General features: G+C 51.0%; 48 protein-coding genes, 1 pseudogene and 1 other annotated feature. Of the genes and pseudogenes, 15 read left to right on the forward strand and 34 right to left on the reverse strand.

Translation table 11 applies throughout. From position 1 onward, the window contains the following. The first annotated feature begins 381 nt into the window (after positions 1-381). Complete coding sequence (locus ACFQ03_RS05555) at positions 382-945, forward strand: hypothetical protein (RefSeq protein ID WP_144934463.1); 564 nt, start codon at positions 382-384, stop codon at positions 943-945. Between the two features lie 12 nt (positions 946-957). On the opposite strand, the gene ACFQ03_RS05560 is transcribed toward ACFQ03_RS05555, so the two are convergent. The 7 genes from ACFQ03_RS05560 to ACFQ03_RS05590 form a co-directional block, all read right to left on the reverse strand. Beyond that, positions 958-2,052 (reverse strand): GerAB/ArcD/ProY family transporter, encoded by a 1,095-nt coding sequence (locus ACFQ03_RS05560; RefSeq protein ID WP_379286653.1) that lies wholly within the window; start codon positions 2,050-2,052, stop codon positions 958-960. A gap of 72 nt (positions 2,053-2,124) precedes the next feature. Further along, positions 2,125-2,352 (reverse strand): hypothetical protein, encoded by a 228-nt coding sequence (locus ACFQ03_RS05565; protein ID WP_144934459.1) that lies wholly within the window; start codon positions 2,350-2,352, stop codon positions 2,125-2,127. After that, complete coding sequence (locus ACFQ03_RS05570) at positions 2,349-2,825, reverse strand: Ger(x)C family spore germination C-terminal domain-containing protein (protein ID WP_379286655.1); 477 nt, start codon at positions 2,823-2,825, stop codon at positions 2,349-2,351. Before ACFQ03_RS05570 ends, ACFQ03_RS05565 begins: the two co-directional genes overlap by 4 nt. Beyond that, positions 2,825-2,974: a hypothetical protein gene (locus ACFQ03_RS05575; protein WP_379286657.1), complete on the reverse strand. Its 150-nt coding sequence runs from the start codon at positions 2,972-2,974 to the stop codon at positions 2,825-2,827. The genes ACFQ03_RS05570 and ACFQ03_RS05575 overlap by 1 nt, the downstream gene beginning before the upstream one ends. A 32-nt stretch (positions 2,975-3,006) precedes the next feature. Further along, positions 3,007-3,552 (reverse strand): Ger(x)C family spore germination protein, encoded by a 546-nt coding sequence (locus tag ACFQ03_RS05580; protein ID WP_144934455.1) that lies wholly within the window; start codon positions 3,550-3,552, stop codon positions 3,007-3,009. Then, positions 3,553-5,118 carry a spore germination protein gene (locus ACFQ03_RS05585; protein WP_379286659.1) on the reverse strand — a complete coding sequence of 522 codons (1,566 nt, stop codon included), beginning with the start codon at positions 5,116-5,118 and terminating at the stop codon, positions 3,553-3,555. 1,052 nt (positions 5,119-6,170) lie between these two features. After that, the gene (locus ACFQ03_RS05590; RefSeq protein ID WP_379286661.1) at positions 6,171-7,457 is read right to left on the reverse strand and encodes a sigma 54-interacting transcriptional regulator; all 1,287 of its coding nucleotides are present in this window, start codon (positions 7,455-7,457) and stop codon (positions 6,171-6,173) included. 225 nt (positions 7,458-7,682) lie between these two features. Between ACFQ03_RS05590 and ACFQ03_RS05595 the strand changes: the two genes are divergently transcribed. Next, positions 7,683-8,603, forward strand: coding sequence for a proline dehydrogenase family protein (locus ACFQ03_RS05595; RefSeq protein ID WP_379286663.1), 921 nt, complete (start codon positions 7,683-7,685; stop codon positions 8,601-8,603). 43 nt (positions 8,604-8,646) lie between these two features. Further along, positions 8,647-10,194 carry an L-glutamate gamma-semialdehyde dehydrogenase gene (pruA, locus tag ACFQ03_RS05600; RefSeq protein ID WP_144934449.1) on the forward strand — a complete coding sequence of 516 codons (1,548 nt, stop codon included), beginning with the start codon at positions 8,647-8,649 and terminating at the stop codon, positions 10,192-10,194. Between the two features lie 136 nt (positions 10,195-10,330). Here the strand turns inward: pruA and glpK are convergent, their stop codons facing one another. The 3 genes from glpK to ACFQ03_RS05615 form a co-directional block, all read right to left on the reverse strand. Further along, positions 10,331-11,809, reverse strand: coding sequence for a glycerol kinase GlpK (glpK, locus tag ACFQ03_RS05605; RefSeq protein ID WP_379286666.1), 1,479 nt, complete (start codon positions 11,807-11,809; stop codon positions 10,331-10,333). A 121-nt stretch (positions 11,810-11,930) separates the two neighbouring features. Then, complete coding sequence (locus ACFQ03_RS05610) at positions 11,931-13,607, reverse strand: glycerol-3-phosphate dehydrogenase/oxidase (RefSeq protein WP_379286668.1); 1,677 nt, start codon at positions 13,605-13,607, stop codon at positions 11,931-11,933. 177 nt (positions 13,608-13,784) lie between these two features. Beyond that, entirely contained in the window at positions 13,785-14,351 is a 567-nt protein-coding gene (locus tag ACFQ03_RS05615; RefSeq protein ID WP_186328271.1) for a glycerol-3-phosphate responsive antiterminator, read from the reverse strand. A 315-nt stretch (positions 14,352-14,666) separates the two neighbouring features. Between ACFQ03_RS05615 and ACFQ03_RS05620 the strand changes: the two genes are divergently transcribed. Then, positions 14,667-15,038, forward strand: a complete 372-nt coding sequence (locus ACFQ03_RS05620; protein ID WP_144934441.1) for a c-type cytochrome — start codon at positions 14,667-14,669, stop codon at positions 15,036-15,038. Between the two features lie 149 nt (positions 15,039-15,187). Here ACFQ03_RS05620 and acpS read toward each other — a convergent pair whose 3' ends face one another. Together acpS and nadE are read right to left on the reverse strand one after the other, a co-directional pair. Further along, positions 15,188-15,574: a holo-ACP synthase gene (gene acpS, locus ACFQ03_RS05625; RefSeq protein ID WP_144934439.1), complete on the reverse strand. Its 387-nt coding sequence runs from the start codon at positions 15,572-15,574 to the stop codon at positions 15,188-15,190. Positions 15,575-16,424: 850 nt separating this feature from the next. After that, on the reverse strand, positions 16,425-17,234 hold the full coding sequence (gene nadE, locus ACFQ03_RS05630) for an ammonia-dependent NAD(+) synthetase (RefSeq protein ID WP_379286671.1): 810 nt from the start codon (positions 17,232-17,234) through the stop codon (positions 16,425-16,427). Between the two features lie 217 nt (positions 17,235-17,451). On the opposite strand from nadE, the gene ACFQ03_RS05635 reads away from it, so the two are divergent. After that, entirely contained in the window at positions 17,452-18,192 is a 741-nt protein-coding gene (locus ACFQ03_RS05635; RefSeq protein ID WP_379286673.1) for a tyrosine-protein phosphatase, read from the forward strand. A gap of 53 nt (positions 18,193-18,245) precedes the next feature. Here ACFQ03_RS05635 and ACFQ03_RS05640 read toward each other — a convergent pair whose 3' ends face one another. The 3 genes from ACFQ03_RS05640 to ACFQ03_RS05650 all read right to left on the reverse strand — a co-directional run bounded on the left by ACFQ03_RS05640 (position 18,246) and on the right by ACFQ03_RS05650 (position 19,366). Then, entirely contained in the window at positions 18,246-18,680 is a 435-nt protein-coding gene (locus tag ACFQ03_RS05640) for a BrxA/BrxB family bacilliredoxin (protein ID WP_144934433.1), read from the reverse strand. A gap of 113 nt (positions 18,681-18,793) precedes the next feature. Next, positions 18,794-19,219, reverse strand: a complete 426-nt coding sequence (locus ACFQ03_RS05645; RefSeq protein ID WP_379286676.1) for a DUF3905 domain-containing protein — start codon at positions 19,217-19,219, stop codon at positions 18,794-18,796. A gap of 15 nt (positions 19,220-19,234) precedes the next feature. Next, complete coding sequence (locus ACFQ03_RS05650) at positions 19,235-19,366, reverse strand: hypothetical protein (protein WP_379286678.1); 132 nt, start codon at positions 19,364-19,366, stop codon at positions 19,235-19,237. 145 nt (positions 19,367-19,511) lie between these two features. On the opposite strand from ACFQ03_RS05650, the gene ACFQ03_RS05655 reads away from it, so the two are divergent. Further along, positions 19,512-20,774 carry a BaiN/RdsA family NAD(P)/FAD-dependent oxidoreductase gene (locus ACFQ03_RS05655; RefSeq protein WP_144934429.1) on the forward strand — a complete coding sequence of 421 codons (1,263 nt, stop codon included), beginning with the start codon at positions 19,512-19,514 and terminating at the stop codon, positions 20,772-20,774. Between the two features lie 346 nt (positions 20,775-21,120). Here ACFQ03_RS05655 and ACFQ03_RS05660 read toward each other — a convergent pair. The 3 genes and pseudogenes from ACFQ03_RS05660 to ACFQ03_RS05670 form a co-directional block, all read right to left on the reverse strand. After that, positions 21,121-22,328, reverse strand: a pseudogene (locus tag ACFQ03_RS05660) (chromate transporter). Positions 22,329-22,552: 224 nt separating this feature from the next. After that, positions 22,553-24,160 carry a copper resistance CopC/CopD family protein gene (locus ACFQ03_RS05665; protein WP_379286680.1) on the reverse strand — a complete coding sequence of 536 codons (1,608 nt, stop codon included), beginning with the start codon at positions 24,158-24,160 and terminating at the stop codon, positions 22,553-22,555. Positions 24,161-24,438: 278 nt separating this feature from the next. Continuing rightward, positions 24,439-24,786, reverse strand: coding sequence for a hypothetical protein (locus ACFQ03_RS05670; protein ID WP_144934423.1), 348 nt, complete (start codon positions 24,784-24,786; stop codon positions 24,439-24,441). A gap of 358 nt (positions 24,787-25,144) precedes the next feature. On the opposite strand from ACFQ03_RS05670, the gene ACFQ03_RS05675 reads away from it, so the two are divergent. The 3 genes from ACFQ03_RS05675 (at position 25,145) to ACFQ03_RS05685 (ending at position 27,729) form a co-directional block, all read left to right on the forward strand. After that, positions 25,145-25,645 (forward strand): sigma-70 family RNA polymerase sigma factor, encoded by a 501-nt coding sequence (locus tag ACFQ03_RS05675; protein ID WP_379286682.1) that lies wholly within the window; start codon positions 25,145-25,147, stop codon positions 25,643-25,645. Then, positions 25,642-26,835 carry an anti-sigma factor gene (locus ACFQ03_RS05680; RefSeq protein ID WP_379286684.1) on the forward strand — a complete coding sequence of 398 codons (1,194 nt, stop codon included), beginning with the start codon at positions 25,642-25,644 and terminating at the stop codon, positions 26,833-26,835. The genes ACFQ03_RS05675 and ACFQ03_RS05680 overlap by 4 nt, the downstream gene beginning before the upstream one ends. 75 nt (positions 26,836-26,910) lie before the next feature. Continuing rightward, positions 26,911-27,729, forward strand: a complete 819-nt coding sequence (locus ACFQ03_RS05685; RefSeq protein WP_144934417.1) for an SDR family oxidoreductase — start codon at positions 26,911-26,913, stop codon at positions 27,727-27,729. 124 nt (positions 27,730-27,853) lie between these two features. Here ACFQ03_RS05685 and ACFQ03_RS05690 read toward each other — a convergent pair whose 3' ends face one another. The 7 genes from ACFQ03_RS05690 to ACFQ03_RS05720 all read right to left on the reverse strand — a co-directional run bounded on the left by ACFQ03_RS05690 (position 27,854) and on the right by ACFQ03_RS05720 (position 37,367). Continuing rightward, positions 27,854-28,774 (reverse strand): type II toxin-antitoxin system PemK/MazF family toxin, encoded by a 921-nt coding sequence (locus tag ACFQ03_RS05690; RefSeq protein ID WP_379286686.1) that lies wholly within the window; start codon positions 28,772-28,774, stop codon positions 27,854-27,856. Positions 28,775-28,850: 76 nt separating this feature from the next. Beyond that, positions 28,851-31,937 (reverse strand): isoleucine--tRNA ligase, encoded by a 3,087-nt coding sequence (gene ileS, locus ACFQ03_RS05695; RefSeq protein ID WP_379286688.1) that lies wholly within the window; start codon positions 31,935-31,937, stop codon positions 28,851-28,853. Between the two features lie 40 nt (positions 31,938-31,977). Next, the gene (gene ilvA / locus ACFQ03_RS05700) at positions 31,978-33,243 is read right to left on the reverse strand and encodes a threonine ammonia-lyase IlvA (RefSeq protein WP_379286690.1); all 1,266 of its coding nucleotides are present in this window, start codon (positions 33,241-33,243) and stop codon (positions 31,978-31,980) included. 146 nt (positions 33,244-33,389) lie between these two features. Beyond that, positions 33,390-33,656 (reverse strand) — a binding site (T-box leader). Positions 33,657-33,715: 59 nt separating this feature from the next. Then, complete coding sequence (locus ACFQ03_RS05705; protein WP_379286692.1) at positions 33,716-34,105, reverse strand: hypothetical protein; 390 nt, start codon at positions 34,103-34,105, stop codon at positions 33,716-33,718. 117 nt (positions 34,106-34,222) lie between these two features. Continuing rightward, complete coding sequence (locus ACFQ03_RS05710; RefSeq protein ID WP_379286694.1) at positions 34,223-35,446, reverse strand: ABC transporter permease; 1,224 nt, start codon at positions 35,444-35,446, stop codon at positions 34,223-34,225. 85 nt (positions 35,447-35,531) lie between these two features. After that, on the reverse strand, positions 35,532-36,284 hold the full coding sequence (locus tag ACFQ03_RS05715) for an ABC transporter ATP-binding protein (protein ID WP_379286696.1): 753 nt from the start codon (positions 36,282-36,284) through the stop codon (positions 35,532-35,534). 156 nt (positions 36,285-36,440) lie between these two features. Continuing rightward, positions 36,441-37,367 carry a LysR family transcriptional regulator gene (locus tag ACFQ03_RS05720; RefSeq protein WP_379286698.1) on the reverse strand — a complete coding sequence of 309 codons (927 nt, stop codon included), beginning with the start codon at positions 37,365-37,367 and terminating at the stop codon, positions 36,441-36,443. 141 nt (positions 37,368-37,508) lie between these two features. Here ACFQ03_RS05720 and ACFQ03_RS05725 point away from each other — a divergent pair, with 141 nt between their 5' ends. Both ACFQ03_RS05725 and ACFQ03_RS05730 read left to right on the forward strand, forming a co-directional pair. Further along, a complete protein-coding gene (locus tag ACFQ03_RS05725) occupies positions 37,509-38,528 on the forward strand; it encodes an alpha/beta fold hydrolase (RefSeq protein WP_379286700.1) in 1,020 nt (339 codons plus the stop codon). Between the two features lie 13 nt (positions 38,529-38,541). Then, entirely contained in the window at positions 38,542-38,661 is a 120-nt protein-coding gene (locus ACFQ03_RS05730; RefSeq protein ID WP_379286702.1) for a PEP-utilizing enzyme, read from the forward strand. A gap of 156 nt (positions 38,662-38,817) precedes the next feature. On the opposite strand, the gene ACFQ03_RS05735 is transcribed toward ACFQ03_RS05730, so the two are convergent. Further along, positions 38,818-39,810 (reverse strand): inorganic phosphate transporter, encoded by a 993-nt coding sequence (locus ACFQ03_RS05735; RefSeq protein ID WP_144934400.1) that lies wholly within the window; start codon positions 39,808-39,810, stop codon positions 38,818-38,820. Positions 39,811-40,870: 1,060 nt separating this feature from the next. Between ACFQ03_RS05735 and ACFQ03_RS05740 the strand changes: the two genes are divergently transcribed. Continuing rightward, a complete protein-coding gene (locus ACFQ03_RS05740; RefSeq protein WP_379286704.1) occupies positions 40,871-43,033 on the forward strand; it encodes a HelD family protein in 2,163 nt (720 codons plus the stop codon). Between the two features lie 129 nt (positions 43,034-43,162). Here the strand turns inward: ACFQ03_RS05740 and ACFQ03_RS05745 are convergent, their stop codons facing one another. The 4 genes from ACFQ03_RS05745 to ACFQ03_RS05760 all read right to left on the reverse strand — a co-directional run bounded on the left by ACFQ03_RS05745 (position 43,163) and on the right by ACFQ03_RS05760 (position 47,099). Continuing rightward, positions 43,163-43,336, reverse strand: a complete 174-nt coding sequence (locus ACFQ03_RS05745; protein ID WP_379286706.1) for a hypothetical protein — start codon at positions 43,334-43,336, stop codon at positions 43,163-43,165. A 162-nt stretch (positions 43,337-43,498) separates the two neighbouring features. After that, positions 43,499-45,148, reverse strand: coding sequence for an extracellular solute-binding protein (locus ACFQ03_RS05750; protein ID WP_379286708.1), 1,650 nt, complete (start codon positions 45,146-45,148; stop codon positions 43,499-43,501). Positions 45,149-45,241: 93 nt separating this feature from the next. After that, positions 45,242-46,126, reverse strand: coding sequence for a carbohydrate ABC transporter permease (locus ACFQ03_RS05755; protein WP_379286710.1), 885 nt, complete (start codon positions 46,124-46,126; stop codon positions 45,242-45,244). A gap of 16 nt (positions 46,127-46,142) precedes the next feature. Continuing rightward, a complete protein-coding gene (locus tag ACFQ03_RS05760) occupies positions 46,143-47,099 on the reverse strand; it encodes an ABC transporter permease (protein WP_379286712.1) in 957 nt (318 codons plus the stop codon). A 987-nt stretch (positions 47,100-48,086) separates the two neighbouring features. Between ACFQ03_RS05760 and ACFQ03_RS05765 the strand changes: the two genes are divergently transcribed. The 3 genes from ACFQ03_RS05765 to ACFQ03_RS05775 all read left to right on the forward strand — a co-directional run bounded on the left by ACFQ03_RS05765 (position 48,087) and on the right by ACFQ03_RS05775 (position 51,635). Next, complete coding sequence (locus ACFQ03_RS05765; protein WP_144934390.1) at positions 48,087-49,586, forward strand: sodium:solute symporter family protein; 1,500 nt, start codon at positions 48,087-48,089, stop codon at positions 49,584-49,586. 106 nt (positions 49,587-49,692) lie between these two features. Further along, entirely contained in the window at positions 49,693-50,802 is a 1,110-nt protein-coding gene (locus tag ACFQ03_RS05770; protein WP_144934388.1) for an ROK family transcriptional regulator, read from the forward strand. Between the two features lie 257 nt (positions 50,803-51,059). Continuing rightward, positions 51,060-51,635 carry a DUF559 domain-containing protein gene (locus tag ACFQ03_RS05775; RefSeq protein ID WP_379286714.1) on the forward strand — a complete coding sequence of 192 codons (576 nt, stop codon included), beginning with the start codon at positions 51,060-51,062 and terminating at the stop codon, positions 51,633-51,635. Positions 51,636-52,251: 616 nt separating this feature from the next. Here ACFQ03_RS05775 and ACFQ03_RS05780 read toward each other — a convergent pair. The 4 genes from ACFQ03_RS05780 to ACFQ03_RS05795 form a co-directional block, all read right to left on the reverse strand. After that, a complete protein-coding gene (locus ACFQ03_RS05780) occupies positions 52,252-53,604 on the reverse strand; it encodes a sodium-dependent transporter (protein ID WP_379286716.1) in 1,353 nt (450 codons plus the stop codon). A 195-nt stretch (positions 53,605-53,799) separates the two neighbouring features. Continuing rightward, positions 53,800-54,789, reverse strand: coding sequence for a Gfo/Idh/MocA family protein (locus ACFQ03_RS05785; protein ID WP_379286718.1), 990 nt, complete (start codon positions 54,787-54,789; stop codon positions 53,800-53,802). Next, positions 54,786-55,799, reverse strand: coding sequence for a Gfo/Idh/MocA family protein (locus ACFQ03_RS05790; protein WP_144934381.1), 1,014 nt, complete (start codon positions 55,797-55,799; stop codon positions 54,786-54,788). The genes ACFQ03_RS05785 and ACFQ03_RS05790 overlap by 4 nt, the downstream gene beginning before the upstream one ends. A 245-nt stretch (positions 55,800-56,044) precedes the next feature. Further along, positions 56,045-56,893: a helix-turn-helix transcriptional regulator gene (locus ACFQ03_RS05795; protein ID WP_379286719.1), complete on the reverse strand. Its 849-nt coding sequence runs from the start codon at positions 56,891-56,893 to the stop codon at positions 56,045-56,047. Positions 56,894-56,984: the final 91 nt, after the last annotated feature.

Genomic DNA, 56,984 nt, shown 5'->3' on the forward strand with positions numbered 1-56,984 from the left:
GAGAATACCCTACTTTTTTGTCGCCTGTGAAGGCTCCAAATCTTGGTACACAGAATACTTTACGCCATCCGTTAAAGTTACCAAAAGGCCATTCTGGGCTATTTAAGGTCCCCAGGATCCGTTATTGTCAAACCGCGCTTGGACACGTTATTCGACAACCATTTGAAGTCCGTTAAAATTACTGGAAGGCCCTTCCAGACCACCCTGAGGTCCGTTATAATCATACCGCGCCCGCAGGTTTTTCACATGATCCTCCAAGGGAAGCGGGCGATTACTAGGGAAAGTCCCCCCTGGAGGAATTGACTTGTAAACGGCTGCTGTAGTAAGCTAACGCTTGGACTTAGTCTGCAGGAGTCTACCAGAAAAGTGAGGGAATGGCTTATGTTACAGCACGATAACGATTGGAACCGGATACTGCGTACCTGTATTAAAGTTTCCGTTCCTTTAATTCCATTATTCTATATATGGGGAGCGCAGTGGTTGTTCAGCGCACTCCTCTGGCTGCGGGACTCCTGGAATCTGCCGTTCTGGGTTCAGCCGGCTTCCGCCGCCGTAGCCGCGATCATCAGCGTCATTCTGCTGTTCTCTTACAAGACCGATGGCGATCGCACCCGCGATACGAAGCTCGCCTTCAAAATGGCGCTTCCCGTATTTGTCCTGTTCGCTTCCCTATTGCTTCTGCTTTACTTGGAAGCAGTCAACGGGGTATTCGTTCATTTGGTCCGGGCTCTTTTTCTATCCTTCTTCTATGTGCTGCTCGGCGTATTATTCAGCCGGTCGCTTGTTTATTTAGGACTGTGGCTCTTCGCACTGACGGCAGTCATCGGAAAATTCTACCTGGGCTTCTCCCCGTTCGTACTGGAATCGATGGGAGGACTTAGCCTGATCGTTTGCGGTTGGATTCTGCACAGCGTCGGAAGGAAGTACGCGAAGTCTGCTCATTAGGGGCCTGTTCCCCTAATGGCGCTTTCCGGCCAGCCATCTGCTCTTCAGCGAGTCGATGGCATAGTAGAACAGCGGCACGCCCATGGCGGCCAGCCCGAACGTCATCGCCGCATTTTGCAAATAGTCGTTCAGTTCAATAGCGTCATGAGCCATCTGCTGCGATAAGCCGATCATCAGGGCACTCGCGGCAAACGCCAGAGGCCTCACGCTGTCGAGCCGGAGCAGCCGGGAGAGTACAAACACGGAAACATACAAGCACAGACAGACCTTGATATAAATACAAGTCGTCCAAATCGCTACCAGCATCGGGTCAATATTTTCGAGAAAATCTCCGAAGCGGATGTAGCGCACCGCCTCCAACAAAGGGTACGTGAGATTGGTCGTCAGCTCGCTGCCAAACAGAAGCAGCGTTGGAACCTGCAGCATGAGAACGAAGAGGGTTCCCAGCAGCGCCGCCCCTGTTAAGCTGCGGAAGGTCCGCCCCGACTCCTTGAGCTTCGGGAAAAACAGGACCACCATCACCCATTCCGCATATAATGCGCAAACCATATAGGCCCCTTCCCAAATCTCCCTGACGTCAAAGCGGGTGAAGAAACCGATGGCCCGGTGCCCGTCCACCTGGTACCCCAGCATGGCGGTGGTAACGGCAATAGAGATTACAACAAGAATGAAGATCCCCTGCGCAAACCGGAAAATCACCTCAATGCCGGAACGGACGGCAAACGCCGCACTAATCCCCAGCATGCCGGAAACGACCCAATCGGGAGTGCCGGGTAAATAATTTTGCACCATAAAATCCTGGTATTCCCTCAGAACGAAAGCTGACAGTTGAAGCGCGAAAAAAACAATGACCAGCATTAACGGCACATGCAGCCAACGGCCCACAATTTCCCGGCCATAATCGGCCAAATAGCCATCCGGCCTTCTCTTCGCGAATGCAACGGACAAATAAATCCATCCCAGCCCGAGCGCGCCCCCGGCCAGCATGACCCATAGGGAACCGTATCCCGAAGCTTTGGCCAGCGGCCGGATCATAAATCCCGCAATGGAAGAATAGAAAAAAATAACGAACAGCATCACGATTTGGCTTTGAGTGATCCTCTCCATCCTCTACCTCCTGCCTGTAAAATGCCAATGCTGATCCAGTTCCTGCCCTGCTTATACCCGACCGGCTCATCCTCATTTCATTAATATCCAATCCTGAATCGGCTTCAGCCATGGAATCATATAAGAGCTAAGGCTTGGTAAGGTTTTATCGAAACTGACGGCAGCACTGTATATTAGAGCAAATCCTAGAATGCCGAAAACGATCCAATAGGTTCTCCGGCCTTCCTCCTTCTGCCGTAATTCCTTCCATTCCAGCCAGGCCGCCCCTCCGAACCCCAATAATAACACGGTGATAATCATGAGCCTCCTCCTTCCTGCTCTCCGTATTCCGCTCTTAAAGGATCCTGCTCTCCCCCCGCCCTCTTGATATAGGGGTCAATTTCCAATTCCAGCCGGGCATGCTCGGCGTAATAGTGCTGCCATTTTTCTTTGATAGACGCGAAGCGCTTGGGATACCGGAGCTCGACTCTCTCCCCCAGCTTATAAAAATTGGCTTTATGACGGAGGGATTCATCGAAAGCCTTGCGGATTATCCTTTCCACCTCTTCCTTGAGCGCGGTTCGCAGCTTGGCGATATTGGCGGGATCGGTGATTCTTAGATTGGAATCGGAAGCCAGAACTTGAGCCTGCAGGGTTATTTTCATTTTAAAAACGAGATCGTCCTTATCCCAGACCGGCCTTATCCGGGAACGGCTTTTGATTATGTCGAAGGTCACGGGTCTTTCGTCGGAAGGGGAGGACGCCTTGACAATCGTGGACTTCATCCGGTTCATTATCCATAGGGCCCCTTCGGTTTGCTCCGCCCCCATCTGCCCGACCATTTATAGTTCTTGATCAAAGCCGCCCCTTCCGTTCCGACCCATTCGCCTATTTTATTTTTTTCGCTGGCCAGGTTTTCCTTACGAGACAACAGCAAGCCCATAGTTAAACTGCCGCCATAAGGCTGGACACCCATCAGATCTCGAAGAGTGCGTTTAAAGTCATCCTTCTTCTTGCAAACTCCCTCAGCACCTCGCTCGGAAAACGTTCGAAAACGGCCGACATCCGCGGGATCTTCTCCGCTTCTTCCTTGGCAACGAATAAGTATGTTTTTAATTGGATGTGAGGAAGACGGCCAAGGTACTCCATCAGCGGCTGCATTCCTTGCTTTGCATATTGGCTGCTGACTACAATAATGCGGTTGCTCCCCCAATTGATCTCGCGGGAAAGATCGTTCTGAATCTTCCGGATGGCCTCGGCGATCGTCTTCCCTTCTTTGGTCATATGGGTATAGGGGTTGCCGTCATTGGACACACCGCCGGACTGGCCCTGCACCAGCCGGTTGGGAAGCGGAAAGCCCAACGACACCCGGACCTGCCCATTCCCGGCATCATCAACATACATGGATGTCACGAAAGCTCTGTCGTTGATCTCAATACGCGACCAGCAGCCGGTGGTCAACAGCATGCAAACCGACAGGACCGAGGACAGGCGAATCGTTCTGCTCAAGAGGCGGTTCATCTATTCCTCCTTCCTTTCCATTCGATTGACATATTGCAGTCGTTCTTTATTGGGAGACCCGGCGTAATATTCAGGCCTTCTCCTCATCCGCCACCAAGGAGCCCTGACGAATACGTCAGCGGCATCCTGACCCTTCATCGGAGCTATCGGGGATAAATAAGGAGTACCGAAAGAACGCAAAGTGATCAGATGAAGATAAATCAGGATCAAACCGATGACGATTCCGAACAAGCCGAGGACGCTGGCCAGAATCATGATCGGAAACCGCAGGAAGCGAAGCGTCAGCCCCAGATCGAAATGGGGAATGACGAAGGAGGCTACTCCCGTGAGCGACACAATGATAACCATCGGCGCGGCCACAATGCCTGCCTGAACCGCTGCCTGTCCGATGACCAGCCCTCCGAGAATGGAAACCGCCTGCCCAATTGGCTTCGGAATCCGCAGCCCGGCCTCCCTCAAGCCTTCGAAGGTCAGCTCCATCAGGAAGGCCTCCACCACCGCCGGAAAAGGAACCACATCCCTGGCAGCCGCCACACTGATTAATAAATTCGCAGGCAGTGTCTCCGGATGGAAGGTGGTAATAGCGATATAAAGGGAGGGAAGGAGAAGTGACGCGATCATCAAGCCGTAACGAATCCACCGGATCCAACTGGCGGCATAGAACCGCTGATAATAATCTTCGGCGGACTGCAGCATGGCGAACATCGTCACGGGAGCAATCAGCGGATTCGGCGTTCCGTCTACGAAAATGACAACCCGTCCTTCCAGCAGAGCGGCGGCGGCCGTATCCGGCCTTTCGGTATACTGAAGCTGGGGGAATGGCGATGAAGGGCTATCCTCCAGATATTCCTCCACATAGCTCGTATCGAGGACTCCGTCAATGACGATCCGGGACAGCCTCAGCTTCACTTCGTCCACCAGCTTCTCCGTACAGACTCCTTCCAGATACGTGACGACAACATCCGTTTGCGTATAACTGCCGATCTGGTATCGCTCCATTTTTAAGTAAGGACTCTTGATGCGCCGCCGCAGCAGAGTCAAATTCGTCTCCAGATGCTCCACAAAGCCTTCCCGCGGCCCCCGGATGACGGTCTCGTTCTTGGCTTCCTCGATCGCTCTTTTTTCTATCAGAACATATGGAAAAGAAACCATTCTCTCTTCTCCATCTATCAGCAGAAGGATGTTGCCGTCCAGAACTGCGTTCAAACCTTCCTTCAACCGATGGATGGCGGAATAAGAGGCTGCGGGCAGAATGGTATGCTCGAAGATTCGCACATGCAGCGGATGCTCCCCGGGAGGCGACGTGAGCGGCTGCAGCACGAATTGCTGGAATAAATCGAAATCCACCATCCCGCGCAAATAGATACAGACGCAGGAACGTTCGTCAGGCATCGCGGTGAAGGGATGAAATACCGCATCAAAGCAGCGCTCCAGCATCCCTTGGAACCAGGCCAGTCGGGGCTCCAAAGCAGGACCGAGCCCTTCGGGTTCCTCTACTCCCTGCATGCCTATCCAATCCCGTTCTGGAATGATCGGCTGTTTATGGACCAAGTCTCTTTTTCCCATTGCACATCCTCTCAGAATAACGTTTTTCTTCGTTTATCTACTATGGAGCGTACACCGATGTTTTATTCACGGCCTTTCATAGGAACTTCCAGTATTTTATGCGGTGCCGGCGGCTTACCGGCAGGCAATAAACAAGCCGGCGCCTGCCTTCAAGAGCAGACCCCGGCCCATTTTTTATATGGAATCGAAGGAAATTATTACAAGCCTTTCTTAATTAATACTAGATTGATTCTTCAGAGGGAAACCCTAGTGGATTTCTTCACCTCTCTGTAATTTTTGCTCTGTTTAATGAATCATCTTCTTCGTCCTTACATTTTTTAGTAATTACAGCTCATTTTGGCCAGCTTGCTAATCTCGTTCAGCTAAGTCGCTATCTCGGGCGGAAATGACCCTTATCTTGAAATTAGCCATCTGTTTTCTTAATCTGATGCCGCAGTGTCATGGGTTTCATGGGTTCATTCAGTGTCATGGGTTTCATGGGTTCATGTAGTGTCATGGGTGTTGCGGTGTCATGCGGTTGAACTACTTCTATCAGTCTACTCGCAGAAAATGACAACTAAGTGGATTTTATACAGTTAGTTTGTACCTTTTTGGAGGAAAAACGAAATCTAACTGGAAAAACTCCAGTTATTTCCCGCAATTAGGGCGAGGATCCCCAAAATCATCGATTTTAAATGGAGTTTTTCCATTTACTTTCATCGCTTTTCTCGATCCGCTTCAATTTACCTGCATAAAATCCAGTTAGACGCGCCGTTCCGTTTGCACGGCACCAGCTGAAAATGAAAATAGACGGATTTTTCAAGGCAGATCTCAGGTAAAAAGACCACGAAGAGTAAGCACAACAAGCAAGGCTCCCGATCCGATCCGGGTTTTTGCCGCGGAATTACCCTGCTTGAGGCCGCCCCGAGAGATTCATGGCACAGTATTCTCAGCAACCAGGCTTATCCATAAGTCGGGCTCTCTTAAATAAGCCTTTCCCGGCACGCTTCGTGAAGATGCATGGCGATTGGTCGGCTTCTATGAAAACTCCCGTGGGCGGCACCCATCTGCACCTATTCCAACCCGTATTGCTTCAACTTATAGTAGAGGGCTCCCCGGGAGATTTGCAGCATGCGCGCGGCTTTGGCCTTGTTTCCGTTCGCCCGCTCGAGCGTCTCGGCAATGCGGGCTCGTTCCCACTCGCCGGAATGGACGCTGAGGGGGAGATCCGGCTCCGTCAGCTCATTCAAAGTCCTCAAGCGGGCATTTTCCGGCAGTTGAGCGGACGTCACAGTGCCGGATCCGCTTGCCGCCGCTACGGCGTACTCCATCGCATTCCGCAACTGCGACAGGTTGCCCGGCCAATCGTACGCCAACACCGCCGCCAGTGCGTCCGGCGCAAGCTCCGGCCCGGTCATGCCTGCCTTGGAGGCCGCCTGATCCAGGAAAAGCCGGCACAGCTCCGGCAGGTCCTGCTTCCGCTCGCGCAGCGGCGGAACCGTGTAGAGCTGGAAGGCGTACCGCAAAGAAGGCAGCAAGCGGCCCGCCTCTTCCCCGGCGGCTTGAGGACCGACGGACCCGCATATTCTGCACTGCAGCGGAACGGATGCCGTGCCGCCCAGACGCTCGAAGCGGGACGTGCGCAGCATTGCCGCCAGCTTCTCCTGCATCGCCGGAGGCAGTGCGTCCATGTCTTTCAGGTAGAGGGTGCCCTCCGCCGCCAGATCCAGCTTCCCGGGCCGCTCTTCTTTTCCCTGATAGCCGAACAATTCCGCCTCCAGCATTCCTTCCGGAACGGTGCCGCAGCTCACCATCACGAAGCGGCCGGAGCGGCCGGCGCTTCGGTGCAGCCATTCGGCCATTGATGTGCGGCCCACTCCCCCCTCTCCGCTAAGGAGCAGCGGCTGCCCCAGGGAAAATACCGTCTTCACCCGCTGAAGCAGCCTGGCGGGAAAGACCGCGGGCAGCAGCGGTTGGCCTTCCGGATGATGATACATTTCCGCGCTTAATTTCACATAAGAGGATACGTCGCGTTCGATGGACAAGGCTCCGATCGTCTTCCCCGCCGCATCCGCGATCGGGGCCGCGTTGATCATGACATGCATGCCCGGCCGCGGCTCGTGATAGACCTGATACACGGCACGGCCGCTCTCCATAACCTGAAAGAGCATGATCGATTCCCTCTGGAAGAAATCCCCTATCTTGCGTCCGATAATATCTTTACCATTGATTCCATACGTCTCTTCGGCAACCCGATTCCAATATAATACCGTCCCCTCATTGTCTATGACGGTTACGGCGTCATTCATTGCGCCAAGCAAGCCGCTCAGCACGGCTTCCATCACTTCTGACCGGCTCATCGTCCATCTCCAAGCATTCGATTTTTCTTAGATTATGGCAAAACGGCCACCAGATTGCAATGAGAAAACAATCACTAGCCGGGCAACCTTGGGACTTCGCCCTTTTTCCGTTGCAGACTCAGGAAAGTGTTTACATTTCCAATATTTTGTGTTTATATTTAATCATAAATATAAAATATGTTTAAATTTTATACACTTTTACCCGTAAGAAGGGAAGATGCGCGGATGGAAAGCTTATTGAGGAATGGTTTGTTATTTCTGTCTAAAAATCGCCTCGCCAACCGTGCCGCGAAGAAGTACGGCTTGCGATTCGGCGCCCGCCGCTTCGTCGCCGGCGAGCAGATTGAGGATGCCATCGCAGTGGTTCGGGAACTCAATGAAGCGGGGATTGAGGCCACATTGGATCATTTGGGCGAATTCATTCTAACAGAGGAAGAAGCGCTGGAATCGACCCAATTCTGCATACGAACGCTGCAGGAAATTGAGAGGAGCGGTGTTCGTTCGAACCTCTCCCTCAAGATGACCCAGCTCGGGCTGGATCTGTCCAGGGAGCTGTGCATGCGCAATATGCGGGCCATCCTGGACACCGCCGCCGCCTGCGGCAACTTCGTGCGCATCGATATGGAGGATTACGCCCATAATGAGGCCTCCATCGATATTTTCTGCGAGCTGCGCGAGGAATACGGCGACACGGTCGGTCTTGTCATTCAGGCTTACCTGTACAAGAGCGCGGACGACATCGACAGGCTGCACCGGTTCCGGCCGAATCTGCGGCTCGTGAAGGGCGCCTACAAGGAATCGCCGGACGTCGCCTACCCGAATAAGGCAGACGTTGACCGCAATTTCATCCGGATCATCGAGCAGCATCTCGGCAATGGTGACTATGCCGCTATTGCCACCCATGATGATGCCATCATTCAGCATGTCAAGCACTTCGTCGAAGAGCGTCAAATCCCGCGAAGCCAATTTGAATTTCAGATGCTCTACGGCATTCGCACCCAGGCGCAGCACAATCTCGCAAATGAAGGATATAAGATGCGGGTATACGTTCCATTCGGGAACGATTGGTACGGCTATTTCATGCGCCGCTTGGCGGAAAGGCCGGCGAACGTAGGTTTTGTGCTGAAGTCTCTCTTCAAATCGTAGGTATTATTCATATTTCATAATAATCATATTGGAGGGATTGGGTATGACGATGGTGGAATACCGCAACGAACCGTTTACCGATTTCAAGCAGGAACATAATCGGCAGGCGATGCTTGCCGCGCTGGAGAGCGTCCGTGCCCGGTTGGGGCGCACCTATCCGCTTCGTATCAACGGCCGGAAGATCATGACCGACAGAAGCATCGTATCCGTCAACCCCGGGCGAGTCAAACAGATCGTCGGCTATGTCGCCCAGGCCGACGCTCATCTGGCGAACCAGGCGATTGCCGCTGCGGATGCCGCGTTCCGGGATTGGCAGCATGTCGCCCCGGAGGTTCGGGCGGGCTATTTGTTCAAGGCGGCCGCTCTCATCCGCCGGCGCAAGTTCGAGTTCTCCGCCTGGCTTGTGTATGAAGTCGGGAAGAATTGGGCCGAAGCGGATGCCGACGTCGCCGAGGCGATCGACTTCCTGGAGTTCTACGGCCGGGAGATGATCCGCCTCGCCCAGCCGCAGCCGTTGACCCCGCTTCCTGGCGAGGACAACCGGCTGACCTACATCCCGCTCGGCGTCGGCGTCGTCATACCGCCATGGAATTTCCCGCTCGCCATCATGGCCGGTATGACCTGCGCCGCTCTCGTCGCCGGCAATACGGTCGTGCTCAAGCCGGCTTCGGCATCGCCGGTCATTGCAGCCCAATTCGTCGAGCTGATGGAAGAAGCCGGGCTGCCGGCCGGCGTGCTGAATTTCGTCCCCGGCTCCGGAGGAGAGATCGGCGACCTGCTCGTAGATCATCCGCGCACCCGCTTCGTCTCGTTCACGGGCTCCCGCGATGTCGGATTGCGGATTAACGAGCGGATTGCGCGCCCGGCGGCAGGCCAGATCTGGATCAAGCGGCTGATCGCCGAGATGGGCGGCAAGGACGGCATTGTCGTGGACAGCAGCGCCGATCCTGCGGAGGCTGCGGACGCGATCGTCGCATCCGCCTTCGGCTTCCAGGGGCAGAAGTGCTCCGCCGGCTCCCGCGCCATCATCCATCAGGATCTGTATGAAGAGGTGCTCCGGCATATCGTCGAGAAGACGAAGCAATTAACCGTCGGCCTGCCGGAAGAAAACCATCCGATCGGACCGGTTATCGATGAGAGCGCCTATAACAAAATTCGGGAATACATGGATATCGGTGCGGGGGAAGGGCACCTGGTCGCCGGAGGAGACATCGCGGAAGGCGACGGCTACTATTTGCAGCCGACCGTAATCGCGGACGTACTGCCGAATGCCCGCATCATGCAGGAGGAAATTTTCGGCCCGGTGCTTGCCGTCTGCAAGGCGGATGATTTCAAGCAGTCGGTCGATATATTCAACAATACCGAGTATGGCCTGACCGGATCGGTGTTCAGCCGGAATCGCGAGCATCTGGAATACGCCCGGCGCCATATGCACTGCGGCAACCTATACTTCAACCGCAAATGCACCGGCGCGCTCGTCGGCGTCCATCCGTTCGGCGGATTCAATATGTCCGGTACCGACTCCAAAGCGGGCGGGCGCGATTACCTGCTCTTGTTCACCCAAGCGAAGCTTGTTTCGGAGAAATGGTAATACCGCCGGAAGTGTTGACAAAGAAAAATCCCGGGACAAAGGCCCCTTGCCGCCTCTGTCCCGGGCTCCTGTCGCCGTCCCCTAATCGCGCTCTTACAAGGGGACGGCGTCCATATAATTTATGATTGCCGTGCCGTCAGCCGACTTGATAGGCAACCGCCTTCTTCCAGCCGGCAAATTTGGCCTGACGTTCTTCTTCCCCCATCTCGGGAACGAAATGTCCGTCCTGGGCGCAAATTGATTTCAATTCCTCTTTATCCTTCCATAAGCCTACGGCCAGGCCGGCCAGGAATGCGGCGCCCAACGCGGTGGTTTCCTGCACCTTGGGCCGCAAGACCTCTGTTCCGATAATGTCCGCCTGGAATTGCATCAGGAAGTTATTTTGCACCGCACCGCCATCCACCTTAAGCTGCTGCAGGCTGATGCCGGACTCCTCTTCCATGACGCTCAGCACTTCCGCCGACTGATAAGCAATGGCTTCCAGCGCCGCACGAATCAAATGCGCCCTCTCCGTTCCCCGGCTTAATCCCGTAATCATGCCCCTGGCGTGAGGATTCCAGTAAGGGGTTCCCAGGCCGGTGAAGGCCGGTACGAAGTAAACGCCGTTCGTATCCGGAACGGACATTGCCGCTTGCTCGCTGTCGGAGGCCCGTTCCACGATCCCCAAACCGTCGCGCAGCCATTGAATGACCGCCCCGGCCGTGAAGACGCTTCCTTCCAGCGCATATTCAATTTGCCCGTCGATTTCCCAAGCCACGGTAGTGAGCAGACCTTTGCGGGAAGCGATAGGCTTCGGACCGGTATTCATGAGCATAAAGCAACCGGTTCCGTAAGTATTCTTAGCCATTCCTGCGGAATAACACGCCTGACCGAACAGCGCCGCTTGCTGATCGCCAGCCGCTCCCGCAATAGGAATGTCGATCCCGTCTCCCAGCAAAGAAGTATAGCCATATACCTCACTGGACGATTTCACTTCAGGCAGCATGCTGCGCGGAATAGACAGGCGCTGCAGGATTTCATCATCCCAATCCCGTTCATGAATGTTAAACAGCATGGTCCGGGATGCATTCGATATGTCCGTAACGTGAATCTTCCCCCCGGTCAAATTCCAGATGAGCCAGCTATCGATCGTTCCGAACAACGCTTGGCCGGAATCAGCCTTCTCCCGGATGTGCGGATGATTCATCAGCAGCCATTGCAGCTTGGTGCCCGAGAAATACGGATCGGTCACAAGCCCCGTCTTCTGGCGGATTTTCTCCTCCCAGCCATCCGCTTTCAACTGATCGCACAGATCGGCCGTCCTCCGGCACTGCCAGACGATGGCCCGATGTAAAGGCTTCCCGGTTTCCCGATCCCAAACAACAGTGGTTTCCCGTTGGTTCGTAATCCCGATACCGGCAATATCTTCCGCCTTCACCTGAGCAGCGGCCTCCCGTATAACCTCCAGCTGCACCCGCCATATTTCTTCCGCATCATGCTCTACCCAACCCGTCTGCGGAAAATGCTGGGTAAACTCCTTCTGAGCCATGGCCACCCCTTGCCCCGAACGGTCGAAGAGAATAGCCCTGCAGCTTGTCGTCCCCTGATCCAGCGCTAGAATATATTGTTTCGGCATTGTACCCCTCCCGCTTTCGAAAAAAAAGATCATGAATTCCTATATATCCATTCTAACATACTTCAAGCCGGTCAAGGGCTGGCAAACCTTGCAGCCAGCCCCGTCCGGGCCTCTGTCCTTCTTACTGTCCAGGATAGGATTTGGCAGGAACCGCCCGTACCGTTTCGAACGCTTTGTTCAACCGCTCTCTCTGCCGTTCGGTCTCCGCTTCGTCCCAAGCCAGGCGATCGGCCATAATATGAAGCACCGATTCGCTGATTTCCCGGGCGCGTTTCACGTTAAAGAACATCAATCCGGTGCGCCGGACGATAAAATCAACAGCCGATGCGGCCATCTCATGCTCGATGCAGTAATGCACCTCGGCAATGAGCGCCTTCTGCTCCACATCTAGCGCAGCTTCCTTCTCCCACTCGCGGATTTTGTTATAAATGACAGGAGTGTTGGAGCCATAACGGGAATACAGATAAGCGGCCGTTTCCCGCGCCAATCCGAGCCCCTCTCCTTCCCGGATAATCCGCTCCTTGTATTCCTCGTAGCTTACGCCGCCGGTTTCCCCGCCGCTGATGACCTCCTGATCCGTACTGCATGGAGGGTAGCTGGTCCCTTCCTCTGCGCCAAGCTGCTTGGCGACCAGATCGACCACCTTCTCCGCCATCTTGCGGAAGCCGGTCAGTTTACCGCCGGCAATCGTAATAAGACCCGATTCGGCTACAAAAATTTCGTCCTTCCGGGATACCTCGGACGGCTTCTTCCCATCTTCGTGGATAAGCGGGCGGAGACCGGACCACATCGACTCGACGTCCGAAGCCTTCAGCTTCACGTTTCGGAACGCGGCATTCACTGCATCGATCAAGTAATCGCGGTCGGCATCCGTTGTCCGCGGCTCTTCAATGGCATCCTTGTAGAACGTGTCCGTCGTTCCAATATATGTCTTACCGTCCCGGGGAATGACGAAGATCATCCGGCCGTCGGGAACATCGAAATAGGCCGCCTGCCGAATGGGAAGCTTCGAATAATCGACGACCAGGTGCACTCCTTTGGTCAGCAGCATTCTCTTGCCGACGATGGCATGGTCCTTTTCTCTGACCTTATCCACCCAAGGCCCGGCTGCGTTCACGATTTTCTTCGCATACAGATCGTAGCTCTCTCCGGTTAATTGATCGGTTACCCTGACGCCCACCACTTTGCCGTTGTCATACAGGAATTGTTCCGCTTTCGCATAATTGACCAGCTTCGCCCCGTTCCGGTTGGCGCATTTGGCAATTTCCATCGTCAGCCGGGCGTCGTCCGTCCGGTATTCGTAATAGTATCCCGAGCCTTTCAGCCCTTCTGTCTTGAACAGAGGCTCGATCTCCATCGTTTTCTCCCGGTTGAACATTTTGCGGCGTTCTTTTCTCTTCACTCCCGCCAGCAAATCATAGACGTACAACCCGACGGAGGAGGCCAGGTAACCATAAGTGCCTCCTTTATAAACGGGGAGCAGCATCGGAGCGGGAATAACGATATGCGGCGCATTGCGGTGCAGAAGCGCCCGTTCCCTGCCGACCTCCATGACCAGCTTAACCTCACCCTGCTTCAAATACCGCAGCCCGCCGTGAACCAGCTTCGTGGAACGGCTGCTCGTTCCCCATGCGAAATCGTTCATTTCGACCAGCGCTGTTTTCAAGCCCCGCCGGCTGGCGTCCCAAGCTGTGCCCACACCGGTAATCCCTCCGCCGATAATCAGCACGTCCTGCTTCTCCGCCTGCATCGCTTCCAGAATTTCCGAACGTTTCAATGCCGAAAATGTTTGACTCATCGCTGTATTTCCCCCTTTGTTCTCTATTATTTGCGGAGCGGAGAAAATACAAAAAACCCTTTGGCTCAAACTGTACACCTAAATAAAGGTGCAAGTTCAGCAAAGGGTTCTCTTATCGTCTCCGCCCATAGCTTTATGCATCGTTAATTTCATTATAGCTTAGCGCTTTTCCGTTGTCTATAACTTCATTTGCCACAGATCCGGTTCGCCTACCGAAACGGCCAGCGCCCCTGCCTTCAGAGCTTCGTGGACCTCTTCCTCTTCCCTAATCAGTCCGCCGGCAATAATCGGCAATTCCGTCATCTCGGTCAGCTCGCGAATCACCTTGGGCATCAGGCCGGGCATGATCTCCACCGCATCCGCGCCCGATGAGCGAATCGCTTTCATCCCATTGCGAATCGCCGTGCTGTCAATCAGAAAAAGCCGTTGAATGGCTTTCATCCCGTTTTCCTTGGCCATCCCGATCAAATGATTGCGTGTGGAGAGAATCCCGTCCGGATGAATATGGTTTGCTATATACTGAACCCCGCTCCGGTCCGAGGCAATCCCTTCAATGAAATCGAGGTGAACAAACACACGCCGGCCGCTGTCTCTTACTTTGGTGACCAGCTCCTGCAGATTGCCTATCGAGCCCATCAGCAGAAAAATAACATTTACCCGGCTGCCGAGAGCCTCCGCCAATTCTTCCTCCGACCGAACCGCAGCGATCACTTGATGCTCGACCATATCGACTATCCGCTCCACAGTCACGCCTCCCGCAAGGGCACGGCCGCATTGCAGCTATCCCCCGTTAGTCTCGTTGCTTTGCTGTATAGTATTTTAGCATAGAAAGCAAGTTTCATCTAAACTTATAGATATCATTCCGGTAGTATTTACTTTAATTTCCGTAACTAAGCAACCTTATCGGGATTGGATCGAAATTCCTTATGTCATACGGGTGAATGAGCCTGGTCCATGTTATTAACCCCGTCCTCTTTCATGAATGAAGCACAAGGAGAATGGAAACCTTAAGCTTATCGCGAATGGATGATTAACATAGATAAGGGGATGAACAAGATAATGAAAAAAGTGATGGTCTTTATCTTCTGTCTGCTGCTTATAGCCGCTTTGGCTGCTTGCGCCGGCAAGAAGGACGATGCCGGAACCGCAAGCCCTGCCCCGGGAGCACCTAACGGGGAAACCGGAAAGCAGCCGGCGACCACCGTCGATGCGGAAGCATTGTTTAAGCAGCACTGTATAGCATGTCATGGAGCTAATCTGGAAGGAAAGCTTGGAGGCAATACGAACCTGACGAAGGTCGGCGGCAAGCTGTCCAAGGATCAGATCGCGACCAAAATCGAGAACGGCGGCAACGGGATGACCGCCTTCAAGAACACTCTGAGCGCCGATCAAATCGATGCATTGGCCGATTGGTTGTCTACCAAGAAGTAGAAGGGCGCTTGATCCTTCATTAAAACCTCCACCCCGCTTATTTAGCGGATGGAGGTTTTATCTGCTTGATCGGCAAGCTTACGGGATTCCCTATGCTCGTACCCCGGTCTTCCTGCCCCGACGAATACCGGCCTGTCCGTTATGTGCCGTCACTCCGCCCTTTCGATTACCGCAAAAGCCGTCGCCATAGTTTCGCTATGGGAGATGCTTAGATGGATCTGTATATTTGCCAGGCCCAACCGGGTTAATGAAGCCTCCGACAATCGGCATTGCGGCTGCCCGTTCGAATCGGGAAGCACCCCGATGTCCTGAAAGCCTACCTGTCTGCCTATCCCGCAGCCCAAAGCCTTCGCCACAGCCTCCTTGGCGGCGAAGCGTCCGGCTACATATTCATGGAGCCTGGCCTGACGCTGTTCGGCCAGCTTTCGCTCATCGGGAGTAAGAACCCGCTCTACAAAGCGGGGGCCCGATGGCTCCTCCATCAGCTTCCGTACTCTCGCAATTTCAATAATATCGGTCCCGACTCCAATGATCACGTCTGTGTCCCTTCCTATCTAGGCAGGCGGCCTCGAAATTTGTCCGGTTCAAGTACTTATTCTAAACTCAACTTTCGCAGACTCAGATTGACGGGGATCCCTTATAGATAAAGGAAAATGCCCCGAAATAATAGGGTCTTGACAGAACAACACCGCTTTGTTTGGTTAAGTGGAAGTGTCAATAAACCATTCTAAACAAAGAAATAGCTTGATGATGCACCAAAATTTTAAATCACAGCTATAGGGGATGGCGTCCATTTTTATTGGCACTAAGCCTGAAAATCGTGCTTCATTATGATCTGTTTGCGGAACGTTATCCGGATGGATGACCCGGAAGCAGATAAAAACCCGCTTCCCGCGCCTTCGCTTGGGCTGCGTCTTCCACCGAGCTTTAAATATTTCTTATTCATCGTCCCGGCCGGGCTGTCCAGGAGCTGGATAACCCCGCCAGCTTACACAAGCTTTGTGACGCTACCTTCATTAGTGTGAAATTTGAAAACTACCTTAAAAAATCCATTTATTTCCATTATCTGATGGTGCCACAGCCAGAGGCATGAGCGTCTAAATGGATTTCATCCAGTTAATTTTCTATATTCGGGGGAAATAGGAATATTAAATGGAAAACCTACAGTTAGTTTGCGCCAAAACAGCCGTTTCGCCCAAAGTTGCCCATTCTAACTGTAGTTTTTCCAGGTAGTTTGATCATTTTCGCCCATTCGCTTGAATTTAACTGTACAAAATACAGTTAGTCCCCCATGCAAGCTTGGTCGCACCGAAAGTTGAGTGCTAAAGACCAACAAATTTGCAGGTCCTGCAGAGGATTTTCATCGAACTGATTCCACCGAACTTATTAAATGCCGGGGATCTTCTCCCGTTTATGCTTCGTACGGAGGTAATGCTTCTCTAGCTTCTCGGCGCTGGCCGGGTCAATCTCCTTACCTTCCAGGTAGCTGCTGTTATCCTCATACGAGACGCCCAGCTCCTTCTCGTCGGTCTGTCCTTCCCACAGTCCGGCTGTAGGCACCTTGTCGATGACGCTGCGCGGAACACCGAGCTTCTCGGCCAGTTGACTGATCTGCCGCTTGTTCAGCGAGCTGAGCGGGTTGATGTCGACCGCACCGTCCCCATATTTGGTGAAAAATCCGGTTAGTGCCTCAGAAGCATGATCGGTGCCGACAACGATCAAATTCAGCTCGAAAGCCAGGGCATACTGTACGACCATTCTTGTACGGGCCTTGATGTTTCCTTTGCCCGGAATGCTGATATGTTTGTGAATTCCAAGCCCCTTCAGGCTGTGTTCGACCTCCAGGGCGATTTCATCCACCGCCTCCTCAATATTCGTCTCCGTCTTATATATCAAGTCGAACGCCTGCGCTACCGCGTAGCTGTCCTCAATATCCTCCTGCCGGCCATACGGCTGGAAAACTCCGAGGGTCATATATTCCTTACCCTCCTCCTGCGATAATTCGTCCGTTGCCTGCTTGCACAGACCGGCGGCTACCGCGCTGTCCAATCCTCCGCTGATCGCTATGAGCAAACCGGAGGTCCCGCTATCCTTGACATACCTCTTAAGAAAATCCACTCTCTTGCGGATTTCCGCATCCACATCTATGACCGGCTGTACTCCGAGTGCTTCAATAATTTGACGCTGCAACGACATGGCCACTTCACCCTTTCCCTTTCATTTCAATAAATGGATTCAAGCACCGCATTTATCGGCTTGCTTTTGTTTCTCTGCTATCAGTTTAACCTTAGTTTGCGGAAAGCGCCCGCCAAAATCAAGTGGATTTTTGCCTGTACTTTTGTTAGGATGACAGAAAAGACCCTGGTAGCATAGAGTCAATGGATAACATTCCATAATAGAGAGGAGAATCAGGATGATTGATATCCATTGCCACATCTTAGACGGTGTAGACGACGGGGCGAGCGACCTGAAGGAATCTGTCGCCATGGCCAGAATAGCTTATGAAGACGGTGTCCGCCATATTGTGGCCACTCCCCATTTCAACACAGTGTACCATGTCCCTAAATCCGTGACTTATCATAAAGTAAGACAGCTTCAGGATGCGCTGGAGAAAGAGGGCCTTCCGATCACCGTATCCTGCGGCCACGAAGTGACGCTTAAGAGCGCCGAGCAGTTCTATCAGCAGACGGAGAATGAAGAATACTGGCACTTGGACAGTGATAAAACCTTTATTCTGCTGGAGCAGCCCTGGGCGAATTATATGCCGGATTCCATTGAGGTCATTGACTTCCTGATCGCTAAGGGAGTAAGACCGATCATTCCCCATCCGGAAAGACACGGATTCTTCCGGGAGATGCCGGCCTTGTTAACCGGTCTCATCGAACGGGGAGCCTGGACCCAGGTATCGGCAGACAGCCTAGCCGGCCGCAATAACGAAGATGCCAGGAAATTCGCTCTATGGCTGCTGGAGAACGACCTCGTTCACACACTGGCTTCCGATGCCCATAACGTCCGGCGCAAGCCTAATGTCGGAGAAGGCTACCGGATCATCGCCGAGCATGCCGGGGAAGCCAGGAAACATGAAATCATCGAACGAATGAATCAAATTATCCCCGATGACGGGCAAGCAAATAAAAATCCTGTTACGGCTTAACCGCCTAACAGGATTTTTGGTTACCTTTTTAGTCTAGCTTTAAAACGCGCCTATCACCGGCAATATTTATCGAAGGCTTGAGTCAGATCGTTCGCGATCATCTCGGCGGAACGGTCTTCAATCTGATGGCGCTGGATGAAATGGACCAGTTCCCCGTCCTTAAACAGGGCAATGGAAGGAGATGAAGGCGGATACCCGGTAATGTATTCGCGGGCCTTGGCCGTCGCTTCCTTATCCTGCCCGGCAAATACGGTGAAGAGATGGTCCGGCTTGGCATCGTGCTCGAGAGCTCTAGCCACTCCCGGACGGCATTGGCCCGCGGCACAGCCGCACACCGAATTGACGACAAGCAGCGCAGTTCCCTTGGCGTTCTCCAAGTTCTCGACCACTTCTTCCGGGGTCCGCAGCTCCTTCACACCGATTCGGGTCAGTTCATCCCGCATCGGCTGAACCATATCTCTCATATATGCGTCAAAGGACATTGACATATCGTTCACTCCCTATATGCTAGTGTATAATCTTTATTTATTATACCGCCCCGGGGAGTGAATGCAAAGGCAGTCTTTGCAGGAAGCCCGGGCTTTGCTCGGCCCATCCTTCCTTATTCTTGTTCTTGCCCGTTTTTTCGCTTCCCTGAATCCTCTTCCGGCTCCCCCCTGCCAAGATTGAACTTGTAGGCGGAGTTTTTGTCAGGATGCATGAAAATCCCGCTTTGCGGAGGAATGCCTTTCTCAAAGTAATCGCGATTCTCATTCGAATGAAACCCGATATCTTTGAACGGATGGACCCATTGATCCCCTGCCATCACTGCCGGATCGGTGTCCGTTGTCCACTGCTCCAGCGGGGAATTCTCGGATTCATAATCATGGTCTCCGATAACCACTCCGAACGAATTGACGAATGGCTTCCGAGGACCGCGTCCCTTGCGGAATTCCTGCAGAAAGTTTATTTCGAATGGATCGAGGTCTTCTTGTCCTGTCTGATCCCTTATCGATCCCTCGTCCATCTCCTGTTTACGTTCATCCATCTTCTTACCAACCTCCTAGGTAGATGGGCGATTAGGTCCGTCCAGCTTCTTGCCGCGAGCCATCTCCATCTCCTGCTCCTTACTGCGCCGCTCGTTCTGCTTTTCCTGCAGCTGCTGTTCCTTGGAGTTGTTGGATCGGTTCTTCATCGTCATCGCTCCTTTCTGCCAGTATTATGTGCCAACCCTATGCGATTTATCAGCCGCTTGAAGAAGATTCATTTCTATTCCTAAGGCCTTTAAGGTACAATATAACGGTCTACAAGTTCTGAAGTGAAATGAGGTTCGTAATGGAATGGACTATGATGTAATCGTCATTGGAGGAGGTCCTTCCGGCTTAATGGCCAGTATTGCCGCCGCCTCTCACGGGGCGCGGGTGCTCGTTGCGGATAAGGGAAACAAGCTTGGCCGCAAGCTTGGAATTTCCGGAGGCGGCCGATGCAATGTAACGAATGCGAAAGACATAGATGAGATCATTCTTAATATTCCGGGGAACGGGCGGTTTTTGTACAGTGCCTTCGCCGAGTTCAGCAACAAGGATATTATTGCCTTCTTCGAAGGCTTGGGAATTCCGCTTAAAGAAGAGGACCGGGGTCGAATGTTTCCGGTATCGGACCGGGCGCAAACCGTAGTGGATGCCTTGATCCGCAAGGTTCGCAGCCTCGGAGTCGACATTCTCGTCAACCAACCGGTGGAGCGCGTGCTCTACAAGGATGGGAGAACCGCCGGAATCCGTCTGGCATCAGGGCAAGAAATACGGTCGTCCTGCGTCATTATCGCTACAGGCGGCAAGTCGGTGCCGCATACCGGAAGCACCGGAGACGGGTATCCGTGGGCGGAGGAAGCCGGGCATACCATCACCGAATTATATCCGACCGAGGTGCCCATAACGTCTGGTGAATCCTTCATCCAGAGCAAGGAGCTTCAAGGGCTGTCCCTGCGTAATATTACTCTTTCCGTTTGGAATGCCAAAGGGAAAAAAATCATTACCCATGAAGGAGACATGATTTTCACGCATTTCGGCCTGTCCGGTCCGGCAGCGCTTCGCTGCAGCCAATTCGTCGTCAAGGAGCTTAAACGCTCCAACAAGACGACGGTCACTCTGACCATCGATCTCCTCCCGGAGCAAAACGCCGGGCAGCTTAGCGATGAATTGCTGGCACTGGCGCGGAAAGAATCCAGGAAAGCGATCAAGAATGTCCTTAGAGAGAGGCTTCCGGACAAAATGATTCCCCTTCTATTAAAGAAGGCGGGCCTTCGCGAAGACGTTACCTATGATCACCTTCCCAAGCAGCCTTGGGAGGAGCTTGTCCGGACGATCAAAGCCTTCCCCGTCGAAGCGAATGGTACGCTGTCGCTTAAAGAAGCATTCGTTACCGGGGGAGGCGTCCATCTGAAAGAGGTTGATCCGCGAACGATGCAGTCCAAGAAGATGCCCGGCCTATTTTTCTGCGGAGAGGTGCTGGACATCCATGGCTATACGGGGGGTTATAACATTACGGCGGCCTTCGCCACAGGCTATACCGCAGGCAAGAACGCCGCGGCTGCCAGCCGGTAGTAGCCTCCTAGGTTCGCGCGGAGGCTTGGACGGGGACGGACAACGTCCTTTTCTTAAGATCCGATAAGTAGTCGCCGAACCGCGCCGCCATAGGGCCGTTCTTGTCTTCTCCTCAAGAGGAATTAGTTAAAGTTGAAAAAAGACCCGCAATTGTGCAGGTCTTTTTCATGGTTTTGCTTGAAATCGGCCAAAGACATGCAATTGTGCAGGTAAATTCCGCCATTTTACTTGAATTTCGCGATTTTACGGTGAAAGACCTGCACTTTTGCTCGTCTTCTTCAATGTTGGCGCAGGAGCACTAGCGCCAGCACCGGTGCCGCACCAGTGCACCATTTTCAGCGGATGATTAGAGCAGGGACAGCCCCCAACCGGCGAGCGCGGCGAACGCTACCACCATCCAGGGCGGAAGCTTCCCGTATACCAGGAGAGCGAAAGAAGCCAGAGCCAGGCTGAAATCAGCGGAAGTATGAATCGAGCTCGTCCATACCGGGTTATAAAGGGCAGCCAGCAGTATGCCTACCACCGCCGCGTTCACCGCTGCAAGCATTCCTCTGGCTGCGGCATGACGGCGGATGCGTTCCCAATACGGCAGCACCCCGATCACGAGCAAAAAGGCGGGCAGGAAGATAGCGAGAGTAGCCACTATCGCTCCCCACCAGCCATTCGCTACCGTCCCCAGATATGCCGCGAAGGTAAACAGCGGACCGGGCACAGCCTGTGCAGCCCCGTAACCGGCGATAAACTGCTCCTGCGTGATCCAGCCTGCGGGAACTACTTCCCTCTCCAGAAGCGGAAGGACTACGTGCCCGCCCCCAAACACGAGCGAGCCCGAGCGGTAGAAGCTGTCGAACAGAGCGAGCGTGTCCCAGGCAAGCAGCGCCCGCAGCACGGGCAGCAGGACGAGCAGCAAGCCAAACATAGCCAGCGCTACCGCCCCGGCAGTTCTGCTGATCGGTACACGGGAGAAGGGACCGGGCTCCCCGTTATTCTGCCTGTACAGCACCCAGCCTAGTCCGCCCGCGGCGGCCAGCAGAAGGAGCTGGGTCCAGGCGGAGGGCCACAGCAGAGAAGTGATCGCAGCCCCGAACAATATGGCTATGCGACCGCGGCCGGTGCCAGACTTTTTCCCATCCCGAGCACCGCCTGCGCCACCACCGCAACGGCTGCAATTTTCAACCCGTGAACCCAGCCTGTATCGGCCCATCCCAAGCCTTCAACCGCATAAGCGAACAGAATCATAAGCAGGACAGAGGGCAGAGTAAAGCCCAGCCATGCCGCCACAGCCCCGGTCCAGCCTCCCCTCATCAGGCCGATTCCAATGCCGACCTGTGAGCTTGCAGGTCCGGGCAGAAACTGGCATAACGCGACCAGATCCGCATAGCTGCGGTCATCCAGCCATTGTCTGCGCTCAACATACTCATTGCGGAAATAGCCCAAATGGGCAACCGGTCCCCCGAAGGAGGTCAGTCCCAGCTTGGCCGAGACTTTAGTTATTTCCCATATCGAAGCCCAGGCGGGCTGCCTGGTTTTCCTGCGGCCTCGGTGATGCTCCACCCTACTTCCCCCATTCCTAAAAAAACTCGCCAAAATTCCTTATGGCGCTAATCATATACCACATCAAGCAAAACAAGGATAAACGGCTTTCGCCGTCCTTTGGACAGGCGCGTTTACCGATGAAATATAAGAACAGGTATAAAGTAAAACTTAAACTTTCTTATATTTTTTGAAAACAGCCCGAGCTCGCCAATGAGCGGTTCGGGCCATTTTTTAATCTAACCTTAATAAACTTTCATCGATTTCTCGTACTCCTTCTTCTCCCCATTCGCCAAAGTGACTCGTACCTCTACGGTCCATTCCCCGGAGAATGCCAGCGAGGAGCCCTCGTAACTATATACATACTGTGTATATCCGGGAAACCAGCCCTGTTCCTTATTGGCGGAAGCCGGCTGCAGCGGAATCGGGATCGGTTCAATTCCGTCTTCGTTAATATGCTTAAGAATCATCTGAACCTTCTGCGGCTCCTCCTCTTCCTTAGGAACCCAGACTTGAAGGGTGAACGTGTTGCGCGCTCCAGGTATATTCGGAGCAATCTTGGCCGTCATATGGAGCTCTTCCCCCATCTCATGCCAGTTCAATGGCTTGTTGGGGGGCAGCGGATTCAGAGCAGTCAGCACTCCGACAATGGAAACTATCGCTACCATAAGTCCGATTTCGATTTTGACGGCCGTCATTAAAGAACTGAATTTCTTCTTCTTAATAAAGCGTCTGACGATAATCCCGGCTCCAATCACGATGAGCACCAGACTTATCTTGATCAGCAGCGCGGTTCCCCACTGGGTATACAGCAAATAAGCAGGGTTCGGAAGGAACAGGAGCAGAATGAACACGCCTGACAGAACGAGCAATATCATGCTGTCCAGTGCCAGGAAAGAAAATTGCGGCAGAAACTGCAGAGCATGCTCTCTGTTCCTGCGCCAATGCGCCGTAAGGTATAGCAGTCCCCCGACCCAGACGGCCGCAGCCAACAGATGGATCAGATCGATCAGCACCGCATTCTTGCCGTCTACCAGGCCATTGGCGTGGCCGGTGAAGCTCTTGGCTGCCAATAGCAGCACAAGCCAGGCCGCATCGGCCAGCCTGGAACGATGCAGAATAACAAATCCGAGCAGGGACAAGCCGATGGATACCATCCATGAAATGGCCTTGGAGGTCCCGATGAATGAAGTGAGGTTCTCCGTCGTCCATTCTCCCAATGCGGACGGCAGCTCCACTGCGACGAGCAGGATAAGCACCAGAAGATAGGCCCGCTGCAAGCCTAACGACCACTTCCGGTCAATCTGGGCGACCGATTCGGGTGTCCTGCGATAAAACAATCTCCAGAATACCCATCCGGTCAAGCAAAGCAAGCTAATGTAATAAAGTATTCTGATGAGATAAGCGGCATATTCTAGCAGCCCCATCTTCCAGGAAAGCTTGCCGGAGCCGCTTAATGCCGATCTCTGGGCCGCCAATTGGGCGGGATCCGGCTCTCCGATGGTGAATACGTAAGATCCGGCGACGGTATGACCATCCGCGGAAGAAACGCGGTACGTGACGGTGTACGTTCCATTCTGAAGCTTGGGCAGCCCGACACTAAGCTCCTGCCTGTCCTCGCTCAAAACTGCTTTCTCACGGGTGACTTCGTTCTTGCGGTAATCCACCACTTTGATCTGCACGTTAGGCTCCAGCGCCTGATTAAACGTAAGCACAATCCTTTCCGGAGATTCCTCCAGCTGGCTATCCTCTCCGGGAACTGCCTGGATCAAGGATGCATGTGCCGATACCTGCTGAGGCCATATAAACAGCATCAGCAGCGCTATAATTAACCAATGCCTTGCTTTAAGCAATTGCTTCGGTCCCCTTCCTGCCTTTATCTAGTCTGAATGTTACAATAAATTCGGCTAAATGCACAACGATTTTATATTGGAGAAAAGTGCATGTCTTACGCCTATCTCTTCACCATATCGAATGACGCCCACGAACGGTATGGCCCATTAGGGCTATAATCATGAACTTTTAATGGCAAAACAAAGAGCCAAACCGGGATATGCCGGTTCGGCCTTCTTGTCAATCACGCCTTGTTCCAGGCTGATGGATTATCATTATGATTATCTTTCATCCAATCTTATACGGTAAGCGTCATTATGATACCTTTCTTCGTCTTGCCCAGCTTCAAATGATTCCAAATGCCGGGCTTGTCCGAAATGACCTCAATGAGTTCCCCGTTATCATCATATACGAAGATCACGTTGTTGCGGTCAAACTCGGTATCACATTGAACGCAGTACCAATGCTTAATCGATGAGATGAAATTAACGTTATGTGTTTTCTGGCAAACCGGGCATTTCTTAGCCTCTTGCTTCTGTTTCCTTCTTCTCGATCTTGTGGATGCTTTCGCTTCCTGAGGCTTTGCCGCAGATTTTACATTAAATTTATCCAGCCAGGATTTGACGGTTTGTGGTGTGGTGATCATCATCCTTTCCTCCCTTGCATTGAAAATGCCAAAGACAATTTCAACTGATTTCTTATAAGGATACATTGCTTACCTTAATTTGAAATTAAAAAAATGTGACTAAAAAGTACACATTTTCTTAAAAATTTATTAAGTTTTTAAGATTTTCGGCACATTCGGCGATTTCTTTAAGTTTTTTGCAGCTTTTCAAAAGTTTGTACTTATACAGAATATCGTAGTCAGAGCTTTTTCACAATAGTTTGGTTAAAGACACCGTCACTCCTTCCGGCCGACGATATTCTAAAGGCGGTTGCAAATTGGTTAAACGGGCTGTAACTTTTACCAATCTTAAACGTGTATTGGGTGAAGGGGGGAGTCAATGAAACGAAAATCGTTGGACGAAATCTATCAACTATACATGAAAGACGTGTACCGTTATTTGCTCTCCCTTTCCTGCGACCATCATACGGCTGAAGATTTGGTCCAGGAAACCTTCTATCGGGCGTATTTGTTCTTGGAGCAGTGCCGGGAAGACAAAATCAAACCCTGGCTTTTTAAGGTGGCTTATAACGCATTTGTTGATTTCAAGAGAAAAGAAAAACGAAGCGATGCAAAAGAAGCCGGTTATTTTGAACAGCTTTCCGATGCCGGCACCCCGGAAACGGAAATCATGCGCCGGGAATATTGGGGAGACATTGAACGGACGATTGCCGGTCTGCCCGACCATCAGAAGCAAGCGATATTGCTGTACGATTTTCACCAGTTGTCCTATAAAGAAGCCGCCGGCATTATGGGAGTCAGTTTGTCCCATTTTAAAATATTGCTGTTCCGGGCGAGGCAAAAACTGCGGCTAAATCGAGAAAGGAATGATGTCGATTGAGCGAGCGCTTTAAACAACAACTGAAAGATTACGCCGAAGGCAAGCTTTCAGCCGAAGAAAAGGCGGAAATGGAGAAAGAGCTGGAGAAGATGGAGGCTTATCAAGCCTATTTAGATGAAGTCATGGGCGAAGAAAACCGGGTGGCCGGGCAAGAACCCCAGCAAGATGAGAGTGATCCCCACGCGGCCAAAAGAGAAAGAAGGATCATTCAGAAAGGGAAATGGCGCGCCCGGATCAGCAATGCATTCACGGTACTGGCGATTTTTATAATCTTCTCGATCGTCAGCTCCCTCATTACTGCACTGTATTTCGGCACAGGCTCTCCGAACCGTGCTGAACTATATCGAGACGTTATTCGTTCGGCCGTAGCTGTTAGTCAACCCAATGTCTCGTTAAATTTAAGCTTTAATACCAACGCATATTACAACGTCGATTTCAAAGGCCAACTGAACAAACAGATCGGCGATGCGCGCATCAATATCGGCGATTTTTCCATGAATATGTTTCTTGGCCTGCCCCGCAGCAAAGACGTTGTATGGCGAACGGAAACGGAACCGCAGCGTTTCGTATTTGTCGACCCGAACCGGACTAAACTGTATCAGGGGGAAAAGAAGAAGAGTGCGGAATCGGGGTTTGCGGGAGAATGGGTGACTCTGGATAAGCTGCCTGAAGGTACGGTGGCGGAAGCTTTTCTTTCCCTGGACCGATTTTATTCGACTGAGGAGCTTCTGAAGATGTTCGATGGCAAAAATATGTCTCCGGAATGGTTCGCCGTCTATACCGGAGATGATTCCGGAACCATGAGTCCGATTGGCTTTCCCTATTATCCGATGTGGCACCATGACGATTGGACCATGACCGGTCAAACGGTAGAGAAACGCGGTCTGTTCGGAAAAACTGTCTCACGGGGGTATTCCGCCCCTCCGGTCGATTCATTGGACGGCAAGATTCGGAACGAAAATTTTATGAAGACACTGTACTTGCTGCAGAAGTATAAAAGGATTGCGAATTATGTGGCGTTTGATCTGAATTTAGATGCACGGATTTCCTACCTTGAAGAGAACGGAATCCAATTGTATGGAGTTGCTGTTACCGGGCCGACCAAAGAACTGTTAAAGCTGCGGGACGAAAACTGGATCGCTTCGATACAACTGGGCGAAGTCCGCTTATGGAACTGGAATGATCGTTAGCCGCCGTCCAAGAATAAATCCATCCATCCAAGGAATATTAAAAACGGATTTCATATTCAATGGAGGAGGGATTTCATGGCGGTTACTGAAGCCATAAACCAGGCAGCGGCCGCGCTGCCCCGGCTCAAGGATCAAATTGCTGTCGTTACGGGGGCGGGCTCCGGAATCGGGCGTGCGGCCGCGTTGAAACTAGCGGAGCACGGAGCGAAAGTATGCCTTGTCGATTTGAAGAACAACCGCAGCGAAGCCGTCGAGCAGCAGATTAAACAGGCGGGGGGCGAAGCGGTCTTCGTGGATACGGACATTTCCGACCCTCAGCGGGTCCAACAAGCCATCCGGGCAGCAGCCGACCAATGGGGGAGGATTGACATCGTCTTCGCCAATGCGGGAATTAACGGCACCCTGTCCCCTATCGAAGACCTGACCCCCGAAGATTGGGATCAGACGCTAGCGACGAATCTGAAGGGTACTTTCTTAACGGTCAAATATGCCATTCCGCATATGAAACAGAACGGGGGCAGCATCATCATTACAAGCTCCATTAACGGCAGCCGCAAGTTCTCCGGCTTCGGCATGTCCGCTTACAGCACGTCGAAAGCGGGACAGCTCGCCTTTGCCAAGATGGCCGCTCTGGAATTGGCGCGTTATAAGATCCGGGTAAACGTCATTTGTCCGGGAGCCATTCAGACGAATATACAGGAAAATACCCATCCGACACCGGCCGTAGAAGCTATTAAAATTCCGGTTAACTATCCGCAAGGCAATCAGCCGTTGGAGCATGGGCCGGGGCAGCCGGAGCAGGTCGCCGATCTGGTCCTGTTCCTCGCCTCTAACGAATCCAGCCATATAACCGGTACGGAAATATTCATTGATGGCGCCGAATCGCTTCTTTAAACCGGAAAATGCCGCGAATTCGCGGCATTTTTTTAATGTGTCCGTATAAAAGCTTATATAGCAAAGCAGCAAGCGGGCATCAGACGTCGGGTGCTTCCATTGGCAGAGCGAGCCCTATTCTTGCTTAACGCCCATAATAGCGCTCATAGAGCTCCAGCGCTTCCGCTCTCTCTTCATCATTGCCGTAAAACAGGTTTTTAAGCAGAGCCTTCTTCCTTCTAATAGAAAATGGCTTTCGGGGCTGCAGCAGCGGAAGCTCCTCTTCCTTGACATCGTTCCATAGCCGATAGATCAATACTTCCGCATTGCGGTCATACCGGATCAGACGTGATGGCCGGAAGCGCAGCCCGGCAAATAACGGCAGATTCTCGGGCATGGCCGGACCGCACTCATCCCGGACAAGCGCCTCCAGCGTCCGCTCATTCTCGAAGGTCACCGCAATCGCCTGGCATATGCGTGTTTCCCAGGCCGGATGAAGCTTCCCGTGCCGGGAAGTAATTCTTTTGCGGGAAATTCTCGTCAAATCCGACACCAGCAGGGTGGTTTGGCCTTGCGGAAGTCCGCGAAGCTTCCCCACCGTAAAGACGTTGGCATATTCCGTCTTGCGCTGGCTGGTGGCCGGGATGACGGTAATATCCTCAAAATACGGATTATCCTCCCATACCACCGCATAGTGCCCCCCGCTATATTCCGATCCGACACCCGAAAATTTGCAGTGGACGATATCCCTCCGCTCGTAATGGGGAGTAAATTTGCCTCGGGCATCTTTAGCGAGCCTCACCTGCTCGCATTCCGAAAATAAACGCAGCTTAAACCATAAGGAGTTTATGTTTGGTGTATATTCGCCCTCCAGGAAGGGGGCTGCCGACGGCCCGAACAGCATTGGAGCGGGCAGTCCCATCGCAGAAGACGCTTCCTGGGTCTTTCCATTTGGGGGTCCGTTCTCATGAAGTACGCTTGAAGCTTCGCTCATGAACCCGTCAGGCATTCCGAACGTATTATACTGCGCCTGATGATCCCCTGTCGGAAACAGCGAATGATCCACGGCCACCGGCTCCTTTCTTTCCCTGCTCGCCAAGATGTGCTTTTCAGAGATTTAGTTTGCCGGCAGACCGTTCTCTTTATTCAATGGAAAAGGCAATTCTCCCATGGTCCGTTGGAACTTCCTCCATCCCCTCGGCGCGGCGAAACTCCAAATCGGATATAAGGACGCCTTCCCTTAACACTTGCTCAAAACGGCGAACAGCCTGTTTTCCTTCGTCATCCCCATCAATAACCAGTCGAATCCGCTTGTCGATGGGCAGCTTCATTTTTTTCCGCTGATCCTGAACCGCCCTTACCAGCTCGCGTACGGCTCCCTCCTGCACAAGCTCAACGGTGAGGCGGGTATCGAGGGTGACGGTGATCCCCGCTCCGGATGCGGAAGCAAAGCCTTCTTTGGGAAGCTGATCCACCAGCAGCTCATCCAATTCAACCCTCATCGCTTCCCCGTTTTCCATCCATTCGAAGAAGCCCTTACTCAGTCCCTCCCGAATCTCGTCGGGGCTTAAGTCCTGCAGACGCCGTTGTATTGCCGAGGCCGCCTTGCCGAATTTGGGACCGGCCATTTTCCAATTCAGCTTGACGGTATAGTCTACGAAGCGCTCCAGATCATCGGATCGTTGAACGGTCTTCACATTGATTTCTTCCGCAATGGTTTCCTCATAGGCAGCAAGATCGAAGTCGTCGGCCAGTGTCACCGTAAGTCCGGATAATGGCTGTCTCGTTTTGATCCCGGTATCGTTGCGAACACTACGGGCCAACTCTACAATCTTGCGGGCAGTTCCCATCCCATGCTCCAGACCGGGGTCGACCTGCGCTTCATCATATACGGGGAATGGCGCCAGATGGACGCTGGACTTCTCCCCTCCCAGATTGAGGTACAAATCTTCCGCGATAAACGGGGCATACGGAGCAATCAGCCGGCTAACCGTCAGAAGAACGGTCCGCAATGTCTGGTAAGCGGAAATTTTGTCCCTGGTCAGGCCGCTTCCCCAGAAGCGGTCCCGGGAGCGGCGGATGTACCAATTGCTCAGTTCATCTATGAACGCTTCTATAGTTTTGGCCGGATTGAGGAAATCATAGCCTTCCAATCCGCGTGCCGCCGCCTGAATGGTGCTGTTTAGTCTGGAGAGAATCCAGCGGTCCAGCGGGTGGTCCGGCCGCAGCGCTTCGTGCTCTTCATGGCGGAACCCGTCGATTCCGGCATACAGCACATAGAAGGAATGGGCGTTGGTGAGTGTATCGATCACCTTCGATTTGGCTTCCGCTACAAGCTGCTTCGAGAATCTTTTGCTGTTCCACGGAGCGCTGTCAGCCAGAAGAGCCCAACGGAACGCATCGGCGCCGAATTCCTCGATCACTTCCCAGGGGTCCACGACGTTGCCCTTGCTCTTGGACATTTTCTGACCATTCTCGTCGAGGATATGTCCCGTAGACATGACGGCTTTATAGGGAGCCCGGCCATTTAACAGAGTAGAAACGGCCAGGAGACTGAAGAACCATCCCCGGGTCTGATCAATTCCTTCGCAGATCATATCGGCGGGATATTGTTCTTCGAATACCCGCTCGTCACCGAACGGGTAATGGTACTGGGCAAAAGGCATCGATCCGCTGTCAAACCAAACATCGATCACTTCGGGGGTGCGCTCCATCTCCCCGGAGCATTGCGGACAGCTCAATCTGATTTCGTCCACGTACGGCTTATGCAGCTCGATATCCGTCCCCAGAGGGGCCGCTGCACGGCGCCGCAAATCTTCCCGGGACTCCGGTGCGTATTCGCAGCCGCAATCACGGCACAGCCATACATTCAGAGGGGTTCCCCAGTAACGGTTGCGGCTGATGTTCCAATCCACCAGCTCCTCCAGAAATTTACCGAACCTCCCTTCCCTTATATGGCCCGGATACCAATCGACCTGCCTGTTGTTTTCTATAAGTTTCTCTTTGACGGCTGTTGTCTTGATGAACCAGCTTTCCATCGCATAATAAAGCAGCGGAGATTTGCAGCGCCAGCAGAACGGATAGCTGTGCTCGTAGCGCTCCTTGGAAAACAGCAGGTTCCGGGAGGCAAGGTCCTTCACGATATCGATGTCGCAATCTTTGACGAAGCGGCCGGCGAACGGCTGCACAGCCTCCACATATCGGCCGGAGGAGTCCACGACCTGCAGCATGCTGATGCCGTTCTCCTGGCAGGCCCGGTAATCATCTTCCCCGTGTGCCGGAGCGATATGGACAATCCCCGTTCCATTCGCATCGCTGACGAAATCGGCTCCTATAACGATATGGCCCTGTTCGACCGAAGCGAAATCGAAGGGAGGCCGGTAAGCCGTCCCGATTAATTCGGAACCCCGGTGTACCGACAAAATCTCATAATCGCCGTTCATAACTTGTGCGACACGATTCTCGGCCACGATGAACACCTCATCCCCCTGCCGGACTCTCGCATAGGAAAGCTTGGGATTAACCGCCAGTGCCGTATTGGCCGGCAAGGTCCAGGGAGTGGTCGTCCATGCGAGGAAGAGGTCGCCCGTCGTCTTGGAGGCAAATTTGACCGTGGCGCTCAAATCCTTGACTTCCTCATAGCCCTGCGCGACTTCATGGGAGCTGAGCGATGTCTGACAGCTTGGGCAGTATGGGCTGACGCGGTGTCCTTTGTAAAGCAGCCCCTTCCCATGAATCTGGGACAAAATGAACCAAACACTTTCGATGTAATCGTTGGTCAGCGTCACGTAGGGGTTATCCAGATCGGTCCAGTATCCGATGGCCTCGGTCAAATCCCGCCACTGCTTCTCATATTCGAAAACGCTGGCCTTGCACCGGTCCACGAATTTCGCTACGCCATAGCGTTCGATTTCCTGTTTGCCCGAGATCCCCAGCTGCTTCTCAACTCCAAGCTCTACCGGAAGCCCGTGTGTATCCCAGCCGGCTTTGCGGACGACCCGGTAGCCCGTCATCGTCTTGTAGCGGCCGATAAAATCTTTGATGACCCTGCCGAGCACGTGCCCGATATGCGGCGCTCCATTGGCCGTTGGGGGCCCTTCGTAGAACACAAAATTCGGCCGGCCGGCTGCCTGTTCTACGGATTGGGCAAACGTGCCGTTCTTTTCCCATTCCTTCAGGATTCTTCGTTCCCGTTCTCTGGCTTTTTCCTTTACGTCCACCGGTTTCATAAACGTTGTCCCCTTTCTTCTTCCAATCCATAGGTCCCGTTCAGATCAACAGATTGAACAGAACCGGGTCTTTGTTCAGCTCGACGTATTGGAAGCCTTTCTTCTCCATTCTGTCGATAAGAGGCTTGTAGTCCTCCCGGCTCTTCAATTCAATTCCGACAAGCGCCGGCCCGTTATCCTTGTTGTGCTTCTTCGTATATTCGAAGCGGGTAATATCATCGTTCGGACCAAGCACATCATCCAGAAATTCACGTAATGCCCCTGCGCGCTGCGGGAAATTGACGGTAAAGTAATGCTTCAAGCCTTCGTAAATCAGAGACCGTTCTTTAATCTCCTGCATCCGGTCAATATCGTTGTTGCCCCCGCTCACAATGCAGACGACATTCTTGCCGCGGATTTGCTCCCGGTACAGGTCCAGTGCGGCAATGGCAAGGGCGCCGGCCGGCTCGGCCACAATGGCATTTTCATTGTACAAATCAAGAATGGTGGTGCAGACCTTGCCCTCCGGCACCAGCAGCACATCATCCAGCACCTCTTTACAGATGGCGCTGGTCAGCTCCCCTACCCGTTTGACCGCGGCCCCGTCAACGAATTTATCGATGTTATCCAGCGTAACCACTTCGTTATTCGCTATCGCCTGACTCATGGAAGGAGCCCCGCTCGGTTCCACACCGATCACCCGGGTTGCGGGGCTGATCGTCTTGACGTAGGTGCCTACCCCGGAAGCCAACCCGCCGCCGCCAACGGTAACGAACAGATAATCGACGGCACCGTCCATGCTCTCCAATATTTCCATTCCGACGGTTCCGTTGCCCGCTACAATCTGGGGATCATCGAACGGATGAATAAAGGTCATGCCGAATTGTTCACAGGTTTTTATCGCTTCGGAGTAGGCGTCATCGAAGGTATCCCCGGTCAGAATGACTTCTACGTATGGGCCTCCGAACAGCTTCACTTGCTTGACCTTCTGCCTTGGGGTTGTGCTGGGCATAAAGATTTTCCCCTGAATCTGCAGAAGATTGCAGGAATAAGCCACCCCCTGGGCATGGTTTCCTGCGCTTGCGCATACGATTCCGCGAGCCAGATCCTCCTCCGGCAAGGTACGGATCAGATGATAAGCCCCCCGGATTTTGAAGGACCGGACGACCTGCAGATCCTCTCTTTTCAAGAATACATTGCACTCATAGCGGTCGGACAAAATCTTGTCCCTCTGCAGCGGGGTTCTCACAATCACTTCTTTCAGCACATGATGCGCATAAACGATGTCTTCCATGCCGACCGCTTTTTTCGTGTTCGATTTGTTCATTATTTTTGGCCCCTTCCTTTTCCTTCCAAGGATTGTTACTTAATAAATGTTGCAACGGACTTCAAACCGGGCTGCAGAGCCGGAGCTTGAGGAGCGTGTTCAACAGAATTTAATTGCATCAGCAAATAAAAAAAGCCCCGCCCCAACAAAGGGACGAGACTTTAGCTCGCGATACCACCCTAATTCCGCCGTGCCTGCTCCAATAATATACGCAAACAAGCACTGCGACACTCTGCAACGTACCATCATACGCGTTCCTTGTAACGGCGGACTCCCGGTAAAGCTTACTACGAACGTTCAGCTTTACTTCTCTGAGATGATTTTCAGCTATGTTCTGAACATTGGCTTTCAGCGGCATGCCAACTCTCTGGGGAACAAAATCACAGCCTACTCTTTCTCTTCAACGAATTTATCAGAAAATTAATTTAATAATAGTTATACCTCGTTTTATTTTCGTTGTCAATGCCCGGGTTTACAGATGGACCCCTGCGGAAAAATGGTTATAATCTTCCCCGGACGGATCGAACGGCTCTTGTTCTTCGTCCCCTGGAGTGACATCCGATAATAGCGCCCCATCCGAATGAAGATATTGCTCCGGCCAGTCCTCGTTCACGGTATGAGCAGGAATAGGGACCTCATCCATGTCATAGGCCGAGGCCAGCACCGTTTCTTCTTGACCGTTCTGCGTTTCCCGCAATCGGCCGCCATATGCCTGGGCAATTTCCAATGCGGAGGTAAGATCTCCTTGCTCAATCTGAATATGGACTACCGCTTTGCTTTTATAACCCAGCTCATTCAGCATATCGCAAGCCTGAGCGGCCGATCCGGGCTGATCGAACTCAAAGGCAACGGTATCTTTCATTAAGATCAACTCCTAAGCATGGTCGTAGTTAATGATAGGTTAACCTTTAGGAAGAAGCTTAATACCCCCATTTATATCGGCCGTTCTTAATCCTGTACTTGATCCGGATTTTTCCGGTTATTTTTCAAACATCGTCAGGACACCCGCTGCCCAATAAGCGAACATCCCTCCAACGGGCAGCAGCAGCAGAGCCCCCCACCAGGAAAATAGAGCCGCTCCCATCACCGCGCTGATCACCGCAAAACCGGGAATTACCGCCAAGCCCACCGATTTGCGGGCCGCCTCGCGAATCACTCCGTCCTTCCACGGGAACATTCCGAGCAAGGGGCCGGACCGGGTCTCTTTCGCCGCAAGCTTCACCATGCTCGCCAGCAGAAATGCCGCCGCCAGCCAAAGCACCCATTTCATCGGGTCAGGCAGGGTCAGCATGGCGAAGGAACAGACGGAAACCAGCTGAATGTACAGCATCACCGACGATCTGTTCCGGAAAAATAATTTAATCCCCGCCTCGGCCAATCCGTTAACTGAGGTTCTCTTCTTAAACAGCCGGTTGGAAGAACGGAACAGGAAAGGGCGTTTGCGGCTGGATTTCGGCCGGGCGGGAACGGAGTAAGCGAGAATAAAGCCCGCCAGCAGCATTTTCGCTTCGTAATCACTCTTGATATCCTGTTGGATCGTCCTCAGATCCCCTACCTTGCTCCGCCATAGGATCTGTCCTGTTAATACAAGCACAAGGGATATTAGAAGAGCCAGCGGCTGAATCGGCAGAAGCCAATAACTGACGGAGATATAGACAGCACAGAAAATGACGAACCAAACGATATGCAGCCAAAGATTTCTCAAGCCCGGATACCTGCTGTCCAGCCATTTCTGAATGAGCTGCAAATTCCATTTGCTTAGAAAGGTAAAGATACCGAGCCAAACGACATACGGAACATTAACCGAAAAAATCCGTATCAAAAAAGGAGCCAGCAAAGCCATTAAGAGGGCCGTCAACAGGAACTGTTTCGTCAGACTGTAGATCAGTCCCGTTCTCCGGAGCTCCCTGATCCAGTGAGGATGCTGCAGCAAAATCAACTGGTCGGCATTTTCCAGAAAAAATCGGAGCTTACCCGAACAGACATATAAAAACAGTACGAAAGCACATAGCGGGAAAGGAATGAAGGCGAACCAATCCGGAGGGGACGATATCCAGGTATAATATTGCAGCCCTGCGAAGAACAGCGCGGGAATGACAATATACAGCGCCACAGTCCAGTCCACGGCCTGCCTTAGAGCTTTCCACTGAAATCCGGCGTTCTCTTTAATTCTCCGCCTAACCAATAGCTTCGGTGTGATCATGGTATCTCTTCTCCTGTTTCGGACAGTCCTGATCCCTTTCAGGTTATTAGGCCGCCCTGTATCTATAACAATTGATGATTCGGGTTCACAATAGGGAGTTGAAGCATTCAAAGAGCGTTTCGCCCGGCAGCCCGCATTGCTGCTGAATCGATTCCAGATCGCCCCGGGCGGCCAATCGCCCTTCATTCATAAGCAGGAAGGAATCGCATATCCTCTCCGCCGTATCCAGCACGTGTGTCGACATTAACACACCGGCGCCCTGCTTGCGTTTCTCATTCAGCATATCGAGAAAATCTTTAATCGCCCGGGGATCCAGCCCTATGAAAGGCTCATCCACGATATAGAGGGCGGGCTCGTGCAGAAACGCCAGGATGAGCATGACCTTCTGCTGCATCCCCTTGGAGAAGCTGGACGGGAGATGATGGCGGACCTCCGTCATTCTGAAGGTGGCCAGCAGCCTCTCCGCCCTTGCCTCGAATACGTTCTGATCCAACTCCCAGGCGCTGGCGGCCAGCTCCAGATGCTCCCACAAGGTCAGTTGATCATAGAGAATCGGCTGCTCGGGAATATAAGAATAAGTTCCAGCCATCGAAATTTCGCCGTGGAAATCCTGGAGGAGGCCTAACATAGCTTTTACGGTCGTGCTCTTACCGGCCCCGTTGGGGCCTATCAGTCCAACTAATTGCCCGGGGCGGATGGAGAATTGAATCTCTTTAATGACTCCATCCCGTTCAGCGTATCCTGCCCGCTCTATGTTAACCCGTAACAGTTCGTCCGGATTGAGTGGTGAAGTCCTGACCGATTCCTGTGTGGATATGGATGTTTGTTCGGTTTGCATGGCTTCCCTTCTTTCCTTCAAGATAAACCGAAACCGTTTTGCTTATAATAGCCTCGCTAGAAGCTTTCTTTTATTACTCTATTACGTTATCCGGATGCGATCCGTTTCAAGCTTCCCAATTAAGATCTATAGCATTATAGCCCCTATAGGCCGTTTTTAACGCTTCACAATTTCCATTTCACTTTTATTCCTCTCCTCTATAGCTAGAACCTCCCTTGCTGCTTCTATGAAAGATAAGATGATAGGTGAAAGCCATTTGTCTTTATGCCATAACATCTGTGTATACACGTGCAGGTCCGGAATTTGCCAAGGAAGAGCAACAAGATCGCCCCGTTCAACTTCGGCCACCGCTGTTACTTCAGGAAGAAAGGCGATACCGATTCCCGTAATGGCACATTGTTTAATGGCTTCGGCATTATGAAACTCTAAATACGTAATACTATCAATGCCCTCTTTCTCAAATTGCCGGTCAAACATGGTTCGATAGGGACAACCCTTTTCATTCGTAAGGAACACTTGTCCGTGAAAATCCTCCAGCCGCAGTACATCCAGTTTCGCGAGTGGATGGTCTGGAGCGACGAATAAGCGGAAAGTTTCTTCCACCAGCGGCTCCACTGCAAGTCCGCTTGAGCGAATGGATTCGTCCAGCATAAAGACGACATCCGCGGTTCCCTCAAAGAGCGTTTGCTTGAGCTCTTGATTTGGAACGGAACGGAAGATGAGACGCACTCCCGGATGGCGCGAACGAAATAGGTGAAAGACAACAGGAAGCCGGTAGGCGCAAAGAACCTCGTTGGCACTTATCGTTAGGGTGCCGCTTAAATCTTCATTGTCATGAACGACGCTGCGAGCTTCGTCCAATTTGTTTAGCACGCCTTGGATATGAGGTAATAAGCGTTTGCCTGCGCTTGTCAGAACGAGCTGCTTGCCCAAGCGGTCAAAGAGACGAACACCTAGCTCATCCTCCAATGCTTTTATTTGCATCGTGACATTGGAGGGGACATAGTTCAGCACTTCCGCAGCCCGACTGAAATTTAAAGTGGATGCAACCGTACAGAACGTAATCAGTTGGCGCAATTCCATCATACGATCCCCTTTCACTTTCAATATAATTGAACATTAGATTGAATTCTATTCACTTTTATTGAGACTATCACAGATCTATACTAACAACAAGAAAGACATTCCAGAGGTATGTTTCATTTTGAAGGGAGAGACAATACGATGGATTATGAGATTTTTGATTTGGGTGACGTAACCCTGCAATCAGGAGTGACATTACCAAGCGCTTTTCTTGCTTATAAAACTTATGGAAGATTGAATGAAAAGAAAGATAATGTCATCGTCTATCCAACCGCTTTTGGCGACCAGCATCCTCAGAATGAATGGTTGATTGGAAACGGCATGGCACTAGATCCGCAAAAATATTTCATTATCGTTCCCAATCTGCTTGGCAACGGATTATCTTCGTCTCCCAGTAACACGCCTCCCCCATTCGACCGGGCTAATTTTCCGCAGGTAACCATCTATGACAACGTTAAATTCCAGCATCGGCTGGTGACCGAAAAATTCGGCATTCAAAAAATCGCTCTCGTCGTTGGATGGTCAATGGGAGGCATTCAAGCATTTCAGTGGGGGGCAAGTTATCCCGACATGGTGGAACGAATTGCGCCTTTCGCCGGAATTGCCAAGACCTGGCCTCACACGTATGTTGTTCTGGACGGGATGAAAGCTGCGCTCATGGCTGCAGTAGGCTTCGATTTAAGTAAACTAAATCAGTTGACTTCTGCAGATATGCGTGCCGTTGGTCGTGTCTATGCGGGATGGGGCTTATCGCAGGCATTTTACAGAGAGGAACTTTATCGTGAGTTGGGATATGACTCTTTGGAAGATTTTGTGGCTGGCGTCTGGGAAGATAGCTTTATGAAGATGGATCCGCACAATGTATTGGCCATGTTGTGGACAGGGCAAAATGCCGATATTAGTGCAAACCCGACCTATAACGGAGATTTCGATAAGGCACTCAAGAGCATTAAGGCGCTTGCCTGCATTATGCCGGGGAGTACGGATCTCTTCTGCTCAGCGGACGATAACGAATACGAGGCTAAACTTATACCTAATGCTGTTTTTAATCCGATCGATTCGGTCTGGGGCCATATTGCCGGTCGTGGAATCCACAGTGCCGATAATCAATTTATTGATGAAAACCTAAAACGCTTGTTGTCGCTTGTTACAAACGGATAGTGCGGATGGTATAATGTCATGCCGCCGAACGGCTTATAGTACTCATAACACCTCGGGCGGGATTCTATCCCATTCCGCGATCATCGCCCACGAATATCGGATCCCGTTGGTAGTCGCGACAGTCAGATCGTGACGATGAACGGTACGACAGGCGAAATAACGGTGCAGCAATAGCTTCAACTGCGAGAGTGCCGATGACAATCGGCACTCTGAGCTTGGAAGGAGATTATCTTCCGTTATTGAACCATCTATTGCAATCAGTTACACACGAAAAGTATCCGTTGCAGGCCTAGAATAAATTGACCAGCTTATAAATGACATAGGCCAGAACCATGGAGATAGGAATCGTAATGACCCAGGTCATGATCATCCGTCCGACGGTTCCCCAATTGATAGAACGGTAGCGGACGGCACTGCCTGTCCCGATAATAGCCGACGTAATGACATGTGTTGTCGATAAGGGCATTCCGAAATGTGTAGCGGTCTGTAGAACGACGGTAGATGTCAAGTCCGAAGCAAATCCATTCATCGGCTCGATTTTAATAATTTTCTTACTTACGGTTTTGATAATCTTCATTCCGCCGAAGGCTGTTCCAAGTCCCATCGCGGTAGCCGCGGCTGCCTTAACCCAGAAAGGCACATGCAGCTCCTGTTGGAAATCTCCTGCCACCAGGGCAAAGACGATAATCCCCATCGCCTTCTGAGCGTCGTTCGCGCCATGAGAGAAGGCCTGCGCACCGGCAGATACGATCTGCATCAGGCGGAAATTGCGGTTAACCTTGCTGGGTGAGCGATTCCCCAACAGAAGGATAATCCAGCGAATAATATGCAGCACGATAAAGCCGACCGCAAACGCGATGATCGGAGACAGAATAAGTATAATGATGATTTTGTTGAAGCCGGTCCAATTAATCGCATCCATCCCGGCTCCGGCGAAGACAGCCCCTCCCAACGATCCAATCAATGTATGAGAGGAAGAAGAAGGAATACCGAAATACCACGTTACCAAGTTCCAGACGATAGCGGATATTAATGCTGCAATGACAATTTGCATACCATTCTCGATATGGAAAGGATCGGCAATGCTCCCCCCTACATTCTTGGCCACTCCTTCGAACAGGATAGCACCGACGAAATTGAGAACCGCCGCGTACATAATTGCGACTCGGGGTGTCAAGGCTTTGGTAGATACCGAGGTAGCTATGGCATTGGCCGTATCATGAAACCCGTTGATAAAATCAAAAATAAGCGCCAGTAAGACAATTATAATAATAACAGTCACGCCGGATCCCCCTATTAAGTATTAACTTTTGCAGAATTTATGGAATGCCAGAGGCTTATTTTCGTCTGTCATTTGTTTCGAGAATGAAACAACATTCAAATGATACCATAAAAAATTGAGATTTCGTAAATATTTTTTGACTTTATTCTACACCGTTCGAGCGGACGTTAACGAAACTTTAACATTTATCCCAATGGCGGCTACAATCATCCATGCACGTCAAAAAGAGCGATAGAAGAATTACTCTCTATTCTTCCCATCGCTCCAAAATTCCATCAATTAAAAATAAAAAGCCCGACTTTTAGAATTTTTTAATGATAGCGGTTACAAAACCTCCCACCAAACCGGCAAGCAGGAATAAAACAGCCGCCCCTGTAAGTAGAAACATGACTCTCTGAGTATATGGCTCTAACTGGCTGTCTCCGCAATGCGGGCACCATTTGGTTGTCTTCGATATTTCTTTAGCGCAGGTCTTGCACTTCGAATTAAGACCCATAGCTCCTGCCTCCGATCATCCGCTCGTAATAAATTAATCCCCAAAACCATCTTTATATATACGACATCTTTACAGGCTGTTATGTTCCGGTCCAATATAAATTTATTTTCTCCATTCGGCCGGGCCGGATCGAGAAGGCAGACGGCTGCAAAAATGATATTACACGAGAAATTATACTCGCTTACTCCTCAGGGCTTACTACCGCCACAGAGCGATAATGATTCTCATTATCGAACGACTCAATAAAAAAAATTTCCCTATCTCTTAATTATATGAAGGCCAGGCTTTATTGTCGACCAAATCACGGTAAACTTTGTTAACATTTAGAGAAATTTGCATTCAGCACATGCGCCGAACAGACGAATTTTTGAGCTTCCAGTGCGCTTTTTCTTAGTTTAAATAGCATCTTGAAAAACACAACAATTTATGATATAGTTAACACTTTCTCTAAAAAATACCCACAAAATAAAACGATGGCGAAGCGCGGTGAACTTGAAAATGCCTGATTAGGCGCAACCCGCCTGAAGCGTCAGGTCGCCGGTTTCCCGTATGGAGGTAACTGATTTGGATTCTACCCGTCAAAGTGCCTATCAAGAGGAACGTCATCATCTGGAGCGGACTCTGTCCGTTCTCGAGTCCCGGCTCCAAGAGCTGGAAGCGATTGCAAGGTATTACGGAACAGACTTCACGGAGCAGGCGCTCGAATCTGCCCGGGAGAAGGCCCGGCAGAAGCTGGCTAAGGCTCTGGTGGAGCCGTACTTCGGCCGTCTCGATTTCCAGGAGGAAGACAGCGAACAGAAGCAGCCGCTCTATATCGGCAAATCCGGAACAGAGGATGAAGATTCCGATAATCCGCTAGTGGTTGACTGGAGGGCGCCGATTGCGAGCCTGTTCTATTCCTTTACCGGCGGAGACGGCCCTGCAACCTATGTTTCGCCCGACGGCCCGATATCCGGAACCGTCCATCTTAAACGCAATCTGGTGGTCCGAAACCGGGAACTGTCGAGAGTGGTGGACACTTACGTCCGGGGCAGCGCCAACCTGGGAGTAACGGATGAATTTCTCCTTTACCGGTTAGGAGAGAACAAGGATCATCGACTTAGAGACATCGTTTCCACGATTCAATCCGAGCAGGATCAAATTATCCGCGCACCCAAAAATACGGCGCTGGTCATTCAGGGAGTGGCAGGAAGCGGTAAAACGACCGTCGCCCTGCACCGTCTAGCCTATTTATTATATCAATACCGGGAGAATATCCGTGCCGAACGCATGATCATCTTCGCCCCTAACCGGATGTTCCTGGATTACATCTCGGGTGTGCTCCCCGAATTGGGTGTAGGGGACATTCAACAGACTACGTTCACGGATTGGGCGCTCGAACTGCTTGATAACGAAGTGACTCCAGCCGACCCTTCCCCCCATCTCGCTTATTGGTTCAGGCCCGGTCCCGATCGTCCATCAATCCATGAACAGATCCCCGGACTATATAAAGGCTCCACAGCCTTCAAGGATCTGATCGACAGTGCTCTCCAATACTACGATGAGAATGGTGTCCCCTCGCAGGACTATGAGCCTTTCCCCGGAAGCTTGCTGCCGGCCGCAACTATCCGCCATTGGTATTACGTGGATAACCGGCATGAGCCTCTGGCCAGGAAGAGGGAACGCACCTTAGCCCGGATCAAAAGATGGCAGGAGATGGAGCTCGATAATATATGGGAGGCCCATCTGAAGAAAGAGTACAAGAAGAAGGCCAATGCCAAATGGAGAGCCTTCGCCAAGGGCTGGCACGAGATGACTCCTCTCACTTTCTACTCCCAGCTCTTTGACCCGGCCAAGCGGCTGATTGATTTTCCCCCTTCTTTATTAGCCCGGATTCCCCGCCCTGTGGCGGAGCTTACGGCCAAAATATTAAAGAAGAAACAAGCGATGTGGGAAGACTTGGCACCCCTTGTTTATATACGCCACCGTTTATATGGTATAAGCGGACTCCGCTTTGACCATGTAGTCATTGACGAAGCCCAGGATTTCTCCCCATTCCAGATCGTCCTGCTGAAGCTTCATACCCCCGGGGATTCCTTCACTATTCTCGGCGATTTAGCGCAGGGCATTCATTCCTACCAGGGAATAGAGCAATGGGAAGCCTTCATCGAGCTGTTTCCGGAAGATCAATCCGCTTTCTACCGGTTAAGCAGAAGCTACCGATCTACAATGGAAATCATCCGGTTCGCCAACGCCGTCCTCTCGGAATACTCCGAGAGTTTCCGTCCGGCGGTCCCTGTATTCCGCAGCGGGGAGAAAGTAAAGCTGGTCCGGCTCTCTGAAGGGCAAACCGTCGATTGGGTCCGGAAAATGGCGATTCGGCTTCGGAAGGGCTCCTCCGAAACAGCGGCCGTCATTACCCGAACCGGCGAACGATCCGCAGAAATTCATGCGGCGCTGGAGGCTGCAGGGATCCCAGCCACACTTATCCAAGCGGATAAGACGGAATACGCCGGGGGGCTATCGGTTCTGCCGGTGTATTTGGCCAAGGGACTGGAATTCGATGCGGTGCTTCTGCTCGATGTGGATTCCTTCCATTATGACGGCGGTGTCCAGGATGCCAAGCTGCTGTATGTAGGAGCAACGAGAGCGCTCCATGAGCTGTGGGTGCTGTACGAAGAGGAACCCTCTCCGCTCTTGAAGTGGGAAATCGGGGATTTTGCCGAATTTGTGGACGGGAATATTTGATCGTTTTGGGGAAATATCCCGCAAAGTGAACGTATATATACTCTTCCGCATCCTATCAGGGGCAGCATCTAAACCTGCCTCTAACTACGGTCGCTCCCCCTGGCTTAACCTCGAAAGAGGGGCAATACGTTACTTCGCGGGGGGGCCCGGAGCAACGGCTTCCGACTTGGCGGTTGACTCTTTAATGAGAGAATCCTCGGAGGACGCCCCTCCGTTAGCCACAGTCACAATGACATAGCTGAGAATAACGATGAACGACAGAAACCCTAAAAGGGAAGGTCCTTCCGTATTATAATCGTCCATTAGTTTCCCTCCTAACGGTCATACTTCCATATTTTCCATTAGGATGGTTAATAATGGGCTTTTCTATTCTTAAATATCGCAGAAATAGCGAAGCAAGGATAAACGGCTATATTTAAACAAAGCCCGGGACAACGATCCCGGGCCTTTCATCTATACAGCAGATTAGCTTGATTTATATCTTTCGTAAGCCGTCGAATAAATTTCCAAATACTCGTCTAACCCCATCTTTTTAAGCGTATCCACATAGGTATCCCATTCCGAGAACGGGGCTGCCCCTGTAATAAATTTCGCTCTCATCTCTTCCATATAAGCGTTGATATCCGGGTGCAGGGACTGATATCTCTCGGACTCCTCCTCCGTAAAGGTAAATACCGGCCACACCTCTTTCGTCAAATACGGCTTCAGCTTGTCGGTTGCTTCTATAGAAGCAGGCAAGGATTCCGCCCCTTTGAAATATTTCTGCCGGACAATTCCCGGATAGCTGCCGCCCGGCCATGTCACATATTTAACCAGTGCCTGTTCCAAGGTTAGTCCTTGCGGATTGTTCTTAATTTCATCCGTATATTCAATTTGTCCATCCGCTGTTTCTATATAGCTCTTGTCCTTGAAGCCCATGAAGAACATCTTGTTGCCTTCCTCGCTATAGAAATAGTCCATCCAGCGGACAGTGGCTTCCGGATATTTATTCTTGTCGGTAATGACGAACGCTCCAGCCCCGGTAAGTGAAGAACGGCTGGGCACAAGGCGATCTCCGAACGGCCCTTGCAGTGCCGGCAAGCCAACGAAGCTCTTCTGATTCATCAGAGTCTCCGGGCTTGTCGTAAGTACGACCCCGTAAGTATTTTCCGCACCTTTGGCAAAAAACTCATTAGCCTTCAAAGTAAAGATCTCCGGCTCCAACAAGCCTTCCGTATATAACTTATTTAAAAATTGCAGCAAGTCCTTGTACCGTTCATCAGCCGGAACATAGCGAAGCTTGTCCGTCTCCGGGTCCATATCGATATTGCTATTGGCTACCCCGCGGTTCATCAAGCCCCAATACCCGCTAAGCTTGGTGATCACATCCGAGATACTGTAAGAACCGAACGGAATTTCATCCGGCTTCCCGTTCCCGTTCAGATCCGTCTTCTTAATGGCTACAAGAAACTCGTAAAATTCATCCACCGTTTCCGGCTCCTTGACGCCCAGGGCATCCAGCCATTCTTTGTTATACCAAAGCTTCGATCCCATCAGAACGGAAGTAAAATCCGGGTCGTAAATCGTCGGCATTCCGTATATATTTCCGTCGGGTAAGGTCATTCCCTTGCGCAGATCGGGATTTTCATCCATTAATTTCTTAAGGTTGGGGGCATACTTGTCTATCAGATCATTCAATGGGATAAATATCCCCTGAGAGCCGTACTTGGCCAGGTCCTGAGTAGTAATCCGGGCGGTATGGAAGGCATCCGGGTAATCTCCGCCGGCCAGAACCAAATTGCGTCGTTCCGTCAAGTTATCGAAGGGGACCAGTTGAAAATCCACATTAATATTTGTCATCTTCGCATATTCCTGCCAAAGCATCGTCTCATTCCAGTTATTGGCGGTTGTCGCCGACTTTCCCGTGAAGAAGGCCAGGTTTATCGGTTCTTTCATTATCGGAAACCCGGTCGCATTGAAGTTGCTTTCCTCCTTGGGCGTCCCTCCGTCACCTCCGCCTCCCTCTGTACCGCTCCCGCTCCCGCTGCCGTTACCGCCGCCTCCGCCGCATGCTGCCAATAAAGATACGGACATAGTTGCTGTCAGCATAACAGCTCCCCACTTCTTAACTTTCATTTCTAGACCTCCCTGAGATAGAGTTTAAAAATGTATTTTTATGAAGCGGAATGCCGCCTGCATCTGAAGACGGCTGTCCGCAGTTCATACGGGCTAACCTTTCAATGCGCCGATCATAACCCCTTTGACGAAATACTTCTGCAAGAAGGGATACAGCGCGAGAACCGGCAAGTTGGCGACAACGACGACCGCATATTTGATCGCCTCAACCTCCATGACCTTCTTGGCAAGCGAATCGTCGGCCATATCGATCATATCCTGCATCTGTCCTTGAATAAGAATTTCCCTTAGGACCAATTGAAGGGGATACTTGGCACGGTCCGTTAAATAAATCAACGCATTAAAGAAAGCATTCCAGTGGCCAACCGCATAGAAGAGAATCATCACCGCTATAATAGGCATGGATAACGGCAGCACCACTCTGAATAAGATCTGAAAGTTATTGCAGCCATCAATCGAAGCGGCCTCCTGGATTTCGTACGGAATGCTGCTCTGGAAGAAGGTTCTCATAATGACGATGTTCCAGACGGATACCGCATTCGGAATAACCAGCGCCCAGAAGGTATTAAGCATTCCGAGATTTTTAACCAACAGATAAACCGGAATCAAACCTCCGCTGAAGAACATCGTAAACACTATGAATGCCGTAATCACGTTGCGCCCCTTAAAGTCTCGGCGTGACAGCGGATAAGCCGCGCACGTTGTCATGACCAGATTGATTGCCGTTCCCAGCAAGGTATAGAAAATTGTGTTGCGGTATCCCGTAATGATGTCGTTATTCTCGAAAATTCTTTGATAGCCAACGAAGGTTATATCTTTGGGCAGCAGCCAAAGCTCCCCTTTAACCACTGCATTCGGGCTGCTTATCGATGCGCTGAGAACAAAGACGAGCGGATACAGCACAACGATAGTAAGCACGATCAGCAGCAGCGTATTGACGAAATCGAATATTTTGTCTCCCCGGGAATGATCTACCATATATTCCGCCCTCCTGTCACCATAGGCTGGTTTCGTTAAGCTTTCTCGCCGTAAAATTGACCAGCACCAGCAAAATAAAGTTAATCACAGCGTTGAACAAGCCGACCGCAGCCGAGAAGCTGTACTGCGCCCCCAGAATCCCGCTACGATATACATAAGTCGCTATAACATCCGAGGCTTCCATATTTAGCGAGTTTTGCATCAGGAACACTTTCTCAAAGCCGACTCCCATGATCGATCCCACATTCAGGATCAGCAGAATGACAATGGTCGGCAGAATCCCCGGCAGATTCACATGCCAGATTCGCTGCAGACGGGTCGCTCCGTCCACCTTGGCGGCTTCATGCAGTTGCGGATCTATCCCGGCCAGGGCAGCCAAATAAATAATGGAGCTCCAGCCCATTTGCTGCCAGACACCTGACAACACATAAATCGTCTTGAACCACTTCGGCTCGGACATGAAAGCAATCGGCTCTCCGCCGAAGAAGACGATAATTTGATTAACCAAACCGCTCTGCGGCGACAGGAACATAAGGAGCATTCCGACCAGCACGACGGTGGATAGAAAGTGAGGAGCGTACGTCACCGTCTGTACGAATTTACGGAAATACTTCATGCGCACTTCATTAATCATCAAGGCCAGAATAATCGGAGCGGGAAAACCTACGGCCAGCTGATACAAGCTGATGCCGAGAGTATTCTTGATCAGTCTCCAAAAATAATAGCTGTCGAAAAACCTTTCAAAATGTCTGAATCCGACCCATGGACTTCCCCATATTCCTTTCGTGGCTATAAAGTTTTTGAAGGCAATCTGAACCCCGTACATTGGGAAATACTCAAAAATGATGTAATAAAGGATAACCGGAGAAATAATGACGTAGAGCTCCCAATTTTTACGAAACGGCTTTAAAGAGCGGGACAATTTAGAAGGCCGGGTTGCCGGCGCTGAATTAGGAACGGTTGGATTTGGCAACGATTCATTCACCTCTTTTTTTTGTAACGGAAATGTTATCATTGGTTTATCCTAAGAAGACAAGCTCTTTCTCTATGACGGAGAAATATAATAACGCTTTCATTCTTTGCTTGCATCAAATTGCAATATGCGCCGGCTTTACTCAATCATTTGATAACATAATTATGATAGCGCTTTCCATAAAGTGACTTCCCTTAATGCATTTTTCACCCCCTCGAATATCCGGAGCTTCATTGTTAGATAAATTCGTTCTTTAACATCCTATTTTTGATTCCGCTGTACAATACTTTCCTGTTAAGGCTAATCCTTTACTTGATGTGGTCGTTTTAATAAAGGAGCAGAATAACGCGAAGAGGAAGTGACAATATTTCCAATTAAGTGCATTTTTTTGTAATAAAATTATCTCATTACAGGTGGGCTGTCAAGGAAAATACCTCCCGGTTTACGTTAATTTAATGTAAAGCCTGGATGAAGCCTTGCGGGACCGGCAGTCGTTGTCCCTCATAAAGAGCAACAAAAAAAGACAATAAGAAAACAGTACCAAGCGAACAAAATACAGTCCCTAATTGTTCGTATTCAGCACCGGGTTTTCTCATCGTCTCTACCCGTCATACCTATTCCCAAACTTAAGATATTCAATTTTTCATACCCGGCTTGTTTCTACAATAGCTCGAGCAAGAATGTAACAGAAAGTTACAATTTACGTAGAAAGCGTTTTCTTAATCTAATAAATATTATCGTTTGTATTGATCAATATTGCAATAGATATCAGAAAATTTACTTTATTTTTAATATTATTTTTTTTCAATAAATATATTGTTTACAATTAAACACATTGACTAGCGGTCAATTTCTCCAGATTTTTTTGCCAAAAAACCCAAACAAATTCATATAATAAATTCATGAACATATTATTGCTATTCTTTAATTAGTCATGTATTATGACTAATATAACATGTAAACGCATACACCAAGGAGGAATGACATTTGAGTGGATTAGATTGGGGCGTTATCGGTTTATATTTCTTATTGATGGTCTTCATTGGTTTTTCGGCTTTCAAGAAAGTGCAAGGATCTAAAGATTTCTTCGTTGCCGGAGGAAAGCTGCCGTGGTGGTTATCCGGAATTTCTCATCACGTTTCCGGTTATAGCGGAGCGGTGTTTGTAGCTTACGCCGGTCTTGCATATACTCATGGATTCAGCTTATATGTATGGTGGGCTATTCCGATTGCTATTTCAGTCATTGCAGGTGCTTATATTATGGCTCCCCGCTGGGCCAAATTAAGAACGAAGCTGGATATTGAATCCCCCACCGAATATTTGGCCATGCGATTCAATATTCCGACTCAGCAGCTAATTGCCTGGAGCGGAGTTTTGCTGAAGCTGTTTGATGTCGGTGCCAAATGGGCGGCTATCGGTATCCTGCTCAACGGCTTTACAGGCATCCCGATTATTTACGGAATTTTAATCTCGGGGATTGTCTCGCTCATTTATATTACCGTGGGCGGATTATGGGCGGACATCTGGACGGACTTTGCCCAATTTGTCGTACAAATTATCGCGGGAATTGTCATGTTCGTTGTCGTGGTGCAAACTCTCGGCGGCATAAGCTCCATTACCGGTATGTGGGATCAGCTCCCTCCGGCCAACAGCCAGCCGTTTAACGAGCCTTATTCTCTCGGCTATGTCATTGTATACGTTTTCGTTGTCTTCTTAAGCTACAACGGCGGTACTTGGAACCTTGCAGCGCGGTATATCTCTTCTCCTTCAGGCAAAGAAGCGAAGCGTGCCGGTTTGCTCTCGGGTATTCTTTATCTTATTTGGCCGCTTATTTTGTTCTTCCCGATGTGGGCAGCGCCAATTATTCTGCCGGGTCTCAGCCAACCGGATCAGTCCTATTCCCTGCTGACTCAGGAGCTTCTGCCGGTTGGACTTATCGGACTTGTACTCGCTTCCTTGTTTGCGGCAACCATGTCCATGACCTCCTCTGATGCCAATACCATCTCGGCGGTCATCACGCGGGATATTCTGCCGGTCATGAACAAAAAGTTCAGAGGCATCGATCAGAAGCTTTCGTTGAAAATTGCGCGGATTACTACGTTTACCTTTACATTTATTACACTCGTGATCGCTATTTATTCCGACGTGTTCGGCGGCGTACTCGGCCTGCTGATCACTTGGTTCGCCGCTCTGGTAGGCCCGGTTTCCATTCCAATGCTGCTCGGACTGCTGCCGGCCTTCAAACACAGCGATTCCAAAGCCGCAATAGCTTCCATTCTTGGCGGGTTCATTATGTTCGCCTTTACCAAGGTGGTTGTCGAATGGCCACTATATATTGAAATCGGGGCACCTGTCTTCACTGCCGGTATTATCTTCATCTGGATGGGGCTTATTAACCGGGGCAAACCGGTACGGCCGGAAATTGAAGACCTGCTGCAATCCATCAGCAAAAGTGATGAAGATTTGGCCAAAGACATGGCAAAGTAGCTATATAAATGCGGCACACCCCTGAACTGCGAATGGAATTAGCCAAATATAGCTCTTTCCTGATATCCTCATGCTAAGAGGATAGATAGAGAAAAGAGGGATCATTATGGCAATCAAAGGGCCTGGCTTGTTAAGAGAGCAAAATCAGAAGAAGCTTATCCATTTACTCAGGAAACATAAGCAAACCTCCAGAAAAGATCTTGCCAAGCTAATGGGGGTCAGTAAAAATACAATCTCCTTAATCGTCGATCAATTTATCCATGAAGGCGTGATTAAAGAAGTTGGGATCAAGGACAGCCGCAGAGTGGGCCGTCCCAAAATATTGATCGAGCTTAATGCCGATGCCTTCAAATCGCTCGGTGTTACTCTATCCAACGAATCCGTTGATTACGTTGTAACGGATTATTGCCTCAATATCATCGATAAAGGCTCCGATAAAGTGGACAGCCGGCAGGTAGGCGAAGTAGTTGCCTGCCTGACCCGGCTCATTCAAAGGACCAAGCAAGCACATGACGGATTGATTGGCGTGGGTATAGGCATCCCCGGAATCGTAAATACGGATGAGGGCATTGTGTATGTTTCCACGAAGCTGGAATGGAAGGATGTCCCCCTCCATTCCTTGCTCACCCAATCCGCCGCGCTTCCCGAGCATATTTCCCTAACTATCCAAAACAGCGTGAAAATGACGGCCTTATGCGCTTCGTTAACGGAAGAGCTTCATCATAACCCCAGCTTCTTTTATATTCGCATTGGTGAAGGGATCGCCGGGGCCTTCTTTCAACACGGACAAATTTGGGACGGGGTCAGTTGGACTTCGGGGGAGATCGGCCATCTTCCTGTGGAGCCAGCGGGACCGCAGTGCAGCTGCGGCCAAACCGGCTGTCTGGAGCAGATGATCAGCATCCGCTCCTACGCCCAATGGATGTCCGAGCACGAGCAGGCTCCCGCCCAGGAGCAAATGGATGATCTGCTGAAGCAATACGGTAAATATTTGGGCGTGGCATTAATCAGTGTAATCAACATTATGAATCCTGGCCTCATAGTCATTGACAGCCCGTATAATTCGAACGCTTATTTCAAACAGGCCTCGCTGAATTATCTTGCGGCCAACGCTCTGGAGATTCCTCTGAGCAAAACTAAAATCGAGTTTAACGAACAGCCGTACATGCAATCACTAGGCGCGGCCGTCGCGGTTATTCATAATTATGAGCATTGAAGTCGCAGGAGTCTGATCACCCACTATTCTTACATCACAGATGAATACTCCAACTTTAAGTCGAAAAGTTCATTTCATTCATGTGTCGGTGCCCGTCCAGCAAAGAATCAATTTACATCCTAAGGCATGTTTCAAAGCTGGTCAATTGATCCGCCTTACACTATAATAATCTTTAAGTGACGAAGAACGTCCTGATCCATTCCAACAAGGAATGGATCAGGACGTTCTTTTATTTTATCGGGGAGGTGCAGGCTGAAATGAATTTCGAAGAGGCCCATACTGAGTTTATCCAGTATCATTTGCAAAGAAGATCGGGAGAACGAAGAGATCGTCTCGCTCGGGGACACCTGGAAGCCGAAAAATTGTTTTGCCGCAACATATGGTGGCCGCTGCGTGAGAACTTCATTGATCTGCATCCGGAATATGAGGTGCTGGATTGGCGGGGGTTATCCTATTTCTGCGACTTCGCCTGGCTTACCCGGCATGTGAAGCTGATTATAGAAATCAAAGGCTTCGGACCGCATGTACGTGATATGGACAGGCGAAAATATTGCAATGAGTTGAACCGGGAAACTTTTTTATCGGCTCTAGGGTATCAGGTGATTTCCTTCGCTTATGACGACGTCGCTTACCGGCCCGAGTTGTGCATTACTCTGCTGCGTATGATTCTTAGCCGCTATCAGCCGGATTCTTCTTCTGTCAGCCTGGATAGCGTGGCGGAACGGGAAATCATCCTTTATGCTTGCTCGGGCTCTGCGTCCCATCGATGTGAAAACTCATTTAAACATCAACCAGCGCACTGCAGTGCGCATGCTCAAATCACTCTGCGATAAAGGCTGGTTTACGCCGGTTACCGGTTCGACAGGCAAGCATGTGGTGCGTTATGAACTTAGACGAGGCATCCTGCAGCTTTAATAGAAAAAATTGCAATTTTACATCTTTTGAGCGGTTGGTGGTTTGTTTGGAAAAAATTGCTGCAAAAATACATCCTTTTGAGTTTCAAATTGAAGCAATGCCTCTCATTAGCTGAAATTCGTGTATTTTTGCAGGCTTTTCCCTTACAATAGGCGATTTCCGTGAGAAAAGATGCACTTTTGCTTCTTTTGTGAGAAATGGTCGGCATGTGCGCATGGAGACTGACCAACCACCACGCGAGGGGCCGTGGAGCTTTCACATACAGCGCACTTGCGTATTTTCCCTGCGCATTACGGAGAAAACCGACAGAACCTGAGCAGTAGCGGGCTTTCCCTGCGCATTACGGAGAAAGCCGACAGAACCTGAGCAGAAGCGGGCTTTCCCTGCGCATTACGGAGAAAGCCGACAGAACCTGAGCAGTAGTGGGCTTTCCCTGCGCATTACGGAGAAAGCCGGACAGAACAGACACGGCTACACTCACCGCTTTACACGCAAAAAGAGCCGTCCATTAGACAGGACAGCTCTTTTCGCTTATTAAAACTGTAGGATGCCTGACGAATGCAGAAATACGAGAAATACAAGTACAGGCGCAACATAACGCAGCATGAACAGCCATACCCGGAACCAGCCGGCACTCAAGCCGGAAGCCTCGGCTGCCCCCTTCCAATAATAGCCCGCAAATACCGTTATGGCGAAGCCGCCGATCGGCAGCATAAGATTGGAAGTGATAAAATCAACCCAATCAAAGAATGATTTGCCCCCAAACGTAAGAGCGGACACGTGGCCCAGGGATAAGACCGACGGAATCCCCAGCACAAAAAGAATTACTATTATGATGCAAACGGCCTTGCTCCTCCCCCAGCGAAACCGCTCCATTGCGTAGGAAACCGGAACTTCTAGCAGGGATACGGCCGAAGTCAGTGCCGCAAAAGCAAGCAGTACAAAGAACAACCCGCCAAACAGCGTGCCGAGCGGCATAGCCGAGAAGGCAGCCGGCAACGCAATGAAGACTAGCGAAGGGCCCTGGTCCGGAGCAATGCCGAAAGAGAACGTCGTCGGGAATATGATCAACCCGGCAATGAAAGCATAGATAAGATCCCCCGCTCCGATAGCCAGCGATGCTGTTCCGAGCGATTGCTCCTTGCGCACATAAGAGCCGTACGTAAGAAGAATTCCCATTCCAAGCGACAATGAGAAGAAGGCATGTCCAAGCGCTACTAAAGCGGATTCCGCCGTCAACTGCGAGAAGTCCGGCTTCAGAAAGAAAGAAACTCCCTCGTCCGCGCCAGGCAAGGTAACAGCTCTTATCATCAAAATCAGGAGAAGAACCACCAAACTTGGAATGATGAGCTTGTTAAACTTCTCAATCCCTTTGGCAATCCCGAGAATCACGATTCCTCCCGAAATAAGCAGGGCGACCAACTGCCATACGACCGGCCAATAACCGGAAATAAATCCGGAGAATTGACTGCTGAAATCCTCGCCGCTATACAGCTTGCCGCTAAAGGAAAATACCGCATAATGCAGTGTCCAGCCCGCGACGATCATATAGAAGGTTAAAATTAAGAAAGGAGCAATAACCTGCAGCAAGCCGACGCTCTTCCAGCCCCGGCCCCCGCCTGCTCTGACGAACGACGTTGCCGCACTTCCCCTTCCGCTTCTTCCTATAGCCAGTTCGGCCAGCAGAACAGGCAAACCAATAATAATCAAACATAGGATGAACAGCAAGAAAAAAGCGGCCCCGCCATGTTCACCCGTAATATACGGAAATTTCCACATATTTCCTAATCCGACAGAACTTCCGATTGCCGTCAGAATAAATCCGGCGGATGAAAAGCGCTCTTGCTTTTGACTAAGCTCATAGTTGCTGAATTTCTGATCGTCCATTAACTCGACTCCAATTATTTTTGCGTTTGAATGCATTATACAATATTCGTTCTAAATTTCGTATATGTACTTTTATCCTATAAGGTATATGTATAGAAAGGCTCATTTTTCTTTATGCCTACTAGGACCGACGGGGCTCCACAAAAAACCAAAAAAAACAAGGTGCGCTTATTCAGCACACCCCGTTTGTTCCATTTAACCGAGCTTCACCGGCTGGCCCTTCTTGATCGACTCATAGGCGGCAAGCGCCACTTCGGTCGATCTTAATCCGTCCTCCCCGGTAATCGGCACTTCGCGATTATCACGAATAGCATCCAGGAAGCCGCGCACGAGGCCTTCATCCATTCCGTCGGCCCAACTGCTCCATTGAGTCTTCATCTTCTCATCATTATACACTTCGTTCTTCTGTGCGAAGGAATCTACGGAGATGACCCCGCGGGTTCCGATAATCTCCATCGTGACGTCTCCCCAGGTCGGGAATGACTTCGGTCTGGACCAGCTTGTATCGAGCACGGCCACGACTCCATTCTCGTACTTGACATGAACGAGTCCGGCATCATCCACTGCAATATCATGGAATAAGGTTCCCGCTTCTGCGTAAACTTCCTTCACCCTGCTGCCCAAGAACCAATTCATTAAGTCCATGACATGGACGGTATGATCTAGAACCGCTCCGCCGCCGGACAAGGACGGCTCAATGAACCAGCCGCCCGGCATGGTTCCGCGGTTAGTGCCTTTGATCGCGAGAATTTCGCCGATTTCTCCACGTTCAATCGCTGCCTTCGCTTCGGTTACTGCAGTAATATACCGACATGGAAACGCAGTCATCAACTGCACTCCGTTGTCCTTGCAGACGCGGATCATCTCCTCCATCTCTTCAACCGAGACTCCCAGAGGCTTCTCACATAGAACATGCTTGCCCGCATTGGCCGAATCGATCGTCAACTTCGCATGGTGCACGTTCTCCGAACAAATCACCACCGCATCGATATCCGTCTCCAGAAGCTGACGATAGTCTTCATAATAAGGGATCGAATGCTTCTCCGTTAATTCCTGAACACGGCTTTTCACTTCATCGGCAATTCCGGTAACTTCCACATTGGGGATGTTCATCAGCGCCCGGAAATAACTGAAGGCATGGCCGTGGGCAAAGCTGATCATTCCGACTTTAAGCGCTGCTGTCATACGTTCTCCCTCCCGGCTTCACTTTGAAACTGGCGCATATCAATGACCGCTCCCGTACGAATAGATTCGAGCGCGGCGAGAGAAACCTCCACCGCCCGGTATCCGTCCTCCGCTGTAACAAGCGGCTCGGCTCCTGTCCGAATGCACTCCAGAAAATGTTCCAACTCATAATAATACGGATCGCGCAGCGTAGGACTGGCAGTGCGGGAAACCGTCTTGCCTCCGTCTTCGCTGTCTGCTGTTTTATGAATGCGTACTGAATGGGTCTGCTCACTGTTAAAGCGGACCACCCCTTTATTGCCGGCCACTTCCACTGCCGTAGTGAATGGCCCTGGATAACCCCAGAACGCTTCCAAATTGGCCATAGCCCCATTATCAAATCTTAAAGTAACTAAAGAATAGTCCATATTTTCCGTGCTGCGCTCCATGGCATAAACGCTCTTGATCTCTCCGGCAATTCCACGGACAAAATCGATATCGTGGATCATCAGATCCATAATGACTCCGCCGCTCTTGCTCTTGTCGTTATACCAGGCTTTGGTTTGTCCAGGACGGCCGCCGATTCTCTTCGTATGTACAACTCCAACATTTCCTACGGCGCCATTCATGACTTGGCGGGTAATATCCTTATAGCTCGGGAAGAACCGGACGACATGGGCGATGAATAAACGGACGCCGTTGGTCTTACAGACTTCTATCATTTCGCGGGCTTCGGACAAAGTTGGAGCCATTGGCTTTTCACAAATAACGTGCACGCCGCGCTCCGCCGCCTTGATCACATACTCCTTGTGCAAATGGGTGGGCAGGCAAATGCTGACCGCCTCCGGCTTGGCCTTCTCGATCATGTCTTCAAAGGAAAAGTAAGGCTGCGTCTCATATTGCTCTGCCGTCGCCCTGGCTGCTTCTTCAACGAAGTCGCATACTCCGACCAATTCTGCGCCGGGCAATTCGCGATAGGCGTTCGCATGAGTTTTCCCCATAATTCCGCAGCCGATGACTGCTACCTTCATATCGAAAACTCCTCCTACGTCTTAATTAAGATTGTTTAAAAAAGAAACTGTCGGGTACGAACCCGCCCACTCGAATGCGGAAGGATCAGCCCCCATGGACATTGTACAACTTATTGAGGACAAAAAATACAAAAAAAAGAAAAAATAATTTTTTGTTGAAGAAATAATCGGAGCTTTAATCCTCAAACCCTCAGTCCGGCCATCCGGGCGGCTGTCGGGAACAAACTCACCTTCGCAGCATCACTTTATATCCGCCTGCCGTACAATTCACGGAACTCGGTCGGGGTCATCCCTTCGTGCTCAAGAAAGCGCTTGTTGAAATAGCTTGCATTCGGATAACCGCACTCTTCGGCAATCCGTTTAACCGGCCAGTCCGGCCGCTCGAGAAGCTGCTCCTTACCGGCTTGGATTCTGCATAAGGTGATGAAGGCCAGCGGTGTCATTCGAGTGGCCCGCCGGAACAACTTGCAGAAATAGAAGGTACTTACTCCGGCTTGCTCCGCCCAATAATCGAGGTTAAACGGCTCGCAAGCTTGCTCCTGCATAAGCGGCAGCAGCTCGTCAATCCGCTCCGTTGAAGGGGCTGACCCTTTAGCAGGCATGAAGGGAACCGCCTGCGACATAAATTCGACCAGCAAAGCATACATAAGTGTCGTCAGCTTCGCATCGTGAAGCAATACGTGCCTCTCCGCTTCCTCCATCAGCCGCTGATGGGCCTCTTCCAGCGGTTCCAGTTGCCTGATCGACCAGAGTGTAGAGCGTTGAATCCCCATTCCGATCAGAAATTCATTCAGCTTCTTCCCGTAAAAATGGACCCAGCGGATACTCCAGGGTTCATCTTCGGAGGAATAGTAACGCTGCCGCTCATAAGGGTAATACAGGAATGCATCCCCTCTCCCAAGAGTATGGATAGCGCCATCGAGTTCGACATATCCTTTGCCCTCCAATACAAAATGAATACTGTAATCGTTCCAAGCCCCTTTGCTGCGGTCAACTATGTGCTCGGGCTCGTCCCAATACCAGCCTACCGAAACCGGAAGACAGAGCAGGCGGTGCTCCGGTATGGTGGGCAGATGCCTCTGCCGCATCACCATGGTCATCCCTCCCCTCGAGGACAAAATGATAGTGTAAAATCTCTGTGGGTGTAGGAATTGGAAAAAGCGGATATAGAAAAAGAGCTTCTCC

It is taken from the genome of Paenibacillus residui, from assembly GCF_042677205.1.
In the GTDB taxonomy this organism is placed as follows: Bacteria; Bacillota; Bacilli; order Paenibacillales; family NBRC-103111; genus Paenibacillus_L; species Paenibacillus_L residui.

Coding starts and splice junctions, on each gene's coding strand:
- ACFQ03_RS05730 (WP_379286702.1), top strand. CDS start 38,542: ATGTCATGCCGCCGAACGGCTTATAGTACTCATAACACCTCGGGCGGG.
- ACFQ03_RS05770 (WP_144934388.1), top strand. CDS start 49,693: ATGGCAATCAAAGGGCCTGGCTTGTTAAGAGAGCAAAATCAGAAGAAG.
- ileS (WP_379286688.1), bottom strand. CDS start 31,937: ATGAAACCGGTGGACGTAAAGGAAAAAGCCAGAGAACGGGAACGAAGA.
- ACFQ03_RS05575 (WP_379286657.1), bottom strand. CDS start 2,974: ATGGGCTTGCTGTTGTCTCGTAAGGAAAACCTGGCCAGCGAAAAAAAT.
- ACFQ03_RS05655 (WP_144934429.1), top strand. CDS start 19,512: ATGGACTATGATGTAATCGTCATTGGAGGAGGTCCTTCCGGCTTAATG.
- ACFQ03_RS05795 (WP_379286719.1), bottom strand. CDS start 56,893: ATGGTGATGCGGCAGAGGCATCTGCCCACCATACCGGAGCACCGCCTG.
- ACFQ03_RS05685 (WP_144934417.1), top strand. CDS start 26,911: ATGGCGGTTACTGAAGCCATAAACCAGGCAGCGGCCGCGCTGCCCCGG.
- ACFQ03_RS05565 (WP_144934459.1), bottom strand. CDS start 2,352: ATGATTATCACCGTGTTATTATTGGGGTTCGGAGGGGCGGCCTGGCTG.
- ACFQ03_RS05755 (WP_379286710.1), bottom strand. CDS start 46,126: ATGGTAGATCATTCCCGGGGAGACAAAATATTCGATTTCGTCAATACG.
- ACFQ03_RS05750 (WP_379286708.1), bottom strand. CDS start 45,148: ATGAAAGTTAAGAAGTGGGGAGCTGTTATGCTGACAGCAACTATGTCC.
- ACFQ03_RS05790 (WP_144934381.1), bottom strand. CDS start 55,799: ATGAAGGTAGCAGTCATCGGCTGCGGAATTATGGGGAAAACTCATGCG.
- ACFQ03_RS05590 (WP_379286661.1), bottom strand. CDS start 7,457: ATGAGCCGGTCAGAAGTGATGGAAGCCGTGCTGAGCGGCTTGCTTGGC.
- ACFQ03_RS05710 (WP_379286694.1), bottom strand. CDS start 35,446: ATGATCACACCGAAGCTATTGGTTAGGCGGAGAATTAAAGAGAACGCC.
- glpK (WP_379286666.1), bottom strand. CDS start 11,809: ATGCCGAAACAATATATTCTAGCGCTGGATCAGGGGACGACAAGCTGC.
- ilvA (WP_379286690.1), bottom strand. CDS start 33,243: ATGAACAAATCGAACACGAAAAAAGCGGTCGGCATGGAAGACATCGTT.
- ACFQ03_RS05675 (WP_379286682.1), top strand. CDS start 25,145: ATGAAACGAAAATCGTTGGACGAAATCTATCAACTATACATGAAAGAC.
- ACFQ03_RS05580 (WP_144934455.1), bottom strand. CDS start 3,552: ATGAACCGCCTCTTGAGCAGAACGATTCGCCTGTCCTCGGTCCTGTCG.
- ACFQ03_RS05745 (WP_379286706.1), bottom strand. CDS start 43,336: ATGGACGATTATAATACGGAAGGACCTTCCCTTTTAGGGTTTCTGTCG.
- ACFQ03_RS05560 (WP_379286653.1), bottom strand. CDS start 2,052: ATGGAGAGGATCACTCAAAGCCAAATCGTGATGCTGTTCGTTATTTTT.
- ACFQ03_RS05780 (WP_379286716.1), bottom strand. CDS start 53,604: ATGGACGATCAGAAATTCAGCAACTATGAGCTTAGTCAAAAGCAAGAG.
- ACFQ03_RS05720 (WP_379286698.1), bottom strand. CDS start 37,367: ATGGAATTGCGCCAACTGATTACGTTCTGTACGGTTGCATCCACTTTA.
- ACFQ03_RS05775 (WP_379286714.1), top strand. CDS start 51,060: ATGAATTTCGAAGAGGCCCATACTGAGTTTATCCAGTATCATTTGCAA.
- nadE (WP_379286671.1), bottom strand. CDS start 17,234: ATGTCGTTGCAGCGTCAAATTATTGAAGCACTCGGAGTACAGCCGGTC.
- ACFQ03_RS05595 (WP_379286663.1), top strand. CDS start 7,683: ATGGAAAGCTTATTGAGGAATGGTTTGTTATTTCTGTCTAAAAATCGC.
- ACFQ03_RS05620 (WP_144934441.1), top strand. CDS start 14,667: ATGAAAAAAGTGATGGTCTTTATCTTCTGTCTGCTGCTTATAGCCGCT.
- ACFQ03_RS05670 (WP_144934423.1), bottom strand. CDS start 24,786: ATGATCACCACACCACAAACCGTCAAATCCTGGCTGGATAAATTTAAT.
- ACFQ03_RS05785 (WP_379286718.1), bottom strand. CDS start 54,789: ATGACAGCAGCGCTTAAAGTCGGAATGATCAGCTTTGCCCACGGCCAT.
- ACFQ03_RS05570 (WP_379286655.1), bottom strand. CDS start 2,825: ATGAACCGGATGAAGTCCACGATTGTCAAGGCGTCCTCCCCTTCCGAC.
- ACFQ03_RS05610 (WP_379286668.1), bottom strand. CDS start 13,607: ATGAGTCAAACATTTTCGGCATTGAAACGTTCGGAAATTCTGGAAGCG.
- ACFQ03_RS05715 (WP_379286696.1), bottom strand. CDS start 36,284: ATGCAAACCGAACAAACATCCATATCCACACAGGAATCGGTCAGGACT.
- ACFQ03_RS05725 (WP_379286700.1), top strand. CDS start 37,509: ATGGATTATGAGATTTTTGATTTGGGTGACGTAACCCTGCAATCAGGA.
- ACFQ03_RS05640 (WP_144934433.1), bottom strand. CDS start 18,680: ATGTCAATGTCCTTTGACGCATATATGAGAGATATGGTTCAGCCGATG.
- pruA (WP_144934449.1), top strand. CDS start 8,647: ATGACGATGGTGGAATACCGCAACGAACCGTTTACCGATTTCAAGCAG.
- ACFQ03_RS05585 (WP_379286659.1), bottom strand. CDS start 5,118: ATGGGAAAAAGAGACTTGGTCCATAAACAGCCGATCATTCCAGAACGG.
- ACFQ03_RS05645 (WP_379286676.1), bottom strand. CDS start 19,219: ATGGATGAACGTAAACAGGAGATGGACGAGGGATCGATAAGGGATCAG.
- ACFQ03_RS05555 (WP_144934463.1), top strand. CDS start 382: ATGTTACAGCACGATAACGATTGGAACCGGATACTGCGTACCTGTATT.
- ACFQ03_RS05650 (WP_379286678.1), bottom strand. CDS start 19,366: ATGAAGAACCGATCCAACAACTCCAAGGAACAGCAGCTGCAGGAAAAG.
- ACFQ03_RS05635 (WP_379286673.1), top strand. CDS start 17,452: ATGATTGATATCCATTGCCACATCTTAGACGGTGTAGACGACGGGGCG.
- ACFQ03_RS05705 (WP_379286692.1), bottom strand. CDS start 34,105: ATGAAAGATACCGTTGCCTTTGAGTTCGATCAGCCCGGATCGGCCGCT.